At 61.1% G+C, this 57671-nt stretch carries 49 protein-coding genes and 2 pseudogenes; 24 read left to right on the forward strand and 27 right to left on the reverse strand.

Features of this window, described 5'->3' with window-relative positions:
• Positions 1-335: 335 nt before the first annotated feature.
• The gene (gene mrdA, locus AB1462_RS14895; RefSeq protein ID WP_090402027.1) at positions 336-2228 is read left to right on the forward strand and encodes a penicillin-binding protein 2; all 1893 of its coding nucleotides are present in this window, start codon (positions 336-338) and stop codon (positions 2226-2228) included.
• Position 2229: 1 nt separating this feature from the next.
• On the opposite strand, the gene AB1462_RS14900 is transcribed toward mrdA, so the two are convergent.
• Positions 2230-2631 carry a GFA family protein gene (locus tag AB1462_RS14900; RefSeq protein ID WP_259194355.1) on the reverse strand — a complete coding sequence of 134 codons (402 nt, stop codon included), beginning with the start codon at positions 2629-2631 and terminating at the stop codon, positions 2230-2232.
• A 99-nt stretch (positions 2632-2730) separates the two neighbouring features.
• Between AB1462_RS14900 and AB1462_RS14905 the strand changes: the two genes are divergently transcribed.
• Positions 2731-3198 (forward strand): SRPBCC family protein, encoded by a 468-nt coding sequence (locus tag AB1462_RS14905; protein WP_090402029.1) that lies wholly within the window; start codon positions 2731-2733, stop codon positions 3196-3198.
• Between the two features lie 142 nt (positions 3199-3340).
• Here the strand turns inward: AB1462_RS14905 and AB1462_RS14910 are convergent.
• Positions 3341-3748, reverse strand: a pseudogene (locus AB1462_RS14910) (TonB-dependent siderophore receptor); the annotation flags it as partial.
• 115 nt (positions 3749-3863) lie between these two features.
• Here AB1462_RS14910 and AB1462_RS14915 point away from each other — a divergent pair.
• From AB1462_RS14915 to AB1462_RS14930, 4 genes are all read left to right on the forward strand, one after another.
• Complete coding sequence (locus AB1462_RS14915) at positions 3864-6221, forward strand: DNA polymerase II (RefSeq protein WP_259194354.1); 2358 nt, start codon at positions 3864-3866, stop codon at positions 6219-6221.
• A gap of 70 nt (positions 6222-6291) precedes the next feature.
• Complete coding sequence (locus AB1462_RS14920; RefSeq protein ID WP_090402033.1) at positions 6292-6870, forward strand: GNAT family protein; 579 nt, start codon at positions 6292-6294, stop codon at positions 6868-6870.
• Between the two features lie 12 nt (positions 6871-6882).
• Complete coding sequence (locus AB1462_RS14925) at positions 6883-7515, forward strand: glutathione S-transferase (protein WP_259194353.1); 633 nt, start codon at positions 6883-6885, stop codon at positions 7513-7515.
• Positions 7516-7679: 164 nt separating this feature from the next.
• Positions 7680-8255: a DUF4174 domain-containing protein gene (locus AB1462_RS14930; protein ID WP_090402037.1), complete on the forward strand. Its 576-nt coding sequence runs from the start codon at positions 7680-7682 to the stop codon at positions 8253-8255.
• A gap of 36 nt (positions 8256-8291) precedes the next feature.
• Here the strand turns inward: AB1462_RS14930 and AB1462_RS14935 are convergent, their stop codons facing one another.
• From AB1462_RS14935 to AB1462_RS15005, 15 genes are all read right to left on the reverse strand, one after another.
• Positions 8292-9326, reverse strand: coding sequence for an acyltransferase family protein (locus AB1462_RS14935; RefSeq protein WP_315338618.1), 1035 nt, complete (start codon positions 9324-9326; stop codon positions 8292-8294).
• 22 nt (positions 9327-9348) lie between these two features.
• Positions 9349-10758 carry a lipid II flippase MurJ gene (locus tag AB1462_RS14940; protein ID WP_367247121.1) on the reverse strand — a complete coding sequence of 470 codons (1410 nt, stop codon included), beginning with the start codon at positions 10756-10758 and terminating at the stop codon, positions 9349-9351.
• On the reverse strand, positions 10758-12185 hold the full coding sequence (locus AB1462_RS14945) for an O-antigen ligase family protein (protein WP_367247123.1): 1428 nt from the start codon (positions 12183-12185) through the stop codon (positions 10758-10760). The genes AB1462_RS14940 and AB1462_RS14945 overlap by 1 nt, the downstream gene beginning before the upstream one ends.
• A 2-nt stretch (positions 12186-12187) precedes the next feature.
• Positions 12188-13291 carry a glycosyltransferase family 4 protein gene (locus tag AB1462_RS14950; protein WP_367247124.1) on the reverse strand — a complete coding sequence of 368 codons (1104 nt, stop codon included), beginning with the start codon at positions 13289-13291 and terminating at the stop codon, positions 12188-12190.
• A complete protein-coding gene (locus tag AB1462_RS14955; RefSeq protein ID WP_259194349.1) occupies positions 13282-14499 on the reverse strand; it encodes a glycosyltransferase family 4 protein in 1218 nt (405 codons plus the stop codon). Before AB1462_RS14955 ends, AB1462_RS14950 begins: the two co-directional genes overlap by 10 nt.
• Before the next feature lie 8 nt (positions 14500-14507).
• On the reverse strand, positions 14508-15836 hold the full coding sequence (locus AB1462_RS14960; RefSeq protein WP_259194348.1) for a beta-galactosidase: 1329 nt from the start codon (positions 15834-15836) through the stop codon (positions 14508-14510).
• Complete coding sequence (locus AB1462_RS14965; RefSeq protein WP_315338621.1) at positions 15826-17016, reverse strand: glycosyltransferase; 1191 nt, start codon at positions 17014-17016, stop codon at positions 15826-15828. The genes AB1462_RS14960 and AB1462_RS14965 overlap by 11 nt, the downstream gene beginning before the upstream one ends.
• Positions 17016-19007 carry an exopolysaccharide transport family protein gene (locus AB1462_RS14970; protein ID WP_259194346.1) on the reverse strand — a complete coding sequence of 664 codons (1992 nt, stop codon included), beginning with the start codon at positions 19005-19007 and terminating at the stop codon, positions 17016-17018. Before AB1462_RS14970 ends, AB1462_RS14965 begins: the two co-directional genes overlap by 1 nt.
• A 14-nt stretch (positions 19008-19021) precedes the next feature.
• Positions 19022-19798, reverse strand: a complete 777-nt coding sequence (locus tag AB1462_RS14975; RefSeq protein WP_259194356.1) for a polysaccharide biosynthesis/export family protein — start codon at positions 19796-19798, stop codon at positions 19022-19024.
• Positions 19799-19827: 29 nt separating this feature from the next.
• Positions 19828-20739, reverse strand: coding sequence for a glycosyltransferase (locus AB1462_RS14980; protein ID WP_090402060.1), 912 nt, complete (start codon positions 20737-20739; stop codon positions 19828-19830).
• A gap of 1 nt (position 20740) precedes the next feature.
• On the reverse strand, positions 20741-22201 hold the full coding sequence (locus tag AB1462_RS14985; RefSeq protein WP_090402062.1) for a mannose-1-phosphate guanylyltransferase/mannose-6-phosphate isomerase: 1461 nt from the start codon (positions 22199-22201) through the stop codon (positions 20741-20743).
• Positions 22201-23640 (reverse strand): undecaprenyl-phosphate glucose phosphotransferase, encoded by a 1440-nt coding sequence (locus AB1462_RS14990; RefSeq protein ID WP_259194345.1) that lies wholly within the window; start codon positions 23638-23640, stop codon positions 22201-22203. Before AB1462_RS14990 ends, AB1462_RS14985 begins: the two co-directional genes overlap by 1 nt.
• Positions 23641-24082: 442 nt before the next feature.
• Positions 24083-26569 carry a TonB-dependent siderophore receptor gene (locus AB1462_RS14995; protein WP_315338628.1) on the reverse strand — a complete coding sequence of 829 codons (2487 nt, stop codon included), beginning with the start codon at positions 26567-26569 and terminating at the stop codon, positions 24083-24085.
• Positions 26570-26674: 105 nt separating this feature from the next.
• Positions 26675-27625 carry a FecR domain-containing protein gene (locus tag AB1462_RS15000; protein WP_259194343.1) on the reverse strand — a complete coding sequence of 317 codons (951 nt, stop codon included), beginning with the start codon at positions 27623-27625 and terminating at the stop codon, positions 26675-26677.
• On the reverse strand, positions 27612-28127 hold the full coding sequence (locus AB1462_RS15005; RefSeq protein WP_090402070.1) for a sigma-70 family RNA polymerase sigma factor: 516 nt from the start codon (positions 28125-28127) through the stop codon (positions 27612-27614). Before AB1462_RS15005 ends, AB1462_RS15000 begins: the two co-directional genes overlap by 14 nt.
• A gap of 160 nt (positions 28128-28287) precedes the next feature.
• On the opposite strand from AB1462_RS15005, the gene AB1462_RS15010 reads away from it, so the two are divergent.
• Positions 28288-28917 carry a LysE family translocator gene (locus AB1462_RS15010; RefSeq protein WP_259194342.1) on the forward strand — a complete coding sequence of 210 codons (630 nt, stop codon included), beginning with the start codon at positions 28288-28290 and terminating at the stop codon, positions 28915-28917.
• A gap of 57 nt (positions 28918-28974) precedes the next feature.
• Here AB1462_RS15010 and inhA read toward each other — a convergent pair whose 3' ends face one another.
• Positions 28975-29655, reverse strand: coding sequence for an isonitrile hydratase (gene inhA, locus AB1462_RS15015; RefSeq protein WP_367247127.1), 681 nt, complete (start codon positions 29653-29655; stop codon positions 28975-28977).
• Between the two features lie 89 nt (positions 29656-29744).
• Here inhA and AB1462_RS15020 point away from each other — a divergent pair, with 89 nt between their 5' ends.
• Complete coding sequence (locus AB1462_RS15020; protein WP_367247129.1) at positions 29745-30713, forward strand: GlxA family transcriptional regulator; 969 nt, start codon at positions 29745-29747, stop codon at positions 30711-30713.
• On the opposite strand, the gene AB1462_RS15025 is transcribed toward AB1462_RS15020, so the two are convergent.
• The 3 genes from AB1462_RS15025 to AB1462_RS15035 all read right to left on the reverse strand — a co-directional run bounded on the left by AB1462_RS15025 (position 30710) and on the right by AB1462_RS15035 (position 34331).
• Positions 30710-31609, reverse strand: coding sequence for an alpha/beta hydrolase (locus AB1462_RS15025; protein WP_090402078.1), 900 nt, complete (start codon positions 31607-31609; stop codon positions 30710-30712). The genes AB1462_RS15020 and AB1462_RS15025 overlap by 4 nt on opposite strands.
• 102 nt (positions 31610-31711) lie before the next feature.
• Positions 31712-33538, reverse strand: coding sequence for a glycoside hydrolase family 15 protein (locus AB1462_RS15030; RefSeq protein ID WP_315338632.1), 1827 nt, complete (start codon positions 33536-33538; stop codon positions 31712-31714).
• A complete protein-coding gene (locus AB1462_RS15035; RefSeq protein ID WP_090402082.1) occupies positions 33531-34331 on the reverse strand; it encodes a glucose 1-dehydrogenase in 801 nt (266 codons plus the stop codon). Before AB1462_RS15035 ends, AB1462_RS15030 begins: the two co-directional genes overlap by 8 nt.
• 253 nt (positions 34332-34584) lie before the next feature.
• Between AB1462_RS15035 and AB1462_RS15040 the strand changes: the two are divergent.
• From AB1462_RS15040 to AB1462_RS15085, 10 genes and pseudogenes are all read left to right on the forward strand, one after another.
• Positions 34585-35175 (forward strand): annotated as a pseudogene (locus AB1462_RS15040) (HAD family hydrolase); the annotation flags it as partial.
• Positions 35176-35298: 123 nt separating this feature from the next.
• The gene (locus AB1462_RS15045; RefSeq protein WP_367247268.1) at positions 35299-36522 is read left to right on the forward strand and encodes a transaldolase family protein; all 1224 of its coding nucleotides are present in this window, start codon (positions 35299-35301) and stop codon (positions 36520-36522) included.
• A complete protein-coding gene (locus AB1462_RS15050; RefSeq protein WP_367247131.1) occupies positions 36519-37247 on the forward strand; it encodes a sulfotransferase family protein in 729 nt (242 codons plus the stop codon). Before AB1462_RS15045 ends, AB1462_RS15050 begins: the two co-directional genes overlap by 4 nt.
• A 10-nt stretch (positions 37248-37257) precedes the next feature.
• Positions 37258-37983, forward strand: coding sequence for an SDR family NAD(P)-dependent oxidoreductase (locus AB1462_RS15055; protein WP_367247133.1), 726 nt, complete (start codon positions 37258-37260; stop codon positions 37981-37983).
• On the forward strand, positions 37980-39116 hold the full coding sequence (locus AB1462_RS15060) for a hypothetical protein (protein WP_090402088.1): 1137 nt from the start codon (positions 37980-37982) through the stop codon (positions 39114-39116). The genes AB1462_RS15055 and AB1462_RS15060 overlap by 4 nt, the downstream gene beginning before the upstream one ends.
• Positions 39117-39123: 7 nt before the next feature.
• Positions 39124-39894: a bifunctional 2-polyprenyl-6-hydroxyphenol methylase/3-demethylubiquinol 3-O-methyltransferase UbiG gene (locus tag AB1462_RS15065; protein ID WP_090402090.1), complete on the forward strand. Its 771-nt coding sequence runs from the start codon at positions 39124-39126 to the stop codon at positions 39892-39894.
• Between the two features lie 10 nt (positions 39895-39904).
• Positions 39905-41134: a nitrate/nitrite transporter gene (locus AB1462_RS15070; RefSeq protein WP_259194335.1), complete on the forward strand. Its 1230-nt coding sequence runs from the start codon at positions 39905-39907 to the stop codon at positions 41132-41134.
• A complete protein-coding gene (gene cysC / locus AB1462_RS15075; protein ID WP_090402094.1) occupies positions 41131-41745 on the forward strand; it encodes an adenylyl-sulfate kinase in 615 nt (204 codons plus the stop codon). Before AB1462_RS15070 ends, cysC begins: the two co-directional genes overlap by 4 nt.
• Before the next feature lie 96 nt (positions 41746-41841).
• A complete protein-coding gene (locus AB1462_RS15080; RefSeq protein WP_259194334.1) occupies positions 41842-42540 on the forward strand; it encodes a CGNR zinc finger domain-containing protein in 699 nt (232 codons plus the stop codon).
• Positions 42541-42703: 163 nt separating this feature from the next.
• Complete coding sequence (locus tag AB1462_RS15085) at positions 42704-43690, forward strand: type III secretion effector protein (protein WP_367247136.1); 987 nt, start codon at positions 42704-42706, stop codon at positions 43688-43690.
• 244 nt (positions 43691-43934) lie between these two features.
• Here AB1462_RS15085 and AB1462_RS15090 read toward each other — a convergent pair whose 3' ends face one another.
• Positions 43935-44267 (reverse strand): hypothetical protein, encoded by a 333-nt coding sequence (locus AB1462_RS15090; RefSeq protein WP_367247137.1) that lies wholly within the window; start codon positions 44265-44267, stop codon positions 43935-43937.
• A gap of 191 nt (positions 44268-44458) precedes the next feature.
• Here AB1462_RS15090 and AB1462_RS15095 point away from each other — a divergent pair, with 191 nt between their 5' ends.
• The gene (locus tag AB1462_RS15095; RefSeq protein ID WP_259194331.1) at positions 44459-45235 is read left to right on the forward strand and encodes a type III secretion effector protein; all 777 of its coding nucleotides are present in this window, start codon (positions 44459-44461) and stop codon (positions 45233-45235) included.
• Between the two features lie 9 nt (positions 45236-45244).
• Here AB1462_RS15095 and AB1462_RS15100 read toward each other — a convergent pair whose 3' ends face one another.
• Both AB1462_RS15100 and AB1462_RS15105 read right to left on the reverse strand, forming a co-directional pair.
• Positions 45245-46396 carry an MFS transporter gene (locus AB1462_RS15100; RefSeq protein WP_090402101.1) on the reverse strand — a complete coding sequence of 384 codons (1152 nt, stop codon included), beginning with the start codon at positions 46394-46396 and terminating at the stop codon, positions 45245-45247.
• 21 nt (positions 46397-46417) lie between these two features.
• Positions 46418-46741 (reverse strand): hypothetical protein, encoded by a 324-nt coding sequence (locus tag AB1462_RS15105; protein WP_090402103.1) that lies wholly within the window; start codon positions 46739-46741, stop codon positions 46418-46420.
• Here AB1462_RS15105 and AB1462_RS15110 point away from each other — a divergent pair.
• The 5 genes from AB1462_RS15110 (at position 46740) to AB1462_RS15130 (ending at position 53829) form a co-directional block, all read left to right on the forward strand.
• Positions 46740-47726, forward strand: a complete 987-nt coding sequence (locus AB1462_RS15110; protein ID WP_259194329.1) for a diaminopimelate epimerase — start codon at positions 46740-46742, stop codon at positions 47724-47726. The two genes, AB1462_RS15105 and AB1462_RS15110, sit on opposite strands and share 2 nt — an antisense overlap.
• A 310-nt stretch (positions 47727-48036) precedes the next feature.
• The gene (locus tag AB1462_RS15115; RefSeq protein ID WP_367247140.1) at positions 48037-50055 is read left to right on the forward strand and encodes a type VI secretion system tip protein VgrG; all 2019 of its coding nucleotides are present in this window, start codon (positions 48037-48039) and stop codon (positions 50053-50055) included.
• Positions 50055-50891 (forward strand): DUF4123 domain-containing protein, encoded by an 837-nt coding sequence (locus AB1462_RS15120; protein WP_367247142.1) that lies wholly within the window; start codon positions 50055-50057, stop codon positions 50889-50891. Before AB1462_RS15115 ends, AB1462_RS15120 begins: the two co-directional genes overlap by 1 nt.
• The gene (locus AB1462_RS15125) at positions 50884-51666 is read left to right on the forward strand and encodes a hypothetical protein (RefSeq protein ID WP_367247143.1); all 783 of its coding nucleotides are present in this window, start codon (positions 50884-50886) and stop codon (positions 51664-51666) included. The genes AB1462_RS15120 and AB1462_RS15125 overlap by 8 nt, the downstream gene beginning before the upstream one ends.
• A gap of 12 nt (positions 51667-51678) precedes the next feature.
• The gene (locus AB1462_RS15130; RefSeq protein WP_259194325.1) at positions 51679-53829 is read left to right on the forward strand and encodes a lipase family protein; all 2151 of its coding nucleotides are present in this window, start codon (positions 51679-51681) and stop codon (positions 53827-53829) included.
• 9 nt (positions 53830-53838) lie between these two features.
• On the opposite strand, the gene codA is transcribed toward AB1462_RS15130, so the two are convergent.
• From codA to codB, 3 genes are read right to left on the reverse strand one after another with little or no spacing between them, the layout of a single operon-like run.
• Positions 53839-55074 carry a cytosine deaminase gene (gene codA / locus AB1462_RS15135; protein ID WP_090402115.1) on the reverse strand — a complete coding sequence of 412 codons (1236 nt, stop codon included), beginning with the start codon at positions 55072-55074 and terminating at the stop codon, positions 53839-53841.
• A gap of 27 nt (positions 55075-55101) precedes the next feature.
• A complete protein-coding gene (locus tag AB1462_RS15140) occupies positions 55102-56307 on the reverse strand; it encodes a PucR family transcriptional regulator ligand-binding domain-containing protein (RefSeq protein ID WP_090402117.1) in 1206 nt (401 codons plus the stop codon).
• Positions 56304-57566 carry a cytosine permease gene (gene codB / locus AB1462_RS15145; RefSeq protein ID WP_259194324.1) on the reverse strand — a complete coding sequence of 421 codons (1263 nt, stop codon included), beginning with the start codon at positions 57564-57566 and terminating at the stop codon, positions 56304-56306. The genes AB1462_RS15140 and codB overlap by 4 nt, the downstream gene beginning before the upstream one ends.
• Positions 57567-57671: the final 105 nt, after the last annotated feature.

Raw genomic sequence — 57671 nt, forward strand, 5'->3', positions numbered from 1 at the left:
TGAAACGATGCATCGCCGATGGTAGTGTGGGGTTTCCCCATGTGAGAGTAGGTCATCGTCAAGATTAAATTCCGAAACCCCATTTGCGAAAGCAGGTGGGGTTTTGTTTTGCTCGGTCGAAAAGTGCAAACGCCTGGCCGAGTGAACTCTTGAATATCCCCAAGGGCAGTTGTGGTGTCACCGTACCCATCGACATGGAGCTCACTTCAGAGTGCCGTTGGGAGAATTCAATCCGAAGTGTTTCTGCATTTTTGGTATGGTGCAGCACATTTCCCAAGGACTGATCTTTCATCGCAGGATGCGGCGTCGACCTTCTTCAACGAGATGCTGTAGAAATGCCCGAACCTATACCGATTAAAGATCACGAAAAAGAGAATCGGCTGGTCAACAAGCGCCTGCTCGCTTGTGCGTTGTTGGTGATCGGCATTACGTGTGCCCTGGTGGGGCGCATGTATTTCCTTCAAGTCATACAGTTCGACTACCACTCCACGATTTCTGAAAACAACCGCGTCCACGTGCTGCCCATCACGCCGACGCGTGGCCTCATCTATGACCGTAATGGCGTGGTCCTGGCCGATAACCGGCCCAGCTACAACCTGACCATCACCCGCGAGCGCACCACCGACCTCAAGGGCGAGCTCGACGCCATCGTCAACTTGCTGCACCTGCCTGTTGAAGATCGCGCACTGTTCGACAAGGCCCTGAAGCAGGCACGCCACCCATTCGTCCCCGTAACGTTGTTTTACGAGTTGACCGAAGAGCAAATTGCATTGCTGGCGGTGAATGAGTTCCGTCTGCCAGGAGTAGATGTAGAACCGCAATTCGTCCGTCACTACCCACTGGGTGCGCATTTTGCCCACTCCATCGGCTATGTAGGACGGATCAATGAGAAAGAATCCAAAGCCCTCGACTCGGTGGAATACCGCGGCACGCAGTCCATCGGCAAAACCGGTATCGAGCGTTTCTACGAATCTGAACTGCATGGCCATGTCGGCTACGAAGAGGTCGAGACCAATGCCCAGGGCCGTGTGCTACGTGTACTCAAGCACACAGACCCGATCCCTGGCAAAAACATCGTCCTGAGCCTCGACGTGAAGCTCCAGGAAGCTGCGGAAGAGGCCCTGGGCGATCGCCGCGGTTCGGTGGTTGCCCTCGATCCGCAAACCGGCGAAGTGCTTGCCATGGTCAGCAAGCCGAGCTTTGACCCGAACCTCTTCGTCACTGGCATCAGTTTCAAGGAATATGCCGCGCTGCACGACTCCATCGACCGGCCGCTGTTCAACCGCGTACTGCGGGGACTCTACGCGCCAGGTTCGACCATCAAGCCGGAAGTGGCCATCGCCGGCCTCGATAGCGGTGTCGTCACCGCACAGACCCGGGTGTTCGACCCTGGTTACTACCAACTTCCCGACTTTGACCACAAATACCGCAATTGGAACCACAGCGGCGATGGCTGGGTAGACATGGATGCCGCCATCATGCGTTCCAATGACACTTACTTTTACGACCTTGCCCACAAGTTGGGCATCGACCGCCTGCACGACTACCTGACGGAGTTCGGCCTTGGCCAGAAAGTCTCCCTGGACATGTTCGAAGAGTCTGCTGGCTTGATGCCATCCCAGGCTTGGAAGCGCGCCACACGGCGCCAACCCTGGTTCCCGGGCGAAACCGTGATCCTCGGCATTGGCCAGGGTTATATGCAAGTCACACCGCTGCAATTGGCCCAGGCCACGGCGTTGATCGCCAACAAGGGCGTGTGGAATCGACCGCACTTGGCCAAGACCATCAATGGCGAGCCGCCGGTGGACGAGAACCCGATGCCCAACGTCGTCCTCAAGGATCCGCGTGATTGGGAACAGGTGAACCACGGTATGCAACTGGTGATGCATGACCCACGCGGTATCGCCCGGGCCGCCGCACAAGGGGCGCAATATCGTATTGCCGGCAAGAGCGGTACCGCGCAAGTGGTTGCGATCAAGCAGGGTGAGCGCTACAACCGTGAGAAGACCCTGGAGCGCCACCGTGACAATGCGTTGTTCGTTGGCTTCGCCCCGGCCGAACACCCGAAAATCGTGATTTCGGTGATGATCGAAAACGGTGAGGCCGGTGGTCGCGTCGCGGGTCCGGTGGTGCGGCAAATCATGGATGCCTGGCTACTTGACCAGGCAGGTCACCTGAAGCCGCAATATGCGACGCCGGCTAAAGCGCCAGGTGACCCGCACGTCTAAGTCATGCCTTCCACTCGTCCCATTGCTCTATGCCTTGATGGGCAAGCCAGGGCACATCATGGGCCGTCCAGATGTGCGAGGTGGGCCTGACGCCTGGATCATCGTCCAACGTCGCCACCCGCACGATCACATGGGGCTGATGTCCACGCTCTGCTATCAGATGTGAGCCACAGCGCGAGCAGAAATGCCTGAGCTTGGCCGGCGACGATTCAAAGGACGCCAGCAGTTCCTCCCCCTGCGTCCAGCGAAAATGTTCGCGCATTACTCCAGCAGTGGCGACAAACGGGGCCGCGTGTATTTTGCGGCAGCTCGCGCAGTGGCAATGGCTGATGGGCATGTCCAGTTGATCCACCTGATAGCGAACACCTTTGCAGAAGCAACTTCCATTCAATGGGTTAGTCATAAACATATTGCCGGTTCAAGGACGGGGTCATCATGATTGCTTACAACCTGAGGTTGCGCATTGTTTGATGTCGCCTACTGTCAACGGAGGAGGTGACTTATGCACGTATTAGATCGCATCGAGCGAAAAGTTCTACTGAACGCTTCACGCAAACAGGTCTGGGAAGCGCTCACCAATGCCGAGCAATTCGGTAACTGGTTTGGTATCGCCCTCATGGGCAAAGCCTTTATGGCAGGGGAAACCATAGAGGCACCGATTACCTACCCAGGTTACGAACACGTGATCTGGAAAGCCAAAATCGAACGCATCCTGCCGCAGACGCTGTTCTCTTTCTGGTGGCACCCCTTTGCGGTGGAAGAGGGCGTCGACTACGACAAGGAAACCCCGACACTGGTGGAATTCACCATTGAGGATCGGGCGCCCGGCATTTTGCTACGGGTGGTTGAATCCGGTTTCGATACGGTGCCAGAGAAGCGTAGGCAAAAAGCCTTCAAGATGAACTCCCGTGGCTGGGACGAGCAGATGGGCAATATCGAAAACTATTTGAGCAAAGCCCGTCGGGCGTAAACCGGATAATGGGCATCATCACTGATGCCCGTCCTTGTCGTTCTCAGCTTCCATGAGTCGTGATGCAGGGCAACTGGCCTTGCGGCTAGAAGTCCACCGTCGCCGACAACTTGGCTACGCGAGGATCGCCCTGGCTCAAGAACCCACCGTTGATGCGCTGCTTTTGATAGACAAAATCACTCGATACGCGCAACGCATCGCCTCGGTAGTCCAGGCCGAGCGCAAACAGTTTCGAACGCTGGGTTTCCTCATCAATACCGGTAGTACCTTCGCGCTGGGACAGGTTTATCCGTGCACCAAAACGATTGTCTTCCAGCCGCTGGCCTATATCCAAATGCTCGCCTACGCGGCCATCGCCACCGATCCCCGAGCCTCCCGGGGGCACGCCGTTGATAAACGCGTTGCGCCCCTTAAACACTTCCACTCGCTCCAGCGCGTCGGTAGAGATGATCTGACGCGGCAGGATGCCGTACAAACCATGGTAGGAAATATCATCGCCGTTCAGCGGCAGGCCACGGGTCATGAAGGTCTGCGCCTGGTTCGCATACCCCCGACGCCTTGCAACAAATTTGTCAGATTGCGGCCCGCGTGCGCGTTTACCTGCCGCGTTTGGGCGGATGCCGCGTAGAATCAACGCCTGAAAGCTATTCCTGAGGTGCGGTACGGTGGATTTACAGCAGGGTTTTGTCCTGACCCGGCATTGGCGCGACACCCCGACGGGCACAGAGGTCAGTTTCTGGCTGGCCACAGACCATGGCCCACGGTTTATCCGCCTACCCGTGCAGACCTCGGTGATGTTCATCCCCGAGGCCCACCGTAAGCCGCTGGATTGGCTGCTCAAGGGCGAACGCGATATCGAATTGCGCCCGCTGCAACTCTGCGACTTCCATCACCGCCCGGTTTTGGGCCTGTACACCCGCCAGCACCGCCAGTTGATGGACGTGGAAAAACGCCTGCGCGCCGCCGGTGTCGACGTCTACGAAGCCGACGTACGCCCACCCGAACGCTACATGATGGAGCGTTTCATCACCGCGCCGGTGTGGTTCGGCGGTACACCCGATGCCAGTGGTGCCCTGTGCGACGCGCAGATGAAGCCCGCGCCCGACTACCGCCCGCCGCTCAAGCTGGTGTCCCTGGACATCGAGACCACCGCCCAGGGCGACCTCTATTCCATCGCCCTCGAAGGCTGCGGCGAACGCCAGGTGTACATGCTCGGCCCGCCCAACAAAACCGACGCGGTGGACTTCAAGCTCGACTACTGCGACACCCGCGCCCAATTGCTCGAATGCCTCAACCAATGGCTCGCCACCCATGACCCCGATGCAATCATCGGCTGGAATGTGGTGCAGTTCGACCTACGGGTCCTGCACGAACATGCCCAGCGCCTCAACGTGCCGCTGATGCTCGGTCGCGGCGATGAGCCCATGGCCTGGCGCGAGCACGGCAGCCGCAACCATTACTTCGCTGCAGCGGCGGGTCGCTTGATCATCGACGGTATCGAGGCCCTGCGTTCGGCCACCTGGAGCTTTGAATCCTTCAGCCTGGAAAACGTCGCGCAAACCCTGCTCGGCGAAGGCAAGGACATCTCCACGCCGTATCAGCGCATGGACGAAATCAACCGTATGTTCGCCGAGGACAAGCCTGCCCTGGCGCGCTACAACCTCAAGGACTGCGAGCTGGTCACGCGGATTTTCGCGAAAACCGAGCTGCTCAAGTTCTTGCTCGAACGTGCCAGCGTCACCGGGTTGCCAGCCGACCGCAACGGCGGCTCGGTGGCGGCGTTTACGCACCTGTACATGCCGCTGATGCACCGCCAGGGCTTCGTTGCGCCGAACCTGGGCGATAAACCGCCCCAGGCCAGTCCCGGCGGGTTTGTCATGGACTCGCGCCCTGGCCTCTACGAATCGGTGCTGGTACTCGATTACAAAAGTCTCTACCCGTCGATCATCCGCAGCTTCCTGATCGATCCGGTGGGTCTGATCGAAGGCCTCAAGCACCCCGACGACAGCGACTCTGTGGAAGGCTTTCGCGGCGCACGGTTTTCTCGCACCCGGCACTGCCTGCCCTCCATCGTCGCGCGCGTCTCCGAGGGCCGTGAAGAGGCCAAGCGTGAACACAACGCACCGCTTTCCCAGGCGCTGAAAATCATCATGAACGCCTTCTACGGCGTACTCGGTTCCAGCGGTTGCCGCTTCTTCGATACACGGCTGGCTTCCTCGATCACGATGCGCGGCCACCAAATCATGCGCCAAACCCGCGAGCTGGTTGAAGCCCAGGGTTATGAGGTGATCTACGGCGACACCGACTCCACCTTCGTGTGGCTCGGCAGCGCGCATTCCCAGGAAGACGCCAGCCGTATCGGCCAGGCGCTGGTCAAGCATGTCAACACGTGGTGGCGTGAGCACCTGCACAGCGCGTTCGGCCTGCAAAGCGCCTTGGAGCTGCAATACGAAACTCACTTCAGCCGCTTCCTGATGCCGACCATTCGCGGCGCGGAGGAGGGCAGCAAAAAACGCTACGCTGGCCTGGTCACCCGTGCCGACGGCAGCGAAGAGATGATCTACAAAGGCCTGGAGACCGTGCGCAGCGACTGGTCGCCCCTGGCCCGTCGGTTCCAGCAGGAACTCTACCAGCGCATCTTCCACCGCCAGCCCCATCAGGACTACATACGCGACTACGTGCGCCGCACCCTGAGCGGCGAATTCGATGAACTGCTGATCTACCGCAAGCGCCTGCGCCGCCAGCTGGACGACTACGAGCGTAACGTGCCGCCCCATGTGCGCGCTGCGCGGCTCGCCGATGAATACAACGACCGCCTGGGGCGCCCGCGCCAGTACCAGCGCGGCGGTTGGATCAGCTACGTGATCAGCGTCAACGGCCCCGAACCGCTGGAAGTCCGCCAGACGCCGATTGATTACGACCACTACGTCACCCGGCAATTGCAACCCGTCGCGGATGCCATCCTGCCGTTCGTGAATGACGATTTCAGCACCCTGGTCGGCGGGCAAATGGGCCTGTTCTAAAACGCTTGATTCACTCCGGTGAGAGCCTGCACTCTTGGCCTCTGATGATCACCAGACGGCGTAGCGCTCCATGACCCTGCTCACCCTGACCGGCACCGCGGTCGAACTCCAACCCCTGCAACGCGAACACGCGGCCGCCTTGCTTGATGCTGCTGCCGATGGCGAGCTGTGGAACCTCAAGGTCACCCACGTGCCGGGTCCGGACACCGTAGATCAATACATCGAAACCGCCCTGGCCGGGCGTGACGCCGGCACCATGATTCCGTTCACCCTCGTGCGTCGCGACACCGGCCTGGTGGTCGGCAGCACGCGGTTCTGGAAGGTCGACCGGGTCAACCGCAAGCTGGAGATCGGCCACACCTGGCTGGCGCAATCCACGCAAAACAGCGCCATCAACACCGAAGCCAAGCTTCTGCTGCTGACCTACGCGTTTGAAGTGCTGGACTGCGTGCGCGTGCAATTCACCACCGACGAACTCAATGAAAAATCCCGCGCTGCGATCCTGCGCCTGGGCGCCGTACAGGAAGGCATTGTGCGTCACGAACGCATCATGCGCGACGGGCGCAAGCGCAACTCGGTGCGTTTCAGCATCATCGATTCGGAATGGCCGCAGGTGAAGGCCAACTTGCTGGCGAAACTGCAACGATAGGAGGAAAGGCCCATGTACACGCTCTATGGCATCGACGAATCTGGCTCCTGCATGATCGAAATCGCGCTGCAGCGGTGCGCGGTGCCGTGGCGACGGGTGGACGCCGCCTCTTGGGCCGACGGCGAGGGTAGCGACGAGCTCGCCCGTATCAACCCGCTCAAACAGGTGCCCACCCTGGTCACTCCCGATGGCCAGGTGCTGACGGAAAGTGCCGCGATCCTGATCCATCTGGGCCTGGCGTTTCCCGACGCGTATCTGTTGAGCGGCGACCGCGCCCAGATCATTCGGGGCCTGGTGTACATCGCGGCCAATTGTTATTCGGCGATCGGCATCATCGACTACCCGCAACGCTGGCTGGGCAATGCCGATGAAGCGCTGCAGGCGCAATTGGCGGCGGGCACGCGCCGTTATCTGCATCAGGCCTGGGTGGTGTTTGCCGAACAATTTGCCGGCCAGTTGTTCGCGCCCAACGGCGAGCCGAATGCGCTCGGTATCATGGCGGCGGCGGTGTCGCGTTGGGATCAGGCACGCGAAGCGTTGAGCGCCCTGGCGCCAGGCTTTGCCCAGACCTTGGCGCAGGTGGATGTCGACCCCATCGTGGCACCCGTGTTTGCTCGGCATTGGCCGGACTGGGAGGTCTCGTAATGTTTCCGCAATCAAAGGAAACAATGCTGGATGTCGCCTCCAAACCCTTGCGGAGCGGGCATCCTGGCCTACGCTTTCTTAAAGTGGCGTAGGAATCATCCTTGAATTTGACTGTCGCAGACATGAAACTCAAGAACCCTGCATGGAATTCAAAGGAGGTGCGCATGCTCATCCGGTCGCTGACCCTGGCTACCTTGATGGCTTTTACGGGGCCGCTGTTGGCTGCTGATGATATCAACCCGCTCAAGCAGGACCTGGGCAAAGCCCGGCCACTGGTGGTGGTGGAGCTTGATTCCGGCAACGACACACTGGCGACGCTCAAGAAACAACTGGACGAGCCTGCTACCAAGCAGTCCTTTGAAGAGCGCAGCATGGTGTTCTACACCGTGAAATTCGGCAGCATCGGTGCCGAAGGGGAAAAGTTCGCCAAGGACCCCAAGGACAACAAGAAGCTCACGCCGCCTGAGACCAACGCGCTGATTCGCGCGCTCAAACTGGGTGCCGGCAGCGGCACCAAAGTGATCCTGGTGGGCAAGGATGGCGAGAAGAAAGTCGAGAAGACCGTGCCACCCGATACCCTCGATTTGAAAGAGTTTTTCAGCGCCATCGACCAGATGCCGATGGCTGAGAAAGAAACCGCCGCCGCACCGGAACCAGAACCCGCTGCACCGGCCCCGGCCAAGGGCGCCAAGCCTGCGAAACATGCCGGCAAGCCCGCTGCGCAACAACTGGATGACTGAACCCAATAGCCGGTAGGAGCACGCTCGCTCCTACCGTTATTTGGCCGCCTTGCGCAGCGGAAACGGAAAGTAGAAAAACCGCAGGAACGCCACCCGCTTGATCACTTCCCCGATCAACAACGGCACCACCACCGCCACGACAAAACCGATACACGCCGCGACAAACGCATGCAGCCCAAGACGCTCCATCAAATCAAACGTCTTGTGCTGGATCTCCCCATGGAAAATCAGCAGGATCAGGGTCGACTGGCCGATGTAGGTCATGGCACGGGTGATCAACGCCGAGGCCATCAGCACCCGCGCCAGCGCCCAGCACAGGTACACCCCAATCACCGCCAGCAGGCTGGTCCATAGCCAGTGGTCGTAGCGACGCTGCGCCAGGTCCATAGTGTCGTGGCTATAGATGAACACTGCCGCGAACAGCACCACCGAAACCAGCAAAGTCAGCAGTGACCCCGCATGGGTACGCAGCCAGTTCCGCAGCAGGTAGCCGTAGACGAAACACGCGCTGCTGATCAGGGTGATGTCCAGGCTGAACGGCAAGCCGGGCAGCACCCAGGTTTGCCCGCCGAGGGTCACCGGCAATTGCCAGAACCAGGGCAGCATCCAGATGCCGAGCAGCAGCGGTACCAGCATCACTGTGCAACTCACCGCCAGCGGCAGGCGCTGGATCAGCCGCAGTACCACCCAACTGAACAGGATCGCCACCCAGAAGTGCGGCAAAAACCACAGCGCCTGCCACGGGATGGTGTCCACCGAGGCGTACAGCACGCCGCCTATGTCCGGCAGCAGCGGTTGGCCGCGCAGTACATCACGCACGATCACATACACCAGCAGGGTGAAGAAAAACGGCTTGAGCAGGCCATCCGCCTTGCGCACCGCCATCTCGACAAACGGCTGCTCAGGCTTGAAAAACACCCCCGACAAAAAGAAGAACAACGGCAACACGAACGACGCCAGGATCGGGTACATCAAGTCCAGGGACGTGGCGACAAACCAGCTGTGGGCATACACGATCACCAGGATGCCGATGCCTTTGGCGATGTCCATTTGAATCCAGCGATTTTTCACCTGAGTGCTCCCGATCGATCATTCATGCCTTGCGCCACGGCTTGAGCCACAGCCCCATGCCGAGCAACACCACGGCGCCCGCCAGGGTGCTCAGCCCCAGTTGCAGCCACACGCCTTCAATGCGAAACAACGCCAGCGCAGCCAACCCCATCAGCAGCGCACTGAGCCACCAGTGCCGGGCCCAGGGCAGGGCGCCGAGCAAGGCCTGGCGCTGCATCAGCAACAGCGCGGTGCAGATCACGCCGGCCAGGGCGGCCAAGGGGATGCCGGCCAGGCCGAACACAAAGGGCAGGGCGGCCAACAGCAGCACGTTGACCAGGCTGCCGAGCAACTCGCAGCGCAGCGGCTGGCGCGTATCGCCGGCGGCGTAGGCATAGCGCGCGAGCAAGGCGTTCCAGGCGCCGAACACCAACGGCACGGCAAACCAGGCCAGCAGCAGCGGCAACGGCGAATCCGCCGATTGCTTGGGCAGCAGCACTGCCACCAGGCTCGGGGCTGCCGCCACCAGGCCGACGCCGGCGGGCAGGGTCAGCACGCTGGCGGTTTCCAGGCCGCGCTTGAGCAGGGCCAGGCGCTCATCGCCCTGGCGGCGACTCATCATGCCCAGCAGCACCTGGTTGAGGCTCATCAGCGCAATCAGCGGCAGGTTCATCAGCTTGCGCGCCAGGTTGACCCAGGTCACCGCACCTTCGCCCAGCAGCGACGCCACCAGCCGTTCGATCAGCGCCAAGCCTTGGCTGGCGCCATTGCTCAACAACAGTGGGCCGATACGCTGGGCCAGCTCCCGCAAGGGCGCGACGGTCAGTTGCCAGCGCCATGGCCGCCAGCCTTGGCGCCACACCGAGGGCAACAGCGCCAGCGGCATCAACAGGCTGCCGGCCAGGCAGGCCAGGGCCAGCGAGTGCGGTTGGCTGGCGGTGCCCGCGAGGGCGAGGTACGTCACTGGCGGCAGGTTGAACAGCAACGAGCCCAGCCCCGCGAGGACAAAACGTTCGCTGGCTTGCAAGGGAACGCTGAACAGCGCATGCAGCATCAAGCCCGGCACACACCAGGCGACGATCTGCAGGTTGCGGCTGGCCAATGCCGTGGCGGTGGCGGTCAACCCCGGGCCGAGCACTTGCACCAGCCACGGCGCCAACAGTGTCAGCAGCAGGCTGGTGACCAACGCGATCAGCAGCAACGTCGGGAACAACACCGCCAGCCAGTCCAGGCGCTCGCCGTCCTTGCGCTGCTGGTACAGCGGCAGCGCGGCGGCGCTCAGCACACCGCCGGCCAATGACATGCGCAGCGCTTCCGGCAAAAACAGCGCGATCAGGAAGGCGTCACTGCGTTCTCCGGCGCCCCAGGCCGCCACCAGCAACCATTCGCGAGCAAACCCCAGGCACAGGCCCAACAGGGTCGCCAGGGTCAGCCAGGCGGCAGAGCCGAGCATCAGGGACGTGCCTCATCAAGCAAGGGTTTGCGGTAGGCCACGGACTTCACCTGCGGCAGCCGCGCCGGAAACAACCGCCGCGCCTCCAGCACATTGATGCCCACCATCAGCCAGAACAACGCCACCATCACCACCGCAAAGCTGAAGTAGTGGTCGAACAGGCCGCTGACCAGCGCCGACAGAATCCCGCCGGTGGTGCCCAGCCACAGGGCATTGTCCTTGGTCAGGCGGATGGGGCCTTTTTCCGGGCGCGCTTCACGCCACCAGCGCACGGTCACCGCCACAAAGAACAGCATGCCGACCATGCCGGTCTTGTAGATGAAGTTCAGCCACAGGTTGGAGATACCCAGCAGGTGGGTGCCCGGCACCGGTGGGTCAACCTTGAAACCGATGCCGAACGGATAAGACACCACGGCCTGCGAAAACATGCGGTACTCGTCGAACCGCACTTCGGTACTGGCGTTGTCCGACGAGAAAATCGTCGCCAGGCGTTCCTGCAACGGTGGGTAGGCAATCACCAGCGCCACGGTCAACGCTGCGCCGATCATCAACAGGCGCCCGGTGTAGGGCACGCGGCGCGTGGCCATCCACAGCAGCACCAACGCCAGGCTGACCATCGCGCCGCGGCTGCTGGCCAGCAGCAACGCCGCCGCGCCCAGGCAGGCGACGCCCAGGCCCAGCGCGCGTTTCCAGCCTTGCTCGGTCACGCCGAAGCAGAAAGCCAGGGGCAGCAGCAATGCCATGATCCCGCCGATGGCATTCGGGTGCATCCACGGCGAGCCCATGCGCGAAGACATGGCCTCCAGGCCGAATTTCAACATGTCGAAGTTGCCGTAGTTGAACAGCGCCAGAATCGGCGCAATGCCGGCCCCGGAGCGTGTGCGCACGAACACCGCAATCGACAGCGCCAGCATCGCCAGGCTACCCAGCAACAGGGCGATCACCACGAATTCGCGCTGCTTGCGGTCCACCAGCAATTTGGCGCAGAGGAACACCGCCGACAGGCTCAGCAGCCAGCGTAGCCAGTTGGCCACGCCGCTGGTGTCGGCGTGGATGGTGACTTGGCCGACGAGGAACGGGAACACGCTGAACAGCATCAGCCACAACAGCATCTGGTCGGTGGGGCGACGGGTGAGGCTGGGCGTGTCGGGCAGGCGCGCCAGGAAGTTGTGCCACAGCACCGCGCCCCAGGTCAGGGCCAGGATCGCCTCGCTCACGGTACTGCGAATTCCCAGGTTGATGGTCGAGTACGGCATGAACGTGGCGATCATGGCGAACAACAATAGCCCCCACAACGGGAAGCGCAGGATGGTCACCGCCCCCGCCAGGCCGATCACGGCGAGGAACGCCTTGGCCGGCGACAGCAACAGGGCGAGGGCGCCGAACAGCAGGCCGAAGAGGATCGCGACGAGGCTTGCCAGGTTCACTCTCACTTGAGTTCCTCGATCAGTTCGGCCAGGCGCCGGCGATAAGCGTGATGATTAAAGCGTTGCGCCCACAGCCGCCGTTGCTCGGCGGACCCTTCATCCGGGTGCATGCCCAGGCTGAGCATCAATTGCACCAGCGTCGGGCCATCGGTGGGGGAAAAGCGCGGTGCCGACGGCGGGGTGATTTCATCCAGTGACGTGCCGCTGGCCACCGCCACCGGCGTGCCGACGCTCAGGGCCTCGATCACCGGCAGGCCGAAGCCTTCGGCATAGGACGGCTGCCACAGGCGTGACGCCTGGCGGTACAGCGTATGCAGCTCGGCGTCCGACACGCCACTCAGCGCGCGAATCCCCGGCAATGTGCGCTGGGCTTCGGGCAAATGATCAAGGCTGCCCACCAGCACCAACTCCGGCACGCTGGGGGATTGGCGCCGCGCCTGCTGCCAGGCGCCCACCAGGAACGGCACGTTCTTGCGCAGCTCGCGGGTGCCCACCAGCAGCCAGTAGCGCTGCGGCAGTTGACGTGCGGACAGGTCTGCCGCCCGTTCGGCAAAGCCGTCGACTTGGTTGGGCAACACGCGAATCTTGCCCGCCGCCTTGGGAAACAGCCGCGCGGTTTCATCGGCGCTGTACTGCGACGGGGTCCACACACGGTCGGCGCTGTGCACTGCGTAGGCAATCGACAGGCGATCGCTGGTCTTGTAGATCAGCGCCTTCAAGCGGTTGGCGTGGTAGTTGTTCAGAGTGATCTGGAACAGGTCATGCAGCAGCACCACGGTGCGCAATCCCGTCGGCTTGGGTGGCAGCGGCAGGCCCATATTGAAGGTGCTGATGTACAGGTCGATGTGCTGCTCACGCAAAGCGCGTGGCAGGAAGCCGGCCTCGAAACGCAGGCGATGGTGCGGCTGGTGCATGGCGGTCTTGGCACAGCCCCACGCCGGGCAATGGGCCTGCAAGCGGGTCTCATCGTCCAGCGGCGCCACGGTAAACCGCTCAAGCTCGATGCCCGGCAAGGCGTGCAGAGCGCTTTCCAGTGCGTACACCTGGCGGCTGATGCCCGATTGCGGCGAGGTGCCGACGGTGCGGTAATCCAGGCCTACACGCATGCGGCTTCCCTCTGGCTCAGCGGCACGAGGGTGGCGTACACCTGCTCCAGTTGGCTGGCGGCGACGCTCCAGTCATGGGCGCGGCGCACATAGGCACGGCCGGCCTCGCCCATGGGCGCAGCGGCTTCCGGACATTGCAGCAGGCGTACCACGGCATCGGCCAAGTCGTCGGCGCTTTGCCCGCCGAGGTAGTCCAGGCCTTCCACCAGGTCCAGCCCCGACACGCCTTGTTCGGTGCTGGCCAGCGGCAGGCCGGCGGCCAGGGCTTCGAGCACCTTGAGCTTGGAGCCGCCGCCATGGCGCAACGGCGCCAGGAACACTGAACAGCTCGATTGCAGGTCGAGCAGGTTGGGTACGAAGCCTTGCCACTCGATACGCGGGTCTTTCCAACGCTCGCGCCAGCTGCCGGGCATGCCGAAGCCGCACACGCTCATGCGCGCCTCCGCACAGCGCGCCCAGACCTTCGGCAGGATTTCATCCAGGGCCCATTCGATGGCGTCGACGTTCGGCGCGTATTCATAGTTGCCGAGGAACAGCACGCGGCGTGTCGACGGGTCGGGATGGGCCGCAGCGAAGTGATCGCAGTCCACGCCATTGACCACCACCGGCACGGGTTTGCCGGCGATCTTTTCCAGGATGTGCGCATCGCCTTGAGTGACCGCCACCACCTGCGTGGCCTGGCGCATCACCCGGCGTTCCCAGCGGGTATAGCGCCATTGGTCGTAGCGAATGAACGGCAGCGACCAACGCGGCAAACGGTCGTAGGTGGCCGCGCCCAGGGCCGACTCCACATTGTGTTCGGTCAGCACAAATGGCTGGGATTTACGCGCCAGCGCATCTTCGTAAGGCTGGAAACTGTAGCTGTGCTCGATCTGCACCACGTCCCAATGTTCACCCAACAACCCCGTGAAGGTGTCCTGCAATCCAGCCGACAGGCCATTCACACTGGCCAGCAGCGGGTAGGGGGCAAACAGCCCTGCCACCAGGGTCTTGAGGCTGCGCAAGGGGCGGCGCGGCAGGATGATCAACTGTTCGACAAACGCCTCCAGCACCTGGCGGTCGGCGAGGGATACCGGGTGCTTGTCATGCAGCAGCAGGGTGATCCGATGCCCGCGCGCGGCCAGGCTGCGCAGCAGGTGGAACTGGCGCGTCTTGCCGCCGCTGGTGGCGGGCCAGGGCGAGTAGGGCAGGATCCATAAAATGCGCATGGCGGGCCTCAGTCCCATAACAGGATTTGCAAGTTCGTTTTGACCGGCACGGTCAGGCCGTCGGTACCGGTTACCGGGGTTTGCGTACCGCGCAGCGGGTCATACAGGGTGGCGCTGGCCAGGTTGGGCAAGTGTGCGTTGCCGCCCTCGGCCGACCAGAAGAACCATAGCTTGCGCCCGTCGGCGCGGGTCCAGCCGATGCTGAACAGGCCGTCGGGCAATTGGTCGGCGCTGGGCGGGTCGCCGGGGGTGAGCGTCGGACCGCTGACCTCGAGGAAATTTTTCAGCGCGGTGTAGACCGGCTTGGGATTGGCGTCGATGTCGAGCAAGCCGTAAGACTGGTCCCGCACACTGGCGCGCTGGTCCAGGTCGCTGAGGGTGAACAGGAAGACCCTGTCGTAATCCAGTGCACTCATCAGCGCCAGGCGGCGCACCACGTAATCGGCCTGGGCCTGTGGGGTGATGATGTCCTGGGCGTCTTTGGGACCGGTGTAGGTCGACCAGCCCCACTCGGTGCTCCACAGGGTCTGCACGCCGCCGTTGCGCAGGGCCTGGTTGAGCGCGGTGGCCCTGGCGATAAAGTCCAGGTTGGCCGGGTCGTTGCCTTCGGGCAATTGGGTATAGGGGTGGTACGAGACGATGGTATTCAGGCTGGCCACGCCCAGGGCGCCGAGGGCATCGAACATGCTCTGGCCGTTGGGCATTTCGCTGAAGAACGCCATGCCGGCGGCTACCACCGGTTTGCTCGGGCTCATGGCGCGCAACGCGGCGGCGCTGGCAGTCAGCAACGCGGCGTAGCCGGCCGGGTCGGCCACCGGGCGCCAGAAGCCCAGCAGGTTCGGTTCGTTCCACACCTGCCAGGCGTCGACACTGGGGTAGCGCTGGGCCAACAGCGCCATGCGGTTGGCGAACACGTTCGGGTCTTTCGGCGGGTACTGGTCCTGATAGGGCGCACCCACCGCCGCCGTGGTGGCGAACGGGGCCGACCCCACCAGGTAGAACACCGACTTGAGCTGGTTGTCCTGCAGTTTGCTCACCAACTGATCCAGCGTCGCCACCTGGTACTGCCCTTCGACCGGCTCCAGTTGGTCCCAATGCAAATCCAGGCGTACCCACTCCAGGCCCAGCGCCTTGAGACGGTCTATCTGCTTTTGATAGCGCTCTGGGGCGAACCACAGGAACTGCGCGTTCACCCCGAGGAAATCCTTCCACGCCAGGGTTTTGTTGCCCTTGAGCACATGGCTTTCGGCATCGGCCTGGCGCCCCCACAAAAACGCGCTCAGGCCCAGGGCGGCGACCACCACCAGGGTAGCGACGTAGGTGCGTTTACGTGGCATGGCGGCTGTCCTCGATGACGTGTTCAAACAGCGCCTTGAACGTCTGCGCGGTCAACGGCCACAAGCGCTCGCGGCCGATTTCGCCGGCGCGTTCGGCCCAGTCCCTGGCCAGCAGCGGCGTGCGTGCCAGGCGCAGCAGTTGCGCGCTGAGCGCGTCAACATCGCCTTCGGGGTAGATGGCGCCATTGCCGCTGGCGACTTCCTCGGCAAACGCGCGAGCGTCGGACGTGATCGCGCCGCGCCCGCACGCGGCGGCCCAGGACAGCGCGCCACTGGTGCCGCGCTGGCGCCCGAGCAGGCCGAGTTTTTTCGATTCGCGATAGGGCAGCACCATCACATGGTGGGCCTGGATGGTCTGGGCAATCTCTTCAGCCGGCAGGTTCAGCCGCCAGTCGATGGCATCCGTCAGCCCGAGCTCGGCGATTTGCTTGTTCAACTGTTCCAGGTAATTACCGCCTGCGCCGAACGCCATTTCGGCGGCGGTGCCACCGGCCAGCGTCAGGCGCACACGCTCACGCAATTGGGGGGCTTGCTTGAAAACAGCGGCCAGGGCCTGCAACAGGTCTTCAATGCCTTTGCCCCGGTAGATAAAACCGAAGTACAGCAGGTGCAGCGTATCCAGGGGCGGTAACGGCGCCGACGGAATCGCCAGGTTGGCATGGTGGATCACTGCCACTTTACCCGCCGGCAGTTGCATGCGTTGGCCCAGGCACTCGGCGCCCAGGCGGGTGAGGGTGATCAAGCGCGTCACACCGGCGGCGACCTGGCGCTCTTCACGCAAGGTCAGCGGATCGGCCAGCACCACCGCCGCCTGTGGCATTGGGCTGGGCAAGCGCTCCAGCAGGTTCAGCGGGAATGGCAACCGCTCGCGGCGCCAGACGATGCGTTCCGGATCATGCACCGTGGCGGTCAAGGGCAGTGCCGGGTAGGCCCTGCGCAACTCGCGCAGGGTCAGGAATTCCCCCAGCCGTCCGCCGCCCAGCTCGGCGTGGACGAGGTCTACGCTGTGCCAGTCGAACCCGCCGATGGCCTGTTTGATCGCCTGGTTATTGCCTGCCACACCGGCCAACGGCGTCAGCACCGTCACGCCGAGTTGTTCCAGGGCCGTGCGGAAATGGTTCGCGTAGTCGGCGATGCCGTTTTTCTCCGGCGGCAAAGGGGCGAGCAAGGCGATACGCATCAAAACGCCCCCCGGTACTTGGCGATGGTTTTAAGCACCTTGGCCGGCACCTCGAACTTGCGTCGGTTGATGATGATGCCATCCACTTTGCCGAACGCCGTGTTGAGGATCGACAGCGCGTGTTCAACCACCGGCACCGTGCTTTTGCGGGCTTCCACCACCAGGGCGATCAGATCGGCACGACGCAGGTTGATAAACGCATCGCGGTTATCCAGCAGCGCCGAGGCGTCCAGCAGCACCACTTCGCCCGGCGCTGCGGGTGCGACCCCGCCGACGCGCACCGTGATGCCGTTTTCCTGCAGCAACTGGCGCAGTTGTTCCACCACGAAGGTCACGCCCTCACCATGGCGCGCCGAGGTCAGGCCAAGGGTCAGGCCCTGTTCGGCGATGCGGTCCAACTGCAGCAAACCGTACAGGCGGTAGATGCTCGCGTTGAATGCGTTGGTGCCCTGGGCGGTGCTGGTGTCCAGCTCCGGCAGGGTGGTCCACAGCGGCAAGCCGAACTTGCGTTCTGCCAGGCCGCCGTCGTGGATGCGCTGGTCGAGCAGGTAGCACAAGTAGATCACCAGCAGGCCGACAACGAGCGCAAACGGGAGCGCCAGCACCAGCATCACCAGGGTTTTCGGGAAGATGCGGCCGGGGTTAAGGGTGGCTTCTTCGATCACCGCGATGTTGCTGATCTGGCTGTTATCCAGTTCACGGTCGATGCGCGATTTTTCCAGGTTGTCCACGTACAGCGCGTAGTTGCGTTCGGTGGCGCTCAACTCGCGGGCAAGGCGGGTCAGCTCCGGTTCAATCTCCAGGGCCTGCTTGCGCTGGGCTTCAAGGTTGGCCAGTTGTTTTTGCTGTTGAGTCAGCTGGGTACGCAGCGCCAGGTTGTTGCTCGACTCATCCAGCAGCACCCGCTGCAAGTGGATTTCGAGGGTGTTGGGGGCACGGTTTTCCGAGCTTTGCACGGTGTTGCTTTCATTGGCGACCTGGGCCTGCATCGCGCGGATCGATGCGTCCAGGGCTTTGACTGGCGGCGCGTTGTCCGTGTAGGTGCGCATCATGTCGGCCTTTTCCAGCAGCTTCTGGTTCAGCAGGCGACGCAGATCCTGCTGCTGCGGGTTCAGTGCGATCTGGCGCACCGTGGTCACTTCCTTGGGCTGGCTCTTGAGCTGGGTGCGGGTGCTCTGGATGGCACTGTCGGAGGAAGCGATCAGGCGCGTGGTATTGAACGTTTCGCCACGCAGCACGTTGATGCGCTCGGACAAGTCTTCCAGGCGATCAGTGATGCTCGCCGCGCCGATCTGGTTCAGGTGCGTGAGGATCTGCTCTTTATAACTCTTGATTTCAGTAGCGCTGTTCGATACCTGCCCTTCATAGAAGGCATACAGGCTTTTGCGGCCCAGGGCTTGAGTCCGTTCGTTGATATAGGTTTCAACCCAGTCCTTGACCACCGCCTGGGCAATCTTCGGGTCGCCCCACGTGAAGCTGATGTCCATCACCGTGGAGCCGGCGGCGTGGCTCACCTCGAAGCTCTTCTCCAGGCCCGCTGCCAGGCGTTCGACCGGCGTGGTTTTTTCAATCACGCCGAGGGTTTCCAGCACCGCGCGAATGCCTTCGAACACCGCGCCGACGCCACTCTTCACATAAAACTTGGTGCGCTTCCAGAAGCCTTCCGGCGGCGGTGCGTTGTTGATCACTTCCAGGTAGTGCTCCGCCACCGCGCGTACAATCGGGCGCCCGGTCAGCAGGCGCTCTTCATCGACAATCGGGTCGCGCTGGGTGCTGGGCATCACCAGCGCCTGGCGGTTGCCGATCTCGATGGGCAGCGTCGAATCACGCCCCGGCTTGACCAGCAGGCGCGCGGTAGATTCGTACTTGGCAGGCAGCAAAAAGGCCCCCAGCAGCATGATCACCAGCGCAGCAATAGCGGCCAGTTTGAATTCGTGCCGGAAGATAAAAAACAGGCGTAGCAGATCACGAAAAGAACGGATCTCGATCATGGGATGTCGCTCCTTTAGTTACTGCCGCCGCTGGTGCGCGTGTAGTTGTAGCCGACCCCGATGGACTTGGTGAACGGGATCAGTTGGTTCATGTAGGTATCCACGCCCTGGATGCGCTCGCCCACGTTGGATTTGGGCACGAACACCACATCGCCGCGTTGCAGGTGCACCGGTTTGCGTCCGTTGGCGCCGGTCTTGATGAGCTGGCTGAAGTCGAGGAAGTAGGCACGATAGGCGCCCTGGCCATCTTCGCGCAGCAGCGCGACCATGCTTGCATTGCCCGCCGGGCTGACCCCTCCGGCGCCGAGAATCGCCTGTTCCAGGGTGTTGGCCGTGGCAATCTGCACCGCCGTCGGGTTATTCACCGCGCCGCCGACGATCACCGAGTTGCCCGGCGCCTGGTTGATGTTCACCGTCACCCGGGGTTCGCGGTAGGTCGCCGCGAGCGCGTGGGTCAACTGTGTGGCCAGCTCCGATGGCTGGCGCCCGGCAACCGGGATCGGTCCCAGGAACGGGTAGTTGATCTTGCCGTCGGTCTGCACCGTGTACAGCGTCAGCTCGTAGATCGTGCTGACGTTGAACGCCGACAGTGTCGGCATCTCGCCGGCATCGCGGACGATGCGCAACTGGTCGCCGATACGGATGCGTTCCACAGCAGGAGGCAGCTGGGCCAATTGGTCGAGGGCGCGCTTGCCGTCCTCGACGGTGTTGCTGTCCGGCGGCTCGATGCGCGCCGGGGTATTGCAGGCGGCCAGGGCCAGCATGGCCAGGACGAGCACGCTTCGCTGCATCAAGGGGGGCTTCCTGTGGGTCATGCTGCTCACCTCCAATAACCGGGAAACATGCTGATGCGCCGCTTGAGGGCCAGGGGCAGGCGGCGCTCAAGATGGCCCAGGCGGTAGCCGAGCCATTTGAACGCACTGCGCACCAGCACTTCGGGCACGCGGTGCAAGGCGCCGGCTTTGCGCAGGGCCGTGAGTTCGGCCAGCACATAGCGTTTGCCTTCGCCCCCCGCGTCGCCAAAGGCCTGCTTGATCCATGGCTCGCGGCCGTAGAACACGCCAATGTCGAAGTAGCGGTGAAACTCGTCCATGAGTTTGTAATCGTGGGAGTGGTGTACCCGCGCGGTGGCGGCGTAGCGCACCTTGTAGCCCTCGAGCAGCATGCGTGCGGCCACAAAGGCGTCTTCGCTGCCGATCACGTCGGCAGGGAAACCACCCACTGCTTGCAACACGCTGCGCCGGTACACGGAAAACGAGTCGGAGCTGAAGCAGGTCTTGATCCCAAGCTCCGGTGCATCGGCCAGGCTTTTGCTGCGGCTGTGTTCCGGGTAGTTGAAGTACCGCGATTGCGCGCCCAGCACACCCGCGTCGGGGTGGGGCAATTGCCGTCCGTAGGCGACGCCGTTGAGTGGGTCCTGCTGCAATTCAGCGAGCAGGTTGGCAAAGGTCTCGGGGGTTGCCGGGATGGCGTCCTGGGTCATCACGATCAGCGCGTCGCCGCCCACCTGTTCGCTGGCCCAGCGCCGAGTGCCGCCGTGGTTGAAGTCATGGGCATCGATCACCTCGACCCGCGCACCGAACGCGCGAAAGCGCGCCACGGTGTCATCGCTGGAGGCGCTGTCCACCACCAGCATCTCGTCAGGTTGCAGGGTTTGCATCTTCAGCGCCGGCAGCAGGCGTGCCAGGTGGCTGGAGGCGTTACGGGTGGGGATGATCAGTGAAGTGCGCATGTCATTTTTTCACCTCGGCAGGCGCGCGGCCGTAGATGTCGTCGAAGCGCACGATGTCGTCTTCGCCCAGGTACTCGCCGCTCTGCACTTCGATCATCACCAGGTCGATGATGCCGGGGTTGGTCAGCCGGTGTTTGTGCCCGGCCGGAATGTAGGTGGACTCGTTGGCGTTGATCAGGAACTCGCGGTCGCCATTGGTGATCTGTGCCGCGCCGCTGACCACCACCCAGTGTTCGCTGCGGTGGTGGTGCATCTGCAACGACAGCGAGGCCAGGGGCTTGACCACGATGCGCTTGATCTTGAAGCGGGTGCTTTCCTCCAGCACGGTGTAGGTGCCCCACGGCCGCGTGACGGTGCGGTGCAGGCTGTACGCCGGATGGTTCTGGCGCTTGAGTTCGGCGACGATGTAGCGCACATCCTGGCTGCGGTGGGCGTCGGCGATCAGCAGCGCGTCGGGGGTGTCGACGATGATCAGGTCGCGCACCCCCACAGCGCCCAGCACGCGCTTGGGTGAGTCGATGTAGCAGTTGTGCACGTCATGCAAAATCGCTTCGCCGTTGACCTGGTTACCATGGGCGTCGCTGGGGGTGAGCTGGCGCAGCGCTTCCCAGGAACCGATGTCGCTCCAGCCAATGTCGCAAGGCACCACGGCCACTTGTCTGGACTTTTCCATCAGCGCCACGTCGATGGAAATATCCGGCGCGCTGCCGAACGCATCCGCATCCAGTTCACGTTGGCGCGACGTTGTGTTTTGCAGGCTCTGGCTGTGTTCCAGCGCAGCGCGCGCGGCTTCCAGCACGTCGGGTGCATGGGCGGCCAGTTCGTCCACCAGGGTGCTGGCCTTGAAGCAGAACATGCCGGCGTTCCACAGGTGTTTGCCGCCGTCCAGGTAGGCCTGGGCGGTGACCAGGTCGGGTTTCTCGACGAAGCGTTTGACCCGGTAGCCATGGCTCAGCGGCTCGCCTTGTTCGATATAGCCAAAACCGGTTTCCGGGTGGTCGGGCTGGATGCCGAACGTCACCAGGTAGCCGGCTTCGGCCAAGTCGCGGGCCTGGGTCACGGCCTCGGCGAACGCGACTTCATTGAGGATCAGATGGTCGGCGGGCATCACCAGCAACTGCGCGTCGCCGCCGAAATGCTCCTGCACATGCAGGGCCGCCACGGCGATGGCAGCCGCCGTGTTGCGCCCGAACGGTTCCAGCAGCAGGTCCAGGGGCAGGCGGGATTTGTTCACCCCGCGGTAGTCGTCGAGGGTACGAAACAACAGATCGCGGTTGGTCACCGTGAGCACGCTTTCCACGCCGGGCAGTTTGGCGGCGCGCAGGAAGGTTTTTTGCAGCAGGCTCTGGCCATCGCGCATGCGCATGAAGGGCTTGGGCATGTTCTGCCGGGACACCGGCCACAGTCGGGTGCCCGAACCACCGGAAACAATGCAGGGAATTAATCCGTTGAGGGTATTCATCAATAGACTTCCTTGGTGGAAAGGACGGCCGGGACCGTCATGAAAACGATGTACAGGTCAAACCACACCGACCACTTGGAGATGTACTCCAGGTCGTACTCGACACGTTTCTGGATCTTGAACAGGGTGTCGGTCTCACCCCGGTAACCGTTGATCTGCGCCCAGCCGGTAATCCCCGGCTTCACGCGGTGGCGCGAACTGTACTCGCTCACCGCCACTTCGAAGGGGATACCGGCGGCTTTGGTCGCCGTGGCATGGGGGCGCGGGCCGACCATGGACATGTTGCCCAGCAGCACGTTGAGCAACTGTGGCAGCTCGTCGATGCTGGTCTTGCGGATGATGCGCCCCACCCGGGTGATGCGCGGATCTGCGCGAGTGGTCTGGCGCTCGGCCGTGAAGTCGCTCTGGTCGGTGTACATCGAGCGGAACTTGAACACGCGGATTTCGTTGTCGTTGTAGCCAAAGCGGTTCTGGCGAAACAGTATCGGCCCTTTGGAGTCGAGCTTGATCGCAAGCGCCGTCGCGACCATCACCGGGGCCAGTGCCACCAGCGCCAGGCTGGCCAGCAGCAAATCCTCCAGGCGCTTGATTACCGGCGACCAGCCACGCAACGGCAATTGCGAGGTGTTGAACATCAGGATGCCGCCCACGTCGGTGATGCGGCTATGGCCGTAGCGCAGGGCGGCCATGTCGGGCACCAGCATCACGCTCACCGACATTTGCCGCAGGCGATTGACCAGCCCGTGGATGCGCTGCTCGGCGGCCCAGGGCAGGCAGATCATCACTTGGTTGACCTGCTCGGCGCGGATGAGTTTTTCCAGGTCGCGGGTGTTGCCCAGCAAGGGCAGGTTGCTCAATTCCTTGGGGATCCGCTCGGTGCGATCGTCGATGAAGCCGATCAGGCCGGAGCGGATGTCACCGTTGCGTTGCAGGTGGTCGGCGACGTGCGTCGCGGTGTCGGTAAAGCCCAGGATCACCGTGCGTTGCAGGTATTTACCGGCGCGCATCAACTTGCGGTACAGGCGCAGCATCAGCAGGCGTTCAAGGCAGAACAAGCCCAGGCTGGCGACGTACCAGGCCACCAGGTTGCGCGGGGTCAATTGCGGGAAAAACTGCAGGATCTGGTACATGAACAACAGGATGCAAAACGCCGCCGACCAGGCCTTGATCTTGGTTTTCAGGCGCAACCGGTTGCTGAACAGTTCTTCGGAATAGATGCCCAGGGCCTGGAACAGAATGATCGTCAGCACCGCGAAAAATACCAGCAGGCCGAGGAAATGACCGCGCAGCTCAGGGGCCATCGGGTCGATGAACATCACCAGGACCAGTGGGGGTAAAATGGCACTCAGGCCATGTATGAACTTGACGAAAACAACAAAGAATTCAACAAAACCGGCGCGCGTTAAAAACAGGCTGTCGACGGACGACTTTTCTCGCATAAAACATCCCTCATTGCACTCCAGAGGCAGTTGTACGGTGAGTGGTTCAATAAAGCAGCGGCGGCTTTAAAGGGCACTTCGAACTGCGGAAACTCTGGGTAATACGCAACTATCAATCCAAATGCATAATCCAGAATTGGCTATTCATTTGAATGGTCTTGCGGGGGTGGCGACTAAAGGCGTGTTCCCTTTATGTGTTAGTCAATTAATTGACCGTGCTGCGGAGCAGGCATTCCAGACAGGTTTATCAGTGATTTTAGCGGCATTTTATTGACATTCCTTGTCGAAGGATTCGGTGAGCGGGGTGTGTTTTTGAGTGTAGAAATAAATGTGGGATTTTTCCTGTTTAATGGAAAAACCTTTTCGGAAGGCAGTAGGAAAGGGGCACAAGGAGAGGCTGGCAGGGCGCACTAAGTGCCCTGCCAGCGGGACTTTCGCGGGATTAGAAGTTGCCTTTCAAACTCACCGTAAAATTACGCGGCTCGCCATAAAAGTTGCCCCAGGAGGCTGTGCCGACAGTGTTGTAGTAGGTTTTGTCAAACAGGTTGTTGCCATTGAGCGCCACGGTCCAGGTGTCATCCACGCGGTAGGCCAGGCGTGCATTCCACGTCGCGTAACCGGCCTGTTCGAGCTTGATGGTCTGCACGCGATAATTGCTGCTCTGGGCATTGACCCCGGCGCCCACGCTCCATTTCGACAGTGCGCCGTCGAGTGGGTAGTCGCCCCACATGCGCAGCATGTGTCGAGGTACGTAGGTGTTGGACGTGCCGCCCTCCACGGCGCTGTCGATGTTCTTCAGTGACTCGGTCTGGGTGTACGTGTAGCCGCCGAACAGTTGCAGGCGCTCGAGGACTTCACCGCTGATTTCCACCTCCACGCCCTGGGCGCGCACCTTGCCGGTGTCGGTGTAGCAATAGCCGTCGGCGGAGGTCGGGCACTGTGCGATGTAGTCGGATTCGGCCGCGTTTTTCTCGATGGCGCGGAACAGAGCCAGGGAACTGTTGAGGCGCCCGTCGAACCATTCGCCCTTGATACCCAGCTCGTAGTTGTCGCCGATCTTGGGCTTGAGCGCGGCGCCGTCGACGGTGGCGTAGGAGCTTTGCGGCTGGAAAATATCCGCGTAGCTGGCGTACACCGACAGGTGCTCGTTGAGGTCGTAGATCAGCGCGGCAAACGGTGTCACTTCACCGGTTTCCCGGGTGCGAGCGTCCTGCAAGGCCCATTCGCCCCACGCCAGGTTGTTGGACTGGCGACGGTTCTCGTACCAGCTTACGCGGCTGCCCACGATAAACATCAACGGCTCGGCCAGGCGCAGGCGCAGGGTGGTGTAGGCGCCATACTGGGTGGCGGTTTCTTTGACCGTGCCGCCGCGATACATATTTGGCCAGAAGGTGCTGTTGGCCGGTTCCGGGAAGTGGTGGTCGGGTTGGTAGATGCCCTGGCGTTTGGGCAGGTTCTGGATCGCGTACACATCGTCCTGGGTACCACGGCTGCCATTCGCACCGAGGATCAGTTCGTGTTCCAGGCCGAAGGCTTCGAACTTGCCGTCTACATAGGCATCGAGGCCGAAGTCCTTGTGGTCGTAGTCCATCAATGCCGCGTAGGAGTTGGCCGTAGGCGTTGGGTTGTCGTAGGCGATGGTGCCTTCGCTGGCGGCGTATTTGGTGTCTTGCAGGTTGCGGCTGTGCACCGCTGCGACCTTGAGTTTCCAGTCATCGTTGAAGTGGTGGGTGAGGTCGGCGAAGAAGGTCGTGCGCCGGCTTTGCCAGTCGTTCCAGGACTGACCCAGGCAGGTGGAGCGGCTGAGGTTGGCGCTTTTGCCGTCGGCGTAGCGCGGCAGGCCGCCCCAGCATGGGCTGGCGTCGACGTCTTCATAGCTGGCGCCGAAACCCAGGGTGGTATCGGCGCTGAGATCGACATCCAGGGCACCGTAGAACGCCTGGTCCTGGCGCTTGGAAATGTCCATGTAGGAACCGCGATTCTGTTGGCTGATCGCCGCGCGGCCGCGCACCGTACCGCTGTCATTCAGCGGGCCGCCGGTGTCGACGTCGGCGCGGTAGTTGTCCCAGGTGCCGGCGGACAGCGACAGGCTGGTGGTGGGCTTGGCCTGGGGCCGCTTGCGCACGAAGTTCACCGCACCGCTGGCAGTGCCGGCGCCCTTGAGCATGCCGGCGGCTCCCTTGAGCACTTCCACGCGGTCGTAGATCGCCATGTTTGCGCTGAAGCTGTCGGCCTGGACGTAGTCCTTGCCCATGTCCAGGGGCACGCCGTCGTACTGGTACTGGCCGAGCATCTTGAAGCCACGGGAATAGAAATACTTGCCGCCCATGGGCGATTCGTAGGTGGTGATCCCGGGGGTGCGTTCCATTACGTCATCGATGGTGGTGAGGTTTTGGTCATCCATCAATTGGCGGGTTAATACGCTTACCGATTGCGGCGTTTCCCGCAGGCTGTGTTCGCCTTTGCCGATGGTCACCGCACCCGTGGTGTAGGAACCGGTGCCATCGGTGGTGGCGCCCAACCGCTCACCGGTAACCGTGGTGGCGCCCAGGTTCAGCGCGCCGCTGTCGGCCACTTGCGGCAACAGCAGCCAGGTGCTGTCGCCCTGGCGCTGGGCTTGCAGGCCCTGGCCACGCAGCAACTGGCCGAGCGCCTGCTCGCGGTCCAGGCGACCACTCAGGCCCGGACTGGTCTTGCCGGCGACGCTGGTGGCGTCGTACGACAGGCTGATGCCGGCCTGGCGGGCGAACTGGTCCAGTGCCGTGGTCAGGGTGCTGGCGGCGATGTTCCAGTCGCGGGCCTGGGTGTCGCTGGCCGGCGTTTCGGCCCATGCGAACAGCGGCGCGGCTGCGCAGTTCAGGCAGGCGCCGAGCAAGGCTGCGTGCACCGCGTGCTTGAGGGGTGAACGTTGGGAGGGGAACGCTTGCATGACCGCGGGATGCTCCTGAAGGAAGTGGACAGAACCGGCCTGTTGATCGGCCTTTCCTTACAGGTCGAGCGGCAATGAGAATTCACCTCATTTATTTTTGAGAAATCACACGCGCGGTGAAACGGTCACCCAATAGCGGCTGCGGTAAGTGACGTCGAGCTTGAGTGATTGCGCGACCAGGCCCAGCACTTGATCGGTGTCGTCCAACTGATAAGTGCCTGACACCCGCAACCCGGCCACTGCTTCGCTGCAGCGCAACAGGCCGTTGCGGTAGCGGCCCAGCTCAGCGAGGAAAGCGTCAAGGCGCATGTTGTGGGCGCTGATCACGCCGTCGCTCCAGGCCCAAGGGTCGAGGCCATTGGCGACGGGGGAATGAATGCCACTGCGGTCGAACAGCACCTGTTCGCCCGGGTGAATCACTTGGCGCGCGCTGGCGGCGTGGTTGTCGGCAAACACCGCCACCGTGCCTTGTTGCACAGCGAGCATTGTGCCTTGGGCGTCTTCGCGCACCAGCAAGCGCGTGCCGAGCGCGCGCAGGTAACCGTCGCGGGTCTGTACCCAGAAGGGCCGGTTGTCGGCACCGGTATTGACCAGTATTTCACCCTGGCGCAACTGCACCAGGCGCCGCTCCTGATTGAACGCCGTATCGAATGCGCTGGCGCTGTTAAGTTGGATCCGGCTGCCATCGTTCAACGCCACCCAACGCCGTTCGCCGGTGGCAGTGCGGTAGTCGGCCATCAAGGCGGGCAGCGGGGTGTAGTCGCGGCCGAGCCAGGTCAGGCCGGCCGCACCGGCCACCAGGCCGAGCAATTTCAACCCTTCGCGACGGCTGATACGTTGTCGCGCCCCGCGCAGGGCGTGGCGGCCAACCTGCGCGGGCAGCTGGTTGAAATCATCATTCATCGTCGCCACCCGCTGCCAGACCTGCTGGTGTTCGGCGCTGGTGTGCAACCAGCGCTCGAACGCAGCGGTGCTGGCGTCGTCGGCCACATTGAAGCGCAGCGTGATCATCCACTGGATGGCCTGGTCTATCAGGCGCGGGTCAGAGGTCGGCATAGCGCAACCGATAGCAGGCGTGGAGCGCCTTGGACAGGTCGCGCTCCACCGTGGCTTTGGACACGCCCAGGCGCTGGGCGATTTGCGCACAGGTCAGGCCGTCCAGTTGCGCCAGCAGGAAGGCTTCTCGCACTCGCGGCTTGAGCTGGTCGAGCAGACGGTCGATGCGTTCCAGGCTGTCGAGAATCAGCAGTCGGGTTTCTTCCGACGGCACTTCGGCTTGGGGGAAATGCGCAAGGCTTTCGAGGTAGGCGCGCTCCAGTTCGCGGCGCCGGTATTGGTCGATCATCAAGCTGCGGGCGATGCTGCTCAGGTACGCGCGTGGCTGCTGCACGGCCTGCTGTTTGCGTGCGTTGAGCAGGCGCACAAAGGTTTCCTGCGCCAGGTCGGCGGCATGTTCACGGCAACCGGTGCGTCGGCTCAACCAGCCGCGCAGCCAGGAGTGATGGGCGTGGTAAAGCTGGCCGATGGCGGCATGGTCCAGTGGGTGATCGCTCGACATGGGCATCCTGGCGCAGCAGTCTTAATTGATAATGTTTCGCATTCTAGACGCTGATCGTAGCCATTCGCAATTACCGGGGAGCAATGTATCCAGCACAATTTTTTGTTCACCCCAGGCGCAAGCACTAATCTCCAGGCTTTTCCCGGTGGAAGGCGCGAACATGATCGATCTTGCGACCCTGGCGATTTTTTCAGGTGCGGTGCTGTTGCTGCTGTTATCCCCGGGGCCGAACATGGCCTTTGTGATCAGCCATGGCGTCACCCATGGCTGGCGCGGGGGCGTGGCCTCGGCCTTGGGTATCGGTGTGGCCGACGTGCTGCTCACCGCATTGACCGCTACCGGGGTGACGGCATTGGTCGCCAGTTGGCCGCCATCCTTTGACGTGATCCGCTATGCGGGGGTGGTTTACCTGCTGTGGCTGGTGTTCAAAACAGTGCAGAAAAAACCTGGGCTGGACACTGCACACCTGCACCGCATGCCCCTTGGCCGGGTGTTTGTGCAGGCGATGCTTAACAGCCTGCTCAACCCCAAGGCGTTGCTGTTTTTTGTGGTGTTTTTGCCGCAGTTCGTACGGCCGGAAGCGGGCTCCATCGCCGTGCAGTTGATGCTGTTGGGGGGCGTGCTTACCCTGATCGCGGGGGTGTTTCACGCACTCCTGGGGATTTTTGGTGGTGCGCTGAGCCGCTTCTTCGCCAGTCGCTCAAAAGGCGCCTGGCTACAGAAATGGGGCTTGGCGACGGTGCTGACCGTGCTGGCGGTGCGCTTGGCGGTGATGTCTCGCCCGGCGTGATCCCTCAATGGGATGAGCTTTATGTGGCGAGCAGGCTCGCTCGCCACAGGTATAGGGTCAGCCCAGTCGTGCAGCCGCGCGCGCCACTATCTCACCCCGCGTCTTGCGCGACTCGGCGGTGCGCTTTTGGGCTTCTTCCAGCACATGCGTAGGCGCTGTATCCGGGCTACCCGAATCGAACGGCGGCGCCGGCGCGTATTCAATCTGCAACTGCACCAGTTGCGCTGCCGCTTCGCTGTATAACTCCGCCGCCAGCACCAGCGCAAAGTCGATACCTGCGGTAATGCCGCCACCGGTAAACAGGTTGCCGTCACGCACCACTCGCTCCTGTACCGGGATGGCGGCGAGCGGGGCGAGCATGTCGTGGTAGGCCCAGTGCGTCGTCGCCTTGCGACCGCGCAGCAACCCCGCCGCGCCGAGCACCAGCGAGCCGGTGCACACCGACGTCACGTAGCGCGCGGTCTGCGCCTGGGCCTTGAGGAAGTCCAGGGTCTGCGGGTCTTCCATCAAGGCGCCCACGCCGGAACCGCCGGGCACGCAGATCACATCCAGATTCGGGCAGTCGGCATAGGTCATGGTCGGGGTGAACACCAGGCCCGTGCTGGAGGTGACCGGCGCCAGGTCCTTCCAGACCAGGTGCAGCTTCACATCCGGCAGCGACCCCAATACGTCATAGGGGCCAGTCAGGTCCAGTTGCTGAATGCCGGGGAACAACAGAAAGCCGATCTGCAAAGTCATGAATGAAGCTCCGATCAAGGGGTAGACGGCTTCACTCTAGAGGCCTAGGCTTTGGCGAATACGCCATTGAGCCCACGAATCACGCCAATATGCCCAGAATTGTCCACGTACTCGCTTTCGATAATGCCCAGGTGCTCGACGTCACCGGGCCGTTGCAGGTGTTTGCATCGGCCAATGACCTGGCACGCCAGCGCGGCTTGCCGTTGCCTTACGCCGTCACGGTGATCGCCGACCAGTCCGGACCGGTGATGACCTCCGCCGGCCTGGCGCTGGTGGCCGAGCCGCTGCCCGCGATCGACCAACCCTGCGACACGTTGGTGATCGCAGGTGGCTGGGGCGTGTACGGCGCCGCCGAAGGCCCGGCGCTGGTGGACTGGGTGCGCGAAAAAGCCCGGCATACCCGACGCATGGCCTCGGTGTGCACAGGCGCGTTTTTGCTGGCGGCCAGTGGCTTGCTCGATGGTTGCCGTGTCGCGACCCACTGGACCCGTTGCGAAGAACTGGCGCGCAAGTTTCCTGCGTTGACCGTGGAGTCCAACCCGATCTTTATCCAACAAGGTGCCGTGTGGACCTCTGCTGGCGTGACCGCCGGTATCGACCTGTGCCTGGCGCTGGTCGAACAAGACCTGGGTCGCGCGGTGGCCCTGGAAGTGGCGCGGCACCTGGTGGTGTTCCTGAAACGCCCTGGCGGCCAGTCGCAATTCAGCGTGACCCTGTCCCTGCAAAAGGGCGGCAGCCGTTTCACCGAACTGCATGCGTGGATGGCCGAGCATCTGAGCCTCGACCTGAATATCCCGACCCTGGCCGCCCAGGCCGGTATGAGCGAGCGCAGTTTCGTGCGCCACTACCGCGCCGAAACCGGGCAGACGCCCGCGCGTGCCGTCGAACTGATCCGCGTTGAAACCGCGCGCCGGCAATTGGCCGACAGCACGGCGTCGATCAAGCGCATTGCCGTGCAGTGTGGTTTTGGCTGCGAAGAAACCTTGCGCCGCAGCTTTATGCGAGTCTTGTCGGTGACGCCCCAGGCCTACCGCGAGCGGTTCTCGCCGGTGGCCTAGGCGAGCAATTCAAACAAGGCGGCGAGTGTGGCTTGCGGCGCTTCCTGGGGAATATTGTGGCCCACGCCGGGCAACACCTGGCGCCGGTAAAAAGCGCTGAAATGCCCCACATCGTCATCCTCTTCCGGCGGTGGGCCCACGCCGTCATCGGCACCGCACAGCGAAATGCTCGGCACCGCAATCGCCGGTTGCCGCGCCAGGGCCTGCTCGATGGCTTCCAGCGCCGGATCGCCAGGTGCATACATGAAACGGTGGCGATAGGAGTGAATCACCACCTCGACAAAATCCGGGTTATCGAACGACGGTGCGGTCTGCCCATACAGCCCCGGCCCCTCGGCCCAGGATGGCGACCACAGCGACCACAGCAGCTCACAGAGTTCGCGGCGATTGGCCGTCAGCCCATCCACACCGCGCTGGGTGTGAAAGTAGAACTGGTACCACAACCGATGCTCCGTCGCTGGCGCCCGTGGCGAGAGCGACCTGGCAATGTCCTGGATGTTATAGCCATCGCCGGTCACCAGCCCGCGCACCCGTTCGGGCCACAGCGCCGCGACGATACACGCAGCACGTCCACCCCAGTCATACCCCGCCAATGTGGCACGCGGGATCGACAGCGCATCCATGAAATCCAGCAGATCCTTGCCCAGCGCCGCCTGTTGGCCGGAACGCATCACCTGCGCGTCGATAAACCGCGTAGGGCCATAACCGCGCAGGTACGGCACCAGCACCCGGTAGCCGCGTTCGGCCAGCGCTGGCGCGATCTCGTCATAGCCGCGTGGGTCGTAAGGGAAGCCATGCAGCAGGATCACAGGCTCGCCGTCGGTGGGGCCGTGGGCTTCATAAGCCACGTCGAGCATGGAGGTGCGCACGTAGAGCAGGGAGGGAACGATGGTCATGATGGGCTCCTGTCAGGTGTTGAAACTCTAGTCGAAAGACGTGGCGGGATGCCCTGCCTTTGAAGACAGGGCGCTGACGTGTCCAGGGCAATGGACTGGATCTCAGGGCTGCCAGGTAGTCTTCTCCCCACTGAGCTTGCGGTCCAGGAAGGTCGCCGCGCTGATCAACGCCAGATGGCTCAACGCCTGGGGCGTATTGCCCAGGTGGCGGGCCTGGCTGTCGAACTCTTCGGCGTACAGACCCAGCGGGTTGGCGTAGCGCAGCAGTTGTTCGAATTCCAGGTGGGCCTTCTCGACTTGCCCGGCGCGGGCCAGGCATTCGACGTACCAGAACGAGCAGGCGGCAAACGCGCCTTCGGTGCCTGGCAGTCCGTCGATCGCGTTGTCGTCGTTGCGGTAGCGGTAGACCATGCCGTCGCGCACCAGGCTTTTCTGGATCGCCTCAAGCGTGCTCAGCCAGCGTGGGTCGGTGGCGGCGACAAAGCGTACCAGCGGCATCAGCAGCATCGAACCGTCCAGCGCGGTGCTGCCGGTATGCTGCACAAAATGCCCGCGTTCTTCGTTCCAGAAGTTGCTCCAGATGTCGGCGTAGATCGCCTGGCGTGTCTGGTCCCAGCGTGCAAACGGCGCCGGCAACGAGCGCTTGGAGGCCAGGCGGATCGCACGGTCCAGGGCCACCCAGCACATCAGTCGCGAATGCAGGAAGTGATGCTGCTCGCCGCGCATCTCCCAGATGCCCACGTCTTTCTGGTTCCAGATTTCGCAGACCTGGTCGGCGACTTCCACCGTGTGTTTCCAGCCCTCGTGGGAGATGGCTTCGCCGTACTTGTTGACCAGGTAGACCGCGTCCATCAACTCGCCATAAATATCCAGCTGGACTTGGTCGACCGCGCCATTGCCGACGCGCACCGGCTTGGCACCGCCGTGGCCGCCGAGGTGCTCCAGCTCGGTTTCCGGCAGCTCCTGGCGGCCGTCGATGCCGTACAGGATATTGATCTTGGTCGGCTGGCCACAGCAATCGCTGACCCGGCCCTTGAGCCAACGCATATAGGCGTTGGCCTCCTCGACAAAGCCCAGGCGCATAAAGGCGTAGACGGTAAACGAGGCGTCGCGGATCCAGGTGTAGCGGTAATCCCAGTTGCGTTCGCCCGCGGGCGTTTCCGGCAAGCCGAAGGTGGCGGCGGCGATGATTGCGCCGTGTTTGCGCGAGGTCAGCAGTTTGAGGGCCAGGGCCGAGCGGTTGACCATTTCGCGCCAGCGCCCGCGGTAGTTCGACTGCGCGATCCAGCCGCGCCAGAACGTCAAGGTGTGGGCCAGCGCCAGGTCGGTGCAGTCACTGTCGACACGTTCATCGTCCTGGCCGCCGAGTACGAACTCGGCACCTTCTTCCTGATCCAGGGTGAAGCAGGCCACGGCGGCGTTATCTTCGATCTGCAACGGCTGGCTGCCGGACAGGCGCAGGCCCGGCTGGCCGCTGGCGTTGAAGCACACCGTGCCGTCATCGATGCTCGCGTGGGTGGGCGCGCGTGCATAGTCATGGCGTACGGCGCAGCGCAGGTGAAGGGTGGCCTTGCCGCTGACCACGCGTACGCGGCGAATCAGCAAGGGCAGGTCATCGATTTCTTCGCTGATGGCCAGCAGGTCAGTGATTTCCACCACGGCTTCATCGCTGAGCCAGCGGGTTTGCAGCACATTGGTGTCGGGCAGGTAGATCTGTTCGCGGCGGGCGTTGGGCAAGTTCGGGGTGAGCTGGAAAATACCGGCATCGGGGGTGTCCAGCAGTGAGCAGAAGATCGACGGGCTGTCGAATTCCGGCCAGCAGAAGAAATCGATGCTGCCTTTATCGTTCACCAGCGCCGCGCTGCGCATGTCGCCGATGATGCCGTGGGCATCGATGGCGCTTTGGGGTTCGTTTTTCAAATCAACCATTGTCACGAAACTCCGGGTAAAGGCTCATGCCGCCATCAATGAACAGGGTGCTGCCGACTACGTAATCCGAGGCATCACTGGCCAGCCACACCACGGCGTTGGCCACGTCTTCCACGTCGCCGACCCGGCCATAAGGGATCAACTTGAGCAGCGCCTGTTCCGCCGCGCCTTCGGTGGCGGCACGGTTGATTGCCGTACGAATCGCCCCCGGCGCAATGCCGTTGATGCGAATGCGCTGTTCACTGACTTCCTGGGCGAGGGTGCGCATCAGCATGTCCACGCCGCCCTTGGACGCCGCGTAATTCACATGCCCGGCCCATGGGATCAACTGGTGCACCGAGCTCATGTGGATGATTTTGCCGGCCGCACGGGATACGCCTTCACGAATGCCCTGGCGCTTGAAGAGGCGCACGGCCGCACGGGCACAGAGGAACTGGCCCGTGAGGTTGACGCCGATCACGGCGTTCCAGTCGTCGAGGGTCATGTCGACCACGGCGGCGTCCTTCTGCATACCGGAGTTGGCCACCAAGATGTCCAAGTGGCCGAAGGCATCCAGGGTCTGGGCGAACAAGCGTTCTACATCAGCTTCTTTAGACACGTCGGCGCCGATGGCAATCGCTCGGCCACCCTCGGCGTTGATCTGCTCCGCCAAGGCCTCGGCGGGCGCGGCCTGGCTGTTGTAATTGAGCACCACCGCAGCGCCGGCTTGCGCCAGAGCCTTGGCCGCACCGGCGCCGATACCGGAACTGGCGCCCGTCACCAGCGCCACCTGTTGCTCCAATGAGATACGCATTGCCCACCCGGCCTTAAATTCGTGAGTTCAAGTAGCTGACTGACGGCGCGCAACGGAAGTTCAGCCAGGTGAAATTAGCGACTACAACCATGGTGGAAAATGGAATAACAGAATAATAAAAAATAACCATAAGATACTAAAAAACCGCTAAAAATCGTTTGACAGGTTTTTTTGCCCCGTGTCTTATAAGCACATCTCAACCCGTTCCGCTGGTAGTTCGTAAGTCATGCGGAGTCACCTATAAGAGATGCCTATGTGTTTATCGGCAGCTATAGGGGAACTACCAGAGCAGGGAGCTACGACGTTGCCTAAGTTAGTTATTTTCGATTGCGACGGTGTACTCGTCCAAAGCGAAGAGATCACCCTGTCTGTATTGATCGGCATGCTTAATGCTCACGTGCAGGACGGCAAGACACTTGATAGTGCGCATTTCATTGAGCACTTTCGCGGAAGAAAGATTGCCGATTGTCTGCGCGAGGCAGAGCAGTTATTGGGTATTTGTTTGCCCCGTGAGTTTGAACAGGACTTCCGAATTCGAGCGCTGCAAGCATTGACGCTTAATGTGAAAGCGACGGATGGAATACTTGACGTATTGGAAGTGCTGGAAATTCCCTATTGCGTAGCCTCGAGTGCGCCACGCAATAAGATCGAGCAGTGTCTGCGCCTGGTGGGGTTGTTGCCCTATTTCGAGGGGCGAATATTCAGTTGTTATGAGTTGGGGCGTTGGAAGCCCGATCCTCTGGTGTTTTTAACGGCGTGTGAAACTTACAACGTTGAGCCCTGTGATGCGCTGGTGATTGAAGACAGTGTCACCGGGATTCAAGCCGCTGTTGCAGCCACTATAAAAGTTTTGGGTTTTGGTCCGGTGTCTCGACATCGAATATTGGCCGAAGCCGGCGCGTTACCTTTTGCCGATATGCGTGAGTTACCGACCCTTATTGATAAAGTTACTCAAGGAGCAAGTGTTGTGGGCACACTGGGTTATATAGAGCGACTTAAACGCAATGATGCCGGTTCGGAAGTGTGGTGGGATTCGTCGCCCGTGGTGTACGCGCCGTATAAAAAACATTTGTTGGATAAGTACCCGGCAGCCGCCGCCCATATCGAACAGTTGATGCCGCAGAATTTCTCCCTGCCCTGGGGCTTCAGCAGTGTGACCACCAACCCCCGGCTGGTAACGGCGGCGATCCTCGATAAGAAAGAGTACTGGTCGTCGCGTTTTAATCTGGCGAGCCTGTCTCCCGGGGAATTGCGCAAGCAACTCTACAACGAAGTGATTGCAGAAGGCGCCTCGACGCTCAAGCCGCTGTGGGTCCAATCGGCTCAGGCCGACGGCTGGATCTGCGCCCAGGTCGACCCGTCGGATGTGCGGTGCAGCGAGCGCATGACCGCGCGAGGCGTGGAACTGCATCGCCTGGCGGCAAATGTGATGGTGAAAGTGCCGGGCAGCCTGGAGGGTTTCGCGACGATTGAGCACCTGGTGGCCCAAGGCGTTTCGATCAACATCACGTTCTGCTTCACCGTTTCGCAGTTCCAGGCCGGTATCCAGGCAATAGAGCGGGGCATTGCCAGCGCGCGCCGCAACGGTGTCGACACTTGCCGTTGCAAGTACGTGATCACCTTTATGATCGGGCGTTTTTCCTGCCAACCCGAGTTCGCCTTGCAGGCCGCCGAGCGTGGCCTGGCGCTGGGCCCGGAGGACATGCGTTGGGCCGAGCTGATGATTTACCAGCAGATACAGGCCCTGGTCGCGGCCTCGAAGGTCCCGGTCAAAACCCTGCTTTCCAGTATCAAGGTCGACGTTGACGAACGTGGCCACAAGCACTGCTGGCACCTGGAAAAAACCGGGCTGACCACCACGTGCTACACGCTGACGCCGGATGTGGTGGAGTTTCTGATCGAGCGTGAAAGCCACGGCAAACCGGTGGCACCCGCCTGTGAACCCCAGCAGGCGCCGGCTGAGACGTTCGCCCGGCTCATCCGCATTCCGTACTTCTGCGAAGCCTATTTCATCGACAGCATCGAGCCCTACGACTTTGGCAATCATGAGGCGTTTATCAACGCCTGCAACGAAGCCAACAGTGCGCATCGGCGCCTGACCGACTACTGCGTGCGCCTGTGCCCGGTGACGAAGCCTTTCGCACGCTCGCTCAACGCCATCCTGGCCGCTGAATACGGGGTGCTGGCATGAACAAGATGGTCGGGTTGTGGGCGCACCCGCGTTCCCGTTCCACGGTGTTGGAGCGTGTGTTTATCGAGCGAGGGGATTTTGAGGTTTTCCACGAGCCGTTTGCCCATATGGCATTTTCCGCAGATTCAATGATTCCTTCGGATGAATGGGACCACAGTTTGCCCACCACGTATCAAGGTATAAAAGAGCAACTGATCAACGCCCGGGAAAGTGCCAATGTCTTTCACAAAGACATGTGCTACCACTGCCTGGATAACTTGAAAGTTGACCGCGACTTCCTGGCGCAACAACACAATATTTTTATTATTCGCGAGCCCGCCAGCAGCATTGTTTCCCATCATCGGGTACATCCCGATATGCCCGTGCAGGCCATCGGGCATAAAGCCTTGTACGAGATTTTTTGTGTGGTGACCAAACTTATCGGAAAAGTGCCTTATGTGATTAATGCCGATGACCTTGCCGCTGAGCCGGAGCGTGTCATTCGTAAACTGTGTGACTACTTGCAGATTGAATTTTTGCCCCACGCCATGACATGGAAACGCGAATGCCCACCTCAGTGGAAAACCTGGAGGAGTTGGCATGTGGCGGCGCAGAACAGTGAATGCATTACTTCGCCGGATAAACCGCGTATCGATATGGAGGCTTTCGATCAGTCGCCGAAATTAAAAGCCTTTTACGAATACCATCGACCTTTCTACGCGCGCATGAATGAATTTTGCCAATAAGGATTGTTGTATGAAAAAGTTGATTATCACCGGCGCGGCCAATGGAATTGGTCGGGCTACCGTGGAAAAGGCTATCCAGGCAGGTTATTTCGTTATCGGTGCCGACAAGGACGCTGAAGGCATGCGTGCGTTGCAGCGTGATTACACGGCGGATGTATTGGAAGCGCATGTCGCGGACTTTTCGGATAATGCGGTGATCAAGGGCTTTATACCTGCACTGTACGAGCGCCACGCAACGATTCATGCGTTAGTGAATAACGCCGGCATTTACCACGGCAAAAGCGTCTACGCCTATTCCGATGCAGAAGTGGACGAAATCCTAACGGTGAACCTCAAGGCACTGGTTTATCTCTCCAAAGACTTCGCCGAACGGGAAATGCAACACGAGGCGCCGCGCAGCATCGTCAATATCGCTTCTGTGGCCGGCGAAGTGGGCAGCTGCGATGCCTTGTACGGCGCCACCAAGGCGGCGGTGATCGGCCTGACCAAAGCCAATGCCTGGAATTTCGCGCCGTTCGTGCGGGTTAACGCGGTGTCGCCGGCGCTGATCCATGACACCGCCATCTACGACACCATCCCTGAATACCGCCGCGCCGAGTACGCGCGCCAGGAAATCCTCAAGGATCCGATCCTGCCCGGCGGCGTTGCCGAGGTCATTTTGCTGGTGATCAGCGATGCCATGCGTCATATCACCGGTAAGGTCATTCCGGTGGACAACGGAGCCTACCCACGATGAGCCCGTCAGCCCGCAAAAAGAAACTGCTGCTGGTGGGCGCAGGCAACCTGTGCCTGCAGATCCTGAAGATTCTCGGGCCGAAAAATGCCTTTGAATTCGTGGTGCTGGGACGCAATGAAGACGCGACCTTGCGGCTGTGCAACCTGGTGGCACTGTCGTGTGCACAGTTGGGGCACGACATCGCGATCAAGCCGGTGATCGCCGACCTCACCGATATCGGCCGGGTGACCCAGGTGCTGCGTGCAGAGGCGCCGGACCTGGTGGTGAACTGCGCGTCGTTGCAGTCGTGGCGGGTGATCACCGGATTGCCCAAGCTCTCGTTCGAGCAGCTCGACCAGGCGCAGTTCGGCCCCTGGCTCCCCATGCACCTGACGCTGATGCATCACTTGATGCAGGCGGTAAAAGCTTCCGGCATCGTGACCCGGACGGTCAATGCGGCCTTTCCCGATGCGGTCAACCCGATCCTGGCCAGGGTCGGTCTGGCGCCGGATATTGGCGTTGGCAATGTGGCCAACCTGATCCCGGCGGTGCGTTTTTCCATTGCGCGGTTGCTGGAGTGTGCGCCTGCCGATGTGCAGGTGCGCCTGTATGCCCAGCACTATTTCAGCCACTACGTGCCGCGCGGCGGCTTGCCCCCGCGTGCCAGTTACCGCTTGTTGTATGAGATTCGTGACCGTCCGGCCGTGACCCGCCTGCCGGCCGAAGCGATTTTTTCCACGGTTAAATCCGAGTTCCGCCGCCTGGGCGGTGTCGATGGGCAGTTCCTCACGGCGTGCTCGGCCGTCACCGTGATCGAAGGGCTGTTTTCGCCCACGCCGGTGCGGGTGCACGCGCCCGGCCCGCTGGGGTTGCCGGGCGGGTATCCGGTGTGGTTGCAGGAGGGGCGGATCAACGTGCAGTTCAGCGCAGACTGCCCCCAGGACGAAGCGGTGCGCATCAATACCATCTGCCAGAGCCAGGATGGCATCGATGAAATTCATTGCGATGGCTCGGTCACCTACAACCCGCAATGCATGGCCGTGATGCAGGCGATGCTGGGGTACTCGAAGAAAACCATGTCGATCGAACAGTCCGCCGAGTTCGCGCACGAGCTGTCGAGCAAATACCTGTCTTTCAAACATTCAACCTGGTAGGTGTGTGATGAATCAGATGTCGGGGCACAAGCACAGCGAAGTCGCCAGTTACGCCACGCAATACTCAAAAAAATTCGTTGAACGCTGGGACGACTTAATCGATTGGGACAAAAGAAAGGCGGGGGAGAACGGGTTCTTTGAAAACCTGCTGAAGCAGCACGGCGTGAAGTCGGTGATCGACGTCTCCACGGGCAGTGGTTTTCATGCGGTCCAGCTTAAACAGGCGGGGTTCGATGTCGTCGCCACGGACGGCAGCAGCACGATGTTGACCAAGGCCCGGGAGAATTTTCGGCAACGCGGGTTGACGATCGAATCGCACTACAGGGACTGGCAGTCCCTCGATCCCGCCGAACTGGGGCGCTTCGATGCGGTGGTGTGCCTGGGCAGTTCGCTGTGCCATGTGTTTGCAGCCCATGAACGGTTGGAGGTGCTGGAGAAATTCAGGGCATTGCTCAATCCGGGCGGTTTGCTGATTGTGGATCAACGTAACTTCTTTGCCATTCGCGCAGGCAAGTTCAAATCCAGCGGTAATTACTATTACTGCGGTACGCACGCATCCGTCGGCTTGGGGCAGGTCGATGAACACGTGTGTGAGTTCATCTACTCGTTTGATAACGCCGAGCAGTACCGGTTGCAGGTCTATCCGCTGTTGCCGGGCGAGTTGAAGGGGGAGGTGCTCAAATCCGGATTTTCCACCCATGAGAGTTACGGTGATTTCCAGCGTGACTACGACATGATGAATTGTGATTTTGTCATCCACACGGCGCGTGCCGTTTAAGGAGTGCCTGATGAGCACACTGGTACAGAGTAGCGCCCGCCCGTTGGACAGCGTGGTGCTGGCGGTGGTGTTGACCGGGTTCGTGGCCAGTACCTATGGGTTTGGCGTCTACCTGTTCGCCAACCTGGTGGTGGACATGCGCCGCGACATCGGTTTCGACTACACCACGGTGGGCTTGATCACCGGCGGCGCGCAGATCGGCTTCCTACTGTTTTCATCGGTCACCAGTTATATCAGCCGTTTTTTCGAAGGCTGGAAAATCAGCCTGGTGTCGACGCTGATGACGTCCCTGGCGTTGCTGGGGCTGAGTGTCAGCAACAGTATCTGGTTGTCCGGGGCACTGTTGATTTTGCTCGGTGGCTGCTCGGCTTCGGTGTATATCCCGCTGGCAGAGATTGTCACCAAGGGCTTCAGTCCGGGTAATCGCTCGCGGGTCATGGGGTTGATTTCCAGTGGTACCAGCTACGGCGTGTTCATCAATGGCTTGCTGGTGTCGTTTCTCACCCTGCAGGGCGGCTGGCGCTCGATCTGGCTCACCGCGGGCCTGATCTCGGTGGCCCTGTGCGGGGTGGCCTGGTTTCTGCTGCGCAACATGGTGGCGGGCAAAGACGCCGGTTTTTCCGGGCAGCGTTCGACGGCCTTCGACAGCCACGCACCTTGGTTGAGTCGCTCGCTGTACCTGACCTGGGCGATTGCCTTTTTGAATGGGATGGCGCTGTTGCCGTTCCAGACGTACCTCGCACCCTTCCTGCGGGATGAGTTGGGGGTGTCGGTGCAAGACGCCGGGTTTGTCTGGACCACCATCGGTGCGGTGGGCATGGCCTCGGGCTTCCTGGTGGGGTGGATCGCCGACAAGGTGGGCGTCAGGACGTCACTGGCAATGTGCTTTCTGAGTGCGGGGCTGGCGGCCACCCTGGTGTTCAGTTTCAACAGCCTCCCGCTGTTCTACCTGGCCGCGTTTTTGTTTGCACTGGCGTTCTACCCCATCTTCGGGCTTGTCCCCAGCTACATCGGGCAAATCGTGCCGGTCAGCCGACTGACCCAGGCATTTGGTATTGCCAATGTGCTGATCGGCTTGGGGGGCGTATGCGGCAACTTCCTGGGCGGCTTTTCCAAGGACCTGACCGGCTCGTTCTCGACCGTCTATTGGGTGGTTGCGCTGTTGTTGTTCGTGCAATGCCTGATGGTGTTCCTGTTGGGTAAACCGCCAGTTTCGGTGACGGAGGGTCAGCGGCCATGAGTTATTTTCCGGAGCGTCCAGACCAGAACCTGCATGCGTTTGCGTTCAGCCATCTCAGCGCCGAACGCTCACGTATGCCGCAAAAGCCCTTGGTCATCTGGATGACGGGCATCTCGGCTTCCGGCAAGTCGACGATTGCCGATGCGCTGGATATGGCCTTGCAGGCCCGGGGGCGCCTGACCTGCATCATTGACGGCGACTCGGTGCGCAGCGGCCTGTGCCGCGACCTGGGTTTTACCGACAGTGACCGCGATGAGAATATCCGGCGGGTCGCGGAGGTCGCGCGCTTGATGCTGGACGCGGGGCTGGTGGTGATCGTGGCGCTGATCTCACCGTCGGCGGCCAGTCGACATTACGCACGCGCCATTATCGGCAATGAGCATTTTGTCGAAGTGCACGTGGATGCACCACTGGAAACCGCCGAAAAGCGTGACCCTAAAGGCTTGTATAAAAAAGCCCGCCTGGGGCTGATCAAACACTTCACCGGTATTGATTCGGACTACGACGTGCCGATCTTTCCGGAAGTGCACGTGGACACCCAGACGCTGTCTGTCGAGCAGTCTGTCGCGACTATTCTCGATTGGGTGGCCCGCAACGACGAGTGCACATAGCCGCTGGTCTTTGCGCCGCAGTGGCGGTGCCTGCACGTTCAGAAAACAAGGTAATCTGCGCCATCGCAGCCATACCGCGTTTTTTCAGGAGCAGGCATGACGCATTTCACCGGCACTGCAAAATCCATCCGCCTGATTGGCGGGGCCCAGGTGTTGGACTTCATCAATACCACCAACGGCCGCCGCCCTGGTTCGCCACTCAAGGTAATGGAAGAGCGGCTCACCAGTTTTCAGTTCTTCTTTGAATGGGCGCTGCACGCCTCGTTGATCTCTGCCCAGGAGTTCGCTGAATACAAGGCCATGGTGTTCGAGTCGCCTATTTCCTACCAACCGGACCTGGACGCCATCATTGCGTTTCGCGAATGCCTGTACGCGGTTTTTTACCCGTTGTCCTTGCGCCAGGTTGCGGCCGATGAAGCTTTGCAGCAGATCAACCTGAATTTCCAGCAAGGCGCCGCCTGGCGGGTGCTGCGCACGGTTGACGGGACGCCGGCCTGGGCGTGGAAAACCTGCACCAACGCCCAGGAATTGACCGCGATGCTGATCGGGCGCCTGGCGATCGAGGCCACGCAATTGCTGGTCTCCGGCGATCTTCGCGCGCTTAAGTGCTGCACGGCCACCGACTGTGATTGGATATTCCTGGATATTTCCAAGAACAAACTGCGCAAATGGTGCCAGATGAGCGTGTGCGGCAGCCGGGAGAAATTGAGCCGCCTTAAAACCCAGGAAACGCGCCGCGAGGTCCACAGCGACGGTTCTGACCTGTATCGGTTGGGAGACGTCACAACGCTGTAGGAGCTGCGATTTTTTTCCCCGTTTCTTACATCCTCGCAGCGCCTATTGCTGCTGATTCAGGAACCGTTTCCGACATAAGTGCCACTCATGGGGACGCTGATGGGCTTCGACGATACGTTGGAGCGGCAAGCTGAAGATCGCGCCCACCGTAATGGAGAAAATCATGTCGGTATCGATGTCCGATACACACGCCTCTGTCTCAACTTCTGGTCTTTCCCCGACCACTTCTGCACCTGAGGTCAACGCCGCCCGCCCGGAGCCGGCCCCCAACGGTCAAACGGCTACAAGCTTCAGCTTCCTGTCTCGGCACAGCCAGGGCGGGCCAGTGTTCGCTGATCAGCAGCCGTTGGGAACCCATCTGCATTCGGTCGATAACGAGGCGCAGCACTACAGTGTGCCTGCTTCGCGGGGCTTCATCGATTCGGCCAAACACTGGGTGGGACATTGGTTCGCGGGGCATCGCCCACCCCATCATCCGGGCTGCGGTCACGCACCACCAAGACCGAATCCTGGTTGCGGTCATCCGCCGCCACGCCCCGATCCGTGCATGGGTAAACCGTACCCGGCCCCGCCATGCCGGCCTCATCAGCAGTATTCGTTGAAAAACAACGAAGAGTTGGCCCAGCAGTTGCTCAATAACTTCGATGCCTTCAGGGACCGCAAAAATCCCGGATATGTCAGCGTTGACAGTATCCATGCGATGGCAAAAAAGGGCTGGTCTCCCAATCCCGTCACTAACGCCAACATTCGCCTGGCTAATGAGTTGTTGCGTCGTCCGGAGCTGATGAGTGCCCTGGACCGGCACACGTCTACCGGCGCGCTGGATGGCCTGATCGACCGGCAAAATGTGAGTTCGGTGATCAGGGGAGAAAACGACTTCAAATACAAGTCCGACAAGGAACTGGCCGGTGAAATGCTGGAACATTTCGACGATCTGAAAAGCAATCCCCACGCGCAGGAGCTGAGTTTCAATGACCTGCGCCGGTGGGCGGCCCAGAGGCCGAATGGGCACGCGTCCAGGAGTCATCTGATCCAGCTGGCCCAGGAAGTTCTCAAGCGCAGTGACATGTTGGCGAAAATGGACAATATCGCAGGTCGTGACAATGACGGCCGAATCAGTCGGCACGCGCTTCACTACCTTTCCCGCTGACCGAAGCCCAGGCACCGCAACTGAATGCCGGTGCCTGCCTCCCTTTTGTCTGGAACTGTTTAAGCCGATTGACCACCTAGGTCATATGCACCGGCCTTGATCAAACCGGTCGGCTTTCAGATTCAGAGTGGAGGGCTAGCCAATGACGTCAACCTCGTTTCACCCATCCCAGCCTGGCTATCGTGAGCTCTTTCTTAGTAACCGTGATGGCGATCCGAGCGTGTCCAGAGACGACATCACCACGTCAGAGCCCCTGGCCCCAGAGGATGTGCATGCTGTCGAAACCAGACGCATGAGGGCCTTCGCCGGTCAGCAAAAATTCCAGGCACCCGTCGAGGCAGACTTTACCAGTGGCATGCTCGCGACCGGACAGGTGCAGGGTGAGGACGCAAAGCCGCTCAAATACTTCAGGTTGATCAATAGCCTGACGAGCTGGTGGCGTCGGTAAAGCGGGGCCCATCGTCGCTTTTTTACATGCTGTCATCGGTCTCCATCGAACATCCGGAACTGTCGTGTTGGTCCAACCACACATGAGGTACTTGTCTGAGGGGAATCCATTCGTGATGTCGACCGTCACGGGGACGATTACCGGGCAGGTATGTATCGGAAGAGTGTTGGAGAAATCCCATGTCAATCGAGGGTGTACTACCCCACGGTCTGCCCTTGGCATCGGGCGAGCCGGTTCTACGACCCACAGCGCCAGAGCCGTTCCCCCACTCTGGAACCTGGGAGGAGGTTCGTCCTGCGCGCCCCGATGGGGTGCCGCGGGTGCCCCTGCTACTGCGCGGGACATTGTCGGCTCTGCATCACCGAGCGCTGCAGAACCTGCCTGTTAAGCGCGAGAGCCTTGCCCTGCCCGGTGTAATGTCCACCGACAGCCAACTGGCGCGAGCCCTGGAAAAAGACTTTGGCAGGCTGCACCCATTCCTGAACGAAGGGCGTTTGACCTGGACGTCATTGCAGCGCGTTGCCGCCGAACGTATGGGGGAAAGCGAGGAGTTGGACCGAACAATTCAGGTGGTCGGCGAAATTCTGAAGCGCCCGCGGTTGAATGATGCGATTTTGAGCCGCGACGGCGATGTCACACGTGACAGTCTTCGGGCTGCTGCCTACAGTTTGCAGGGGAACAGCTCTCCGAGTGTGTTCAGCCAGGACCCGTTCCATGCCCAGGGCAATGCCCAGGTGGTGCAGGCCCTGCAGGGCCAGTTCGAACAATTGAGAGACAGTGCGCAGGATCGGACGTATCTCTTTGAACAGTACCAGTACGTCGAAATCGCCACGCTCAAGGCCGTCATGCAGGATCCATATGCGGTTGATCAACGGGGTGCGCCTGTGTTGGATCTTTCCACTGGCATGCATCAGCCCAAGTACGACGAGCGCTGTGTCTATATCGCAAAGAACATTCTTGAGCGGCCAGGTTTGTTGCCTTCACTGGAACGTGCGAACCGCACGCGACTGTTTGGTCCGCCTCAAAAGGAAGGCTGGCTCAGCAACAAAAGCCTCGATGTTTGGCTGGAGGAGGATCAGGTTCGCAAAGCGCGCTGATGCCCTGGGTCATACCTTGAGGATCTTGCCACTGAGGGACACACCCGCCAGCAACAGTGCGATCAGCACAAAGGCGCTGCTCAGGTTGCTGCCATGAGCAATAAAACCGATCACCGCGGGGCCTGCAAGAATGCCGGCATACCCCAAGGTAGTGATGGCTGGCACGGCGATATGCTCCGGCATCACCGTTTGCTTGCCGACGGCGGTGTACAGCACCGGCACGATATTCGAACAACCGGCACCTACCAGCGCATACCCCAGCAACGCGGTTTCCCAGGCCGGAAACAACGTTGCCAGCAACATGCCGGCAGTGGCCAGTGCGCCACCGATCACGATCACACGGGTTGCGCCCAGGCGCCGCACAATGGCATCGCCGGTCAGGCGTCCGGCAGTCATGGTCAGGGCGAAGGCGGCGTAACCCAGGCCGGCGTAGGCTTCGTCCAGGCCGCGTTCGGCACTGAGGAACACGGCGCTCCAGTCAAGCACTGCGCCTTCGGCCAAAAACACGATAAAGCACAGGCAGCCGATAAACAGCACCACGCCGTGGGGAATCGCAAAGGCCGGGCCCGAACTTTCACTGCCGTAAGGCAACAAATGTGGCCCGGCCTTGAGCAGCGCTACCGCCATGATGACGATCACCACCAGGGTCGCTTGCAGAGGCGACAGACCTAACCCCAGTAACCCGGCAACCCCAGCGGCGCCGACGATCCCTCCCAGGCTGAACAAACCATGGAAGCCCGACATCATGGTTTTGCCACTGGCGCGCTCAACAATCACCGCTTGCAGGTTCACCGTGGAGTCCACCGTGCCGAGGCCCGCTCCAAACAGGAACAACCCGGCGATCAGCAACGGAATCGAGCTGACCGTGGCCAGCATGGGCAAGGCCAGGCAGATCATGATCGTGCCGGCGCTCAGCACGCGTCGGCAACCGTAGCGAGACGCCAACGCACCGGCGGCCGGCATGGCGATGATAGAACCCACCCCCAGGCACAACAGCAGCAGGCCCAGCGTGCCCTCACTCAGTTCTGCGCGCGCTTTGGCGTATGGCACCAATGGCGCCCAGGCAGCAATACCGAAGCCGGCGATAAAAAATGCGATGCGGGTCGACATTTGCTCCAGCCGCCCGGGAACCACGGGTGCTGGGGTGGGGATGGCAGTCATGAAAAATCCTTGGTTTTGCGTTCAACAAACGATGTCCAGCGCGACATCGTTGCACATCAGGCCTTGGGGGGCGAGTCGGGTGCCCTCGAGATAGGCGGCGATGAATTTAATTTTCAAAACCTGGAACGTTATGGCAGTTGGTAACCACACATGGATGGTCTTTGCGGGAGGCGTTCTGGACGGTGCGTCATCCATGTGTGAACTGGTGAACCCCGGGCTCTCGCGGTGGATTACCGTCTTCCAGAACGCCTCCCACAAACCCTGCATTGTGTAATACGCTGCTGGCCAATCCTGTAGGCAACCGAGCGGATGCACCGATGAAGACTGCAAGGCAAACGGCGCCATGACCCAGTTCTATGACGCACGGGGTAACATTTACGGGGTCGCCAGCCCGGCGTTTTTACGACAGCAGGGTATCGAGGTGCCCAGCAGCGCGGCGCAGGCCGCGGATACTCGTGAGGTCTGGGCTGCGTCGGCCATACGCTCCGAATGCGAGTGGGGCTCGACGCCGCGCTCGGTGGATGCCAAGGCCCACCGTTGTGACGGCTTGCTGATTGGCCCGTTCCAGGCCGAGCCGCCGTTTGACCTGTTGATCGTGAATACCGATGGCTCCCTGGCCGAGCGCAGCGGCAATGGGTTGACGATTTTTGCCCAAGCGCTTACTGACCAGGGCTTGATGACTGAGGCCTGTGATTTGCGCGTGCACCATGACAAGCCTGACGTGGTGTCGCCGGTGGTGACTCGCGTCGCGCCTGCCGTCCATGAGCACCGCTCTGGATTCTGGCTGGCATTGGGTTTGCCCGGCTTCGGGCCGTCGTCCGTGGGGGCGCAAGGGGTGGAGCAGGTGTTCCTGGACGGCGTTGAACTGAGCCATGTGAAGGCGTTGGCGGCGATCAACCCACAGTGGGCCTACAGTCAGTTTGTGCGTGTGGGCAATCCTCATTGTGTGACCTTGGTCGAACAGGTGTCAGCCTTGCCGGACAATCTGCAGATGCAGCAACCAGCGCTGTTCGAAGCGTTGCAGGCGATCGCCTTCGCCCCTCCGGCAGGAAGCGGCGAGCCCTGTTTGGCTGGCGTCAATTTGCAATGGGTCGCCAGGCAATCCCGCAACCGGGTGGTTGCCCGGGTGTTCGAACGGGGAGAAGGCCCCACGGCGTCCTCCGGGACCAGCGCCAGTGCCGTGGCCTGTGCGGCGTGGCGAGCGGGTTGGGTGGAGGGCGATGAAGTCGCGGTGGTGATGCCGGGCGGCACTGCGCCAGTACGCTTGCATACCCAGCTCGATACACTGCTGAGCGTCAGCCTCTTCGGAACTGCACGGCTCCAGGTATAAAGTCTTTTGGACGGCTGATGCCCTGAGTGGGTGTCAGCTGTTTCGCTATCAATTCATTTATTAGATGAAAGTTGGTGTAGGGCATTTCTGATGCTTAAGAAGTGGCACATTGGCTTGATTTATTATTTTGTAAAAGACATTTCAATTTCAGTCGTACGAAACTTCTTTTTTATTTTTCCGGAGCCGATTTTTTCCTGAGATCGCTAAGCTTTACGGCGTTCAGGCGCTTTTCCTCGGCAACTTATTCCATGTTTGGCGGGGGGAGTATTTCAGTTCGGTAATAACTATAGATATTGGCGGGTAACAACGGATGGTTAACGCGTTTGTTTCGTCACGTTTCAAATTAATCCTTCCAGGCATAAAGACTGACTTTCAAGTACTGGCGTTCAAAGGTCAGGAGGTTCTTGACCAGCCGTTTTTCATTCAGGTGCAGGTGGTCAGCGAAAACCCTTCACTGGATCTGGAGTCACTGCTCCACCAGCCTGCCTACCTGGCTTTCGGCGACGTCAATGAAGGCCTGCACGGGCAGGTTTACGCGATTGGCCGCGACGACCCCGGGCGGCGGCTCACCCGCTATCAACTGACGTTGGCGCCGCGTCTCGCCTACCTTGCCCATCGACGCGACCAGCGGATTTTCCAGCAGCGCAGCGTTCCGCAGATCATCGCGGCAGTCCTCGAACAGCACGGCATTCTGGCCGACCGCTATGCGTTTGAACTGGGACCGGTGGTCTACCCCCCGCGTACGTTCTGCGTGCAATACGCGGAAACCGATCTGCATTTCATCCAGCGGCTGTGTGAAGAGGAGGGCATTCATTACCACTTCCGTCATAGCGAGAGCCAACATGTGCTGGTGTTTGGCGACGACCAGACCGTATTTCGCCGCCTGCCCGCGCAGCGTTATTCACCTGCCGGCGGGCCGCAGGCCGAAATGCGGGTTATCCAGCGTTTCGACGTACGCCTGGCCACCCGCAGCCAGCAAACGGTGCGACGTGATCACGACTTCGAGCATCCGTCCTTGTGTCTGCAAGACGCCGCAGGTTCTGCCTCGGCACAACCTCTTGAGGACTACCGCTACCCGGCTGGTTTTACCGGCCATGCACGGGGCGCGCGCCTGGCTCGCAGAGGGTTGGAGCGTCTTCAAATCGGCCGATATCGGGCATTGGGCAGGAGCGACCAACCGGTGTTGCGCAGTGGGCATTTCCTTGAGCTACACGATCATCCGGATCCGGCCTGCAATAATTTATGGTTGATCACTTCGGTCCGTCACGAGGGTTATCAACCACAGGTGCTGGAGCAAGCGGCAGGAGAGGTGGGTGCATTCCAGGGGTATCGCAACCGTTTCACTGCGACACCCTGGAGTGCGCCGTATCGACCGCCCCTCAAACATCCCAAGCCGACCCTCCACGGCACCCAGACCGCAACGGTGACCGGGCCTGCCGGTGAGGAGGTGCATTGCGATGCATACGGTCGGGTGAAAGTACGGTTTCACTGGGACCGACTGGACAAGACCGATGACAAAAGCAGTTGTTGGGTACGGGTGGCCTCTGGTTGGGCGGGAGACGGGTTTGGCGCAATGATGATCCCGCGGGTGGGCATGGAAGTGCTGGTGACGTTCCTGGAGGGCGACCCGGACCAACCGTTGATCAACGGTTGCCTGCCCAATGCGTTGCACATGCCGGCCCATTCCTTGCCGCAGCACAAGACCCGCAGTGTCTTGCGCAGTCGCAGCACCCCGGGTGGTGGCGGCTCCAATGAATTGCACCTGGAGGACCTCCGTGGCAAGGAACTCATCTACCTTCGGGCTCAACGGGACCTGGAGCAACAGGTGGGGCATGACAGTCGCCTGGAAGTGGCCGGTGAGCGGCGTGAAATCATCCGAGGGTTAAGTACGGTTCACCTGGAAAGCGAGGAGCATCGTCACGTCAGCGGTGACCGCAAGGTTGTGCTCAAAGCCAGCGACCACCTGGACGTGCAAGGCAATAGCCAGACGTATGTCGGGCAGACCCTGGTGATTGAAGCCGGGCAACAGGTGCATCTCAAGGCGGGTGCCAGCCTGGTGATCGACGCGGGTGTACAACTGAGCTTCAAGGCCGGCGGAGAGCACCTGGTGATCCAGGCGGGTGGCATTTTCAGCAGTCGGCCCATCACCCTCGGCGGCACCCCGTCCGCGATCGGGGCGGCGAATGCCCTGTCGGTTGCGCAGAGCCCGAAAATCTCCGCCACACAGGGCGTCATCATGCACGTGGCCAGGCAACTGGATGCGGACTTCTGCCCGGTATGCGAGCGCTGTCGCGAAGGCCTCTGCACTGTCAGCGGGAGGGCAGCCTGATGGAAAACCTGCCAAACCAATGGATGACCCAACAGCTGCAGGCTGGGCACAGGCTGTGCCTGATGCTTGAGGGTAATAACGCAGCCTGCCAGCCAATGCTGGCGGTGCGCGGTTTCCCTGCGTACTGCCGCCTCTACGCACAAACCCCGCTGGCGGAAATGGCCACGGCTGGCCCCGTGATGCTGTTGCTGGACCAGGTGGGTGAGCCCGCGCTGCTCGATCTTCTCCAAGAACCTGAGATGAATTGGGGGTGGTTGGGCAGTTTGCCAAACGCGGACCTGACGGACATGTCCCGGCATTGGCGCGACCGGCTGCTGGTCGGGCCGGAGAATAACCGGACGCTGTACCGTCTTCACGACAATCGTACGTTGGCGCGCGCACTGAACCATCTGGGTCGTGAGCAATGGCCAGCATTCCTCGGGCCACTGATCAGTGTGTGCTACTGGCATGAAGGCCGTTGGCACTGTGCTGACAACCCTGCTCCCGGAGCCTATCCGATGCCCGAGCCAGCCCCTTGGCTGAACACGCCCAACCCGAATGCCAGCACCATCCTGCACGCCAATATCCTGCGTTACCTGCTGGCTGAGCACAGTGAAGACCTGGCGGCATTGGTTGAATTCCAAGACCCCAAGGCCTGGTTGACCCAGGTGCTGGAACAGGCTCGCACTTGGCGATGGAGCAGGCCGGAACAGTTGGAGTTTCTGGTCGTGCGACGGTTGGAAGAGGCCACTCGCATTAGTGTGATTCGGTGGCAGCCGATGGCGGGGGAGGTACCGGGTGATCACTTTGAACGGGTGCTGCAGCAGTGGCACATGTTGGAGAACAAGGATGAGTAAGCGTGTATGGGGCGTGCTGCTTGCGCTGGCGACAGCGGGACTTTCGGGGTGTGCGATGAAGCCGGTTGATCGCTTTACGTTGGAGATGGATTTACCGGCGGAATTTAAACTTAAAACAGCCGCCAACTACGGGCCCGCAACGGGTGAGACCTGCACCTTGCCAAGGCGCCGAGGCAAGAGGCCGGAGCGGAAGGTCTTTTTTACCGAGTACAAGCCGGTGGCGAGTCGGGCGAGTTATGAATTGCCGCTGAGTGAAACGGTACAGGGGTGTCCGTTGGTGCTGCGCAGTGTGGACTTTGATCTTTATGCGAAGTGGGGCGAGCGGGATTCTGATGTTGGCGGGGATATTGGGGGGATTTCCATTCGGGATCGCCTGGAGGGGGATAGGCCAGGAATGCTTGATTCTGGAGTTCAGGAGCTGTCTTGGCAATGTCAGTGGTTGTTTCGGACTGCGGGGCCGCAGCACGCAATCATAAAGGTCCTTAAATGCAGATATTCACGCGACAGTAGGGCGCCACCTAAAGCGAGTGCGAGAGGTGGTTTGCTGCGAGATGAACTGGGAGGACAAAAGGTACTGATAAAAGTAGGGCTCAATCCCGAAGAGCGACCTTACATGGGCGATAACTGGATTCGTGTTCCTAGTGGGTGGAAGCGCTGTCTAGGGAAGGATTTTGATGATCTGTATGCGTTCTGTAACGGGAATACTACCGACTTCAAGCCCATCAAGATGCCCGATGGGCGTATATGCGACATATATCCAACTTGTACTGAATAAGGATATCCAGGCATGACGATGGAACAATGGAAGCACCCTTTTTTTAATGAAAGTATGCCCGCTTGCGTATTGCATGGAGGTTGGCTGAGTTTTTGTCTAGTAGACGAATCAGGTGATGGAAAAGCCTATGGTGGGCTGAGATATGAGATTTTTGACAGCTCAGGGCAACGGCACAAAGGGCATTTGAATGGAGAAGGTTTTGCCCGCTTGCAGGGGCAGTGTCGCGGTCCTGTCGTGCTGGTTTTAGATGCTCCATATGAGGCGCAGAGGGGCTACTATTCAACGTTGTTGCAGCGAGACGGCTATCCATTGCCCATCACCGATCTTCAAGTCCGAGCTGAACAAACGCGCTTTTCAAGTTCCAACGGCCGGCGAACCGAAAGCAATCCTCGACGACAGAACGCAGATCGGTTTTACCAGGTTGAAGTGAGCGACTTGGTTCGACATATTGCGCATCTTCCCCCTGTGGAAAAAACGCCCCACCGCCCCCCAAGGCATGCATTGAAAATGATGGCTGACCTGGGGTTTGGCCCGCCCCAGCCCACCCTGTCGGGTATCGTGCTGTTCCCCGGCAACCATACCGTTCTCGAAGTTCGACCGCTGCGAGCCCTGCGTCCAATGCTCTGCACCGACGATAAGTTCTGTGCTTTGAACCTGTATCAGTTAGCCTTATTTGCAGCGTTGAGTTACTGCGATTTTGGACAGGAGCCCTCGGAGAAACCCGTTGATAAAGTCCATTTTCCGCTGGATCCCAGCGTTGGAAACCTGTTTGCCAAGCAACTGTCTGGATACCGTGAAGCCTGGCGAGTTGATCCCGAGCAAACTCAGCGCTTTTACCCTCTTTATGAAGATGTCCCTTACTCCAGACGCTTCGAAATCCTGCCCTTCGATCCTGAGTTGTACCTGCAAAATCGCCCGGAGTTGGGGGAGAAACAGGAGCACCCTGCAAGCTTGCACTTCTTTGATGATGAAAAAGACGGCACTGACACCCAGGCGTTCATCACCCACCACGATGAGGTGATCCTGATTTCCGTGCGCGGGACGTTCAGCACGGCCGACGCACTACGGGACGCAAACGCCCATCAGGTTGCATTCGCCGACGGTATCGGCAAGGCACACGAAGGTTTCTATCAGGCTTACCGGGCTATGCGTGACTTCGTACTGCGTTACCTCAGTCAATTTCACATAGGCCAACGAATAGTCATTTGCGGTCATAGCTTGGGCGGCGCAATTGCATTGTTACTGGCAGAAGGGTTGCGTCGTATTCCTGCGCGTAACTACAACATCCTCCTCTACACCTACGGCGCCCCCCGCGCCGCCGATGCAGCGTTCACTACCGGCGCCTCCACGTTGGTCCACCACCGCATCGTCAACCACAACGACCCGGTCCCCAGCGTCCCGGCTCCTTGGATGAACACCACCGCCAAACTCTGGATCCCCGGTGCCGTCACGCTATTCAGCGCCCCCACGACCGGTGGCCTGTTGTTCGCCGCCGGCCTGGTGCGTATCGGTGGCAACCCCTACCGACACCACGGCGATCAACAGCACTTCATGCCGATCGTACTGGCGGACGGTACGCATTCTTCTGTGCTGTGGAAGCCCGGCTGTGAATCCATTGAAGAGGCCGGCCGCAACCGAGCATGGCAAGCGCAGGGTGACATGCCTGATCGCGACGGCCTGATCAAACAGTTGGTGCAATACGAACAGCATTTCATGACCGCCAGCTACATCCCGGCCGCCTGGGCGACGTTGCGTCGCTGGCAACAAGCCGTGGATAGCAACGGTCCTCTGGTGACCCAAAGAGAGTTTGAACTGCTCGACCATGCCCTGGCGACCATGCGCAAACAACTGCAGGACAAGCGGCGTGAACTGACCCGACATCGCCCGGCCAACGACCGTGGCTATGAATACCATGAACCGCTGAACGCCGAGATCGACCGCTTGCACACCAGTCGCGAACGCCTGCAAACCCTGCGCTGGCGTCGTCTTGAAGCGCGTGATGTGTACGGCAGTCATAGCCACTCTTCCAACCTGCAACCCAGTCTCAAGCGTTGGTTCCGTCATCGCGAAAACCAGCAACTGCCTCAGGTCGCCAGTATCCCTCCCGCCACGCAGAGCGAGTTGGGGAGGGCGCAACCGCTGGATCTCGACTCAATCGTGTGACCGGCGTGCTTATACAAACTCCACCTGCGCCGGCTGGCGCTTCATCAACACCTTGCCGTTGCGAATCGAGTACAGCGGCAGCCCTTGGCTGCGGACCATTTCGTAGTCACTGTCTGCCGAGAGGATCAACAGGTTGGCTGGACGCCCGGCCTCAAGGCCATAACGGTCACCCAGGGCCATGGCCTTGGCGCTGTTGTCGGTCACCAGGTCGAGGGCGCTTTGCAGGTTGCGGTAGCCGAGCATATGGCAGATGTGCAAACCGGCTTCCAGCACGCGCAGGATGTTGCCGTTGCCCAGCGGGTACCAGGGATCGACGATGGAATCCTGGCCAAAGCACACGTTCATGCCGGCCTCCAGCAACTCGTTGACCCGGGTGACGCCGCGGCGTTTCGGGAAGCTGTCGAAGCGGCCCTGCAGGTGGATGCTTTCGGTGGGACAAGAGACGAAGCTGATCCCGGAGTGCCCCAGCAGGCGGAAGAGTTTGGCGCAGTAGGCATTGTCGTAGGAACCCATGGCCGTGGTGTGGCTGGCAGTGACGCGGGCGCCCATGTCGCGGCTGCGGGCTTCTTCGGCGAGTACTTCGAGGAAGCGTGAATGTGGGTCGTCGGTTTCGTCGCAGTGCACATCCACCAGGCAGCCGGTGCGTTCGGCCAGGTCCATCAGGAACTTGACTGAACTCACGCCTTGGTCGCGGGTGTATTCAAAGTGGGGGATGCCGCCGATCACATCGGCGCCCAGGCGAATGGCTTCTTCCATCAGCTCGCGGCCGTTGCGGTACGACTCGATGCCTTCCTGGGGAAAAGCGACGATTTGCAGGTCGATCAGGTGCGTGCTTTCTTCGCGCACTTGCAGCATGGCCTTGAGCGCCGTGAGGTCGGGGTCGGTCACATCGACATGGGTGCGTACATGCTGGATGCCGTGGGCGGCGAGGGCCTGGATGGTTTTTTTGGCGCGGGTCCTGGTGTCTTCCTCGGTGATGGTGGCCTTGCGTTCGCCCCAGCACTCGATGCCTTCGAACAGGGTGCCGCTCATGTTCCAGCGCGGTTCGCCGGCGGTGAGGGTGGCATCAAGGTGAATATGCGGTTCGACGAAGGGCGGTATCACCAGGTTGCCGGCCGCATCCAGGTCATCGGCCGCCATTACCGGCGCTGTTGTTTGTGGGGTGATACTGGCGATCCGGCCGTGTTCCAGGTGCAGATCATGCAGGCCTTCACGGTTGCGCAGGCGGGCGTTGATGATGTGCATGGGCAAGTTCCTCTTGGCTAAAAACAATCAGGCAGACAGCCGCCAGATCATCAGGGCGATACCGATGTCCAGGCGGTCATAGGCATTATCCAGCGTCAGCCCGCACAGGGCTTCGATGCGCTGGACACGGTGTGTCAGGGTATTGCGGTGTACGGCCAGGCGCTGGGCGGCGGCCACAAGGTTACCATTCTCGTGAAACCAGGCTTCCAGGGTCGGCATCAGGCTGGGCCCGTGGTGCAGGTCATGACGCAGCAGCGGGCCCAGGCGTTCATTGAGGAATTGGTCGAGCAGGGCGCGATCACGCACGCCGCTGAGCAGCTTGAGCACGCCCAGTTCGTCATACACGCACAGGCCGGCACGTTCGCTGAACCGTCGCGCGGCGGCCAATGCCTGGCGCGCTTCGTCCTGCGCCTGGGCCAGGCGTGCGGGTGGGTGTGCGGCGGCACTCAGGCCGATAAACAATTTCAGCGGCGCCAGGCGCAGGTTGAGCGGGTTCAGCCAGTTGGCCAATTGCTGGCGGTTGATCAAGGCCGTGACGGCATCCGGTGCCGGCAGCAGCAGGGTCCATTGCCCGGCGCGCCCCAGTACCGGCAATACTGTCGATAGTTGACGCAAGCGCCGGCTGATACCGTCGTGTTGCCGCGCCAACTGCGCCTCCACCTGTGCTGCGTCGCCTTGGGCAAACAGCAGTTCACTGCCTTCCAATTGCAATTGCACAACCTGCCAATGCCCGTTCAGCGGCATACCCAATTGCACGGCCCGATGCAGCAGCAAATCCAGGGATTGATAATCCCCGGTCAGCAAGCGCTCGAGCACGTCGTGCCGCGAGCGCCCCAACTGCTCGGACTGGATCAGCGCCGAACCAATCGCCTGGGTCACCAGCACCATTTTCAGCGAGTAGGGCTGCTCGATCAGCGGCATGCCAGCGGCTTCGGCGGCGTCGAGCAATCGCGGGGGGATCGCCTGGATGTACGTCGCTCCTGTCAGGATCACCAACCCGGCCACTTGGCGCTGGCAGGCTTCGTCCAGCAGTAGCAGGAGATTGGCCTCATCCCGTGGGTGGTTGATGCCGGTGACGAACACCAATTCACCGCCCAGCACCCACTCGGCGATCCCGCTGTTTTCCGCCACATACGGCCAACGCACGACGTTATCCAGGGCGGCTGCGCCGGCGCGCAGGCGCATGGATTCCAGGCCCGGCAACGCCAGTACATCCGCAATCGTCAGGCTCATGCCCGGGCATCAGCCAGAGGCACGCGCAGCACGGCGGTGAGTGCGATGTAGGTCAGCGACGCAGCAGCGATACCCACCAACGGCGCGACCCACGGCGAGTTGAACGCCAGCACGGTACCCACCGCGTACGCCACCAGCCCGGCCCAGTTGAAGGCCGGCAGGCGCGCATCCGCCAGGCGCGGGTAGTGGCCGCGCCAGCGGTAGAAGAAGTCCGCCATGATCACCCCGCCAATCGGCGGAATCACCGTGCCCAGCAGGATCAGGTACGGCACCAGCATGTCGTACATGCCCAGCAACGCCAGCAAGGTGCCGATCACCGCACCCGCCAAGGTCACGGTTTTGCGGCGCTGGGTGCGCAGCAGGTTGCAACCGGCCACGGCGAAGTTGTAGATGGTGTTGTCCTGGGTGCTCCAGATATTGAGCAGCAACATGGCCATTGCCGCCATGGCGAAGCCTTGCAGCAGCAACACTTCGACCACGTCGGGCTGCTGGTAGACGATGGCGCCATAGGCACCGATCAGCACCATCAAGCCATTGCCGATAAAGAACCCGATCAGGCTGGCCAGCACCGCGACCTTGGCCGAGCGGGAAAACCGTGTCCAGTTGGTGGCCTGGGTGGCGCCGCTGACAAAGGTGCCGAACACCAGGGTGATCGCCGTCGACAAGTCCAGCTCGCCGGTCGGCACCACTGCCAGCAGCCCGTCCAGCCCGCCGATTTTCGCCGTGGCGACCCACATCGACAGAAACAGCAACAGGCCCATGGCCGGTACCGCGATGTAGGATAGAATCTCCAGCCCGCGATAGCCCACGTAGGCCGTGGCGCAAAATACCAGGCCGAACAGCACCATCAACGCCAGCACGCTGCCCTGGCTCAGCTCGAAATACTTGCCGAGCACCACGGCGGCCGTGGCGGTGCCCCAGGCGTACCAGCCGATCTGGGTGAAACCGAGGATCAAGTCACTGAGCTTGCTGCCCACCTCGCCAAAGCAGAAGCGGCCCATCAACACCGAGTTCAGCCCGCTCTTGAACGCGATGTAACCCAGGCCTGCGGCGTAGATACCCAACAGCAGGTTACCCAAGGCCACCACGCCGAGCATCTGGGTGAAACTGAACGCCACCCCGAGCTTGCCGCCGGCAAACATGGTCGCGGTAAAAAAGGTGAAGCCCAACAGCACCATGGCGGTCGACGCCAGGCCTTTGCGCGCATGCATGGGGACTTCGCTTAAGGGGTAATCGTTGCCCGGTTCTTGCTGCGTCATGTCCGTGCTCCCTGAATGAGTGACGCAGGCCTATTGCACCGGGCGTGCCAAATCAGCGGCAGTGACAGGCGCACGGTCGACGCTGTGCATTGTGCACAGTATTTA

Source organism: Pseudomonas sp. SB113, from assembly GCF_040754745.1.
Classification (GTDB): Bacteria; Pseudomonadota; Gammaproteobacteria; order Pseudomonadales; family Pseudomonadaceae; genus Aquipseudomonas; species Aquipseudomonas grimontii.

What these genes read in the sequence shown, in the direction of transcription:
- AB1462_RS14990 (WP_259194345.1), bottom strand. Translation starts at nt 23,640, where the DNA reads ATGCGAGAAAAGTCGTCCGTCGACAGCCTGTTTTTAACGCGCGCCGGT.
- AB1462_RS15115 (WP_367247140.1), top strand. Translation starts at nt 48,037, where the DNA reads ATGGTTAACGCGTTTGTTTCGTCACGTTTCAAATTAATCCTTCCAGGC.
- mrdA (WP_090402027.1), top strand. Translation starts at nt 336, where the DNA reads ATGCCCGAACCTATACCGATTAAAGATCACGAAAAAGAGAATCGGCTG.
- AB1462_RS15035 (WP_090402082.1), bottom strand. Translation starts at nt 34,331, where the DNA reads ATGCGTATCTCATTGGAGCAACAGGTGGCGCTGGTGACGGGCGCCAGT.
- AB1462_RS14905 (WP_090402029.1), top strand. Translation starts at nt 2,731, where the DNA reads ATGCACGTATTAGATCGCATCGAGCGAAAAGTTCTACTGAACGCTTCA.
- AB1462_RS14985 (WP_090402062.1), bottom strand. Translation starts at nt 22,201, where the DNA reads ATGAATACCCTCAACGGATTAATTCCCTGCATTGTTTCCGGTGGTTCG.
- AB1462_RS15120 (WP_367247142.1), top strand. Translation starts at nt 50,055, where the DNA reads ATGGAAAACCTGCCAAACCAATGGATGACCCAACAGCTGCAGGCTGGG.
- AB1462_RS14930 (WP_090402037.1), top strand. Translation starts at nt 7,680, where the DNA reads ATGCTCATCCGGTCGCTGACCCTGGCTACCTTGATGGCTTTTACGGGG.
- AB1462_RS15050 (WP_367247131.1), top strand. Translation starts at nt 36,519, where the DNA reads ATGAACAAGATGGTCGGGTTGTGGGCGCACCCGCGTTCCCGTTCCACG.
- AB1462_RS15140 (WP_090402117.1), bottom strand. Translation starts at nt 56,307, where the DNA reads ATGAGCCTGACGATTGCGGATGTACTGGCGTTGCCGGGCCTGGAATCC.
- AB1462_RS14995 (WP_315338628.1), bottom strand. Translation starts at nt 26,569, where the DNA reads ATGCAAGCGTTCCCCTCCCAACGTTCACCCCTCAAGCACGCGGTGCAC.
- AB1462_RS15065 (WP_090402090.1), top strand. Translation starts at nt 39,124, where the DNA reads ATGAATCAGATGTCGGGGCACAAGCACAGCGAAGTCGCCAGTTACGCC.
- AB1462_RS15010 (WP_259194342.1), top strand. Translation starts at nt 28,288, where the DNA reads ATGATCGATCTTGCGACCCTGGCGATTTTTTCAGGTGCGGTGCTGTTG.
- inhA (WP_367247127.1), bottom strand. Translation starts at nt 29,655, where the DNA reads ATGACTTTGCAGATCGGCTTTCTGTTGTTCCCCGGCATTCAGCAACTG.
- AB1462_RS14950 (WP_367247124.1), bottom strand. Translation starts at nt 13,291, where the DNA reads ATGCGTGTAGGCCTGGATTACCGCACCGTCGGCACCTCGCCGCAATCG.
- AB1462_RS15030 (WP_315338632.1), bottom strand. Translation starts at nt 33,538, where the DNA reads ATGGTTGATTTGAAAAACGAACCCCAAAGCGCCATCGATGCCCACGGC.
- AB1462_RS14960 (WP_259194348.1), bottom strand. Translation starts at nt 15,836, where the DNA reads ATGCCACGTAAACGCACCTACGTCGCTACCCTGGTGGTGGTCGCCGCC.
- AB1462_RS15080 (WP_259194334.1), top strand. Translation starts at nt 41,842, where the DNA reads ATGACGCATTTCACCGGCACTGCAAAATCCATCCGCCTGATTGGCGGG.
- AB1462_RS15070 (WP_259194335.1), top strand. Translation starts at nt 39,905, where the DNA reads ATGAGCACACTGGTACAGAGTAGCGCCCGCCCGTTGGACAGCGTGGTG.
- AB1462_RS15100 (WP_090402101.1), bottom strand. Translation starts at nt 46,396, where the DNA reads ATGACTGCCATCCCCACCCCAGCACCCGTGGTTCCCGGGCGGCTGGAG.
- AB1462_RS14900 (WP_259194355.1), bottom strand. Translation starts at nt 2,631, where the DNA reads ATGACTAACCCATTGAATGGAAGTTGCTTCTGCAAAGGTGTTCGCTAT.
- AB1462_RS15025 (WP_090402078.1), bottom strand. Translation starts at nt 31,609, where the DNA reads ATGACCATCGTTCCCTCCCTGCTCTACGTGCGCACCTCCATGCTCGAC.
- cysC (WP_090402094.1), top strand. Translation starts at nt 41,131, where the DNA reads ATGAGTTATTTTCCGGAGCGTCCAGACCAGAACCTGCATGCGTTTGCG.
- AB1462_RS14955 (WP_259194349.1), bottom strand. Translation starts at nt 14,499, where the DNA reads ATGCGCATTTTATGGATCCTGCCCTACTCGCCCTGGCCCGCCACCAGC.
- AB1462_RS14925 (WP_259194353.1), top strand. Translation starts at nt 6,883, where the DNA reads ATGTACACGCTCTATGGCATCGACGAATCTGGCTCCTGCATGATCGAA.
- AB1462_RS14975 (WP_259194356.1), bottom strand. Translation starts at nt 19,798, where the DNA reads ATGCAGCGAAGCGTGCTCGTCCTGGCCATGCTGGCCCTGGCCGCCTGC.
- codA (WP_090402115.1), bottom strand. Translation starts at nt 55,074, where the DNA reads ATGCACATCATCAACGCCCGCCTGCGCAACCGTGAAGGCCTGCATGAT.
- AB1462_RS15060 (WP_090402088.1), top strand. Translation starts at nt 37,980, where the DNA reads ATGAGCCCGTCAGCCCGCAAAAAGAAACTGCTGCTGGTGGGCGCAGGC.
- AB1462_RS15125 (WP_367247143.1), top strand. Translation starts at nt 50,884, where the DNA reads ATGAGTAAGCGTGTATGGGGCGTGCTGCTTGCGCTGGCGACAGCGGGA.
- AB1462_RS14970 (WP_259194346.1), bottom strand. Translation starts at nt 19,007, where the DNA reads ATGATCGAGATCCGTTCTTTTCGTGATCTGCTACGCCTGTTTTTTATC.
- codB (WP_259194324.1), bottom strand. Translation starts at nt 57,566, where the DNA reads ATGACGCAGCAAGAACCGGGCAACGATTACCCCTTAAGCGAAGTCCCC.
- AB1462_RS14965 (WP_315338621.1), bottom strand. Translation starts at nt 17,016, where the DNA reads ATGCGTATCGCCTTGCTCGCCCCTTTGCCGCCGGAGAAAAACGGCATC.
- AB1462_RS15130 (WP_259194325.1), top strand. Translation starts at nt 51,679, where the DNA reads ATGACGATGGAACAATGGAAGCACCCTTTTTTTAATGAAAGTATGCCC.
- AB1462_RS15020 (WP_367247129.1), top strand. Translation starts at nt 29,745, where the DNA reads ATGCCCAGAATTGTCCACGTACTCGCTTTCGATAATGCCCAGGTGCTC.
- AB1462_RS15005 (WP_090402070.1), bottom strand. Translation starts at nt 28,127, where the DNA reads ATGTCGAGCGATCACCCACTGGACCATGCCGCCATCGGCCAGCTTTAC.
- AB1462_RS15085 (WP_367247136.1), top strand. Translation starts at nt 42,704, where the DNA reads ATGTCGGTATCGATGTCCGATACACACGCCTCTGTCTCAACTTCTGGT.
- AB1462_RS14920 (WP_090402033.1), top strand. Translation starts at nt 6,292, where the DNA reads ATGACCCTGCTCACCCTGACCGGCACCGCGGTCGAACTCCAACCCCTG.
- AB1462_RS15105 (WP_090402103.1), bottom strand. Translation starts at nt 46,741, where the DNA reads ATGGCGCCGTTTGCCTTGCAGTCTTCATCGGTGCATCCGCTCGGTTGC.
- AB1462_RS14940 (WP_367247121.1), bottom strand. Translation starts at nt 10,758, where the DNA reads ATGCTCGGCTCTGCCGCCTGGCTGACCCTGGCGACCCTGTTGGGCCTG.
- AB1462_RS15110 (WP_259194329.1), top strand. Translation starts at nt 46,740, where the DNA reads ATGACCCAGTTCTATGACGCACGGGGTAACATTTACGGGGTCGCCAGC.
- AB1462_RS15000 (WP_259194343.1), bottom strand. Translation starts at nt 27,625, where the DNA reads ATGCCGACCTCTGACCCGCGCCTGATAGACCAGGCCATCCAGTGGATG.
- AB1462_RS14980 (WP_090402060.1), bottom strand. Translation starts at nt 20,739, where the DNA reads ATGCGCACTTCACTGATCATCCCCACCCGTAACGCCTCCAGCCACCTG.
- AB1462_RS15055 (WP_367247133.1), top strand. Translation starts at nt 37,258, where the DNA reads ATGAAAAAGTTGATTATCACCGGCGCGGCCAATGGAATTGGTCGGGCT.